We start from the raw sequence: 55594 nt of genomic DNA on the forward strand, positions 1-55594 counted from the left end.
GAAGCAGGCGAGCAGGAAGGCGATGCGGCGGCCGTCGCCGCCCCGCTGCACCACCTCCCGCGCCGTGTCCTGCACGAACTGCGGGAGCTTCGACGCGCCGTCGGAAGCGATGCGCAGCAGTTGGTCGCCGATCGCCGGGTTGCGGTAGCGGCTCAGCAGCAGGTCCTTGTACTGGCCGACCGACATGGAAGGCGGCGCGTCGAGCAGCGGCCCCGCGTCGCGCGACAGGAACTGCTCCAGGAGCGCGTCCACGTCCGGGTCCTGCATGGCGAGGTGGACGATGCGGTGGCCGAGGAGGATGCCCGGGAAGGACATCATGGAGTGGGACGCGTTGAGCATCCGGAGCTTGACCTGCTCGTAGGCGTCCACCGCATCGGTGAACTCGACCCCGACCTTCTCGAGCTCAGGCCGCCCGTCGCAGAACTTGTCCTCCACCACCCATTGGATGAAGTCCTCGGCGAAGATCGGCGACGCGTCGTCGAGGCCCGTCTCGGCGTTGAGCCGCTCCCGGTCGGCGGGGCCGACCGCGGGGGTGATGCGGTCCACCATGCAGGACGGGAAGGTGACCTCGGCCTCGATCCACGCGGCCAGCGCCGGGTCCTTGGCGCGGGCGTAGGACAGCAGCGCGTTCTTCACCACGCCGCCGTTGTGGCGGAGGTTGTCGCAGGACATCACCGTGAAGGGCTTCGTTCCGGCGTCGCGCCGCCGCCGCAGCGCTTCCGTCATCACGCCGAAGGAGGTGGCCGGCAGCCCGCCCGCGAGGTCCTTGGCGACCGCGGGGTCGTCGAGCTTGAAGGTCCCCGTCTCGTCGATGTTGTAGCCGCCCTCGGTCACCGTCAGGGTCACGATGCGGATGGCGGGGTCGGCGAGGCGCTTCAGCACGGCCTCGGGGTCGGCCGGCGCGTGGAGGTATTCGACGATGGCGCCGACGACGCTCACCTCCGGCGTGCCCTCGGGCGGATAGGCGACGAGGGAATACAGCCCCCCCTGCCCCTGCAGCGCCCGGGCCTTGGCGCGCTCGCCCTCGACGTCCATCAGGCCGATGCCGAGGATGCCCCAACCCTCGTGGCCGGGCAGGGCCAGGACCCTGTCGATGTAGACCGCCTGGTGGGCGCGGTGGAAGTTGCCGACGCTGAGGTGCGCGATGCCGGCCTTGACCTTGGAACGGTCGTAGGCGGGGCGCGCGACGGAGGCCGGCAGGGACGGCAGGGTGGCGGGATCGATCACGGGGGCCTCGTTCGGCGGGCGTCGGGGACGCGTCGCGACGGGCCTGGATGGTCCCTCCCCGCTCCCGCCGCTTCCCCGCGCGGGTTGGACCGGGAGAGTGCATCGGGGCCCGCCGGCGCGCAAGGGCGGGGCCCCGGGGCCCCGCCGATGGCATCGGCGGGCGCCGGCCGCCTTCAGCCCTCCAGGTCGTGCTCGATGTTGGCGAACTCCTGCGGCGCCGTCCTCTTCAGGTAGAGGAACCACGCGGCGCCGCCCAGCATGTAGGCCAGGAACAGGTAGGGCAGCAGGTTCATCGGGTAGTCCGGCACCGGATACAGGCTTCCCCAGATGACGAAGAGCATGAGGAGGATGCCCACCGCGCTCACGGCGACGTGCCGCGCCTTCAGCTCGCCGTGGCGCTTCAGGTCGAGCGGCGCCACGATGCACACCAGCAGGTAGACGACGAGAAAGCCGAAGGTCGCCACCGTGCCGGCGTCGCCGAAGGCGTCGATGGGGCTCAGCGGCAGCAGGGCGAGCGTGACGGCCAGGGTCGCCAGCACGCCCACCAGCACGGCGCGGTGCGGCGTCCGGTGTTCGGCGTGGACCGTGCCCACGCCCGAGCCGAAGAAGCGGAAGCGCCCCATGGAGAAGATGAGCCGCGAGCCCGCGTTGATCGAGGCCAGCGCGCAGGCGAAGCCGCTGATCATCGCGGCGGCATATACGACCGTGGCGGCCCAGGGCATGCCGGCGTGGGCCGTGATCTCGGCGAAGGGCGACGACGACTTCGCGATGATGTCGGAGTCGCCGTCGAGCGCCAGCACCATGAAGTAGCTCGCCGCGACAAAGAACAGCCCCACCAGCGCGGCGCTCAGCATCACGGCGCGCGGCACGTTGCGGCGCGGGTCCGCGGTTTCCTTGGCGAGGGTGGCCGAGCTTTCGAACCCCACGAAGCTGAACACCGCGAAGGTCAGCGCCGAGCTCACGCCGCCGAGGTTGACGGACGCGAGCGGCGGCGCGCCGGCGCCGCTCCCGTGCCGGACCGTCACGACGGCGACGATGAGCACGATGACGGCGATCGACAGCCCTTCGAGGTAGAGGCCGATCCGCGACGACAGCTTGATGTCACGGTAGGCCGAATAGCCCACGAGCGCCAGGAACAGGGGCGCCAGGATCCAGGCCGGCGGCGCCAGGGCGGCCAGGCCCAGCTGCGCCAGCACGCTGCCCAGGAAGATGCCCAGGCTGATCACCACCGCGACGGCGGTGAGCAGGTAGGCGGCGATCATCGACCAGCCCGCCATCACGCCCGCGAAGGGACCGAGGGTGCGGCCGATGTAGATGAAGAAGGAGCCCGACAGGGCGTGGCGCCGGGCCAGGACGTTGATGTTGGCGGCGACGAACAGCATCGCGATCGTCGCCACCAGGTAGGCGAGCCACGACTAGGCCCCGGCGAGCCCCGCCACCACCGTGATGTTGATGGCCGGCGTCAGGGTCGGGGCGATGTTGGCGATGGACTGGCTCAGGGTTTCGAGCGGCGTCAGCGTGCCGTGGCGCAGGCCCGCGCGGGCCTCGCCGGCGGGCGCGAAGGCGAGGGGTTCCGTGGTGGCGCTCATGGCGGGCTACTCCCTGGGGGCGAGGATCAGCTGCGGCAGCAGGCGGACGGGGCTTCGGCGCCGTGCAGGCGGCTCGCCGCGTTCACCTCCGGGGGGAGGTCGATCGCGGGGTTGGCGTCGAAGAAGCCGGAGGGCATCAGCTTGAAGCCGCATTCGATGCAGGGCTGCACGGGGAAGTCCTCCGGCCGCGGCAGGTGGTGCAAGCCAAAGACGTGCCAGAGCACGATGCGCTCGTCCGCGATGGACCGCCCCCGCGCCGCCATGTCGGGCAGGCCGCCCGCGCCCGTCGAGCGGTTCATGAACTCGCCGCCGGGGTAGCGCTCGTCGGGGTCGTGGGCCGTGACCCAGAGCTGGTTCTGCATGAAGGCGGCGCGGCGCCCCGAAGGCGAACCGGCCTTGACGAAGGGCACGATGGCGCTGGTCGGCATCAGCTTGTAGCCCACCGGCCGGCCGACCGCGTTGAGCACCCCGGGGTTGATCACGCGCCAATAGCGCTGGCGCGCGGGGTCGGCGCGCCGGCCCCCGTCGCGCTCGTTCAGGAGCGGCGTTTCGCGCACGAAGAAGGCGTTGCCGTGGGGGTTGGCGTCGTCGGGCTCCGCGGCGGTGTCGCATTCGACCACGGTGTTCGAGGGCCCGTCGAGCGCGGGCTCGAGCCGGGCCACGAAGGCGTGCTGGTGGATCTGCCCTTCCACGCCCGGCGCCACCTCGGCGCCGTATTTCGACGGGGCGCCGGGCCGGCAGCCGACCGTGTTGATGATGCCGGTGGCCTTCATCTCGAACTCGATCTCGCCGTCCTGGCGGAACATCCAGTAGGACGCGTATTCGTAGTTCCCGACCGTGCAGATGCAGGAGATGACGAGCCTCCGGCCCCGGCGGGTTTCGGCGCGCTCGGTGCGGAAATCCCAATGCTTCCAGAGCAGGCCGGCATCCTCCTCGTGGATGCAGATGGCCTTCTCGATCGTCATGACCTCGCCCAGCATCGTGCCGAGATGGACGTCGAGATAGGCGATGTGGCCGAGGCAGTCGCAGCCGAGCTTCAACGAATTGGCGAGCTTGCCGAGCCCGTATTCGCCGATGTCGAAGACGTTCTTGCGGTGATGGGCGTTGTTCGGCGACCCGTAGGGCACCACCATCTCGACCAGCGAGGCCCGGGCGAACAGGGGGCGCCCGTCGTAGCGGATGTCGTGCAGCGTGATGGCTTCCCGGGCGTTGAAGCCGATCGCCATCGACCACTTGTCCCAGGCGATGGAATGGCCGTCGAGCGTGAAGCTCGCCCCCTGGGGCTGGACCACGTCGAGCGGCTTCAGCGCCGGCCGGAACGCGTCCCGGAACTGGCGCTCGTAGTTGACCTCGCCCATCGGCACCGGCACGATCCCGTAGTCGTCCACCCGCAGCACCGTGCCGGCCTTGAGATCGACCACGGCGTTCAGCCCCTCGATGGGATGGGCGTAAAGGTTGTCGTTCTCCCGCGTCCGCAGCCAGCAGAACGTGTGGGCGACGTGGAGCCCGTCCTCGTCGGGCGGGCCGGCGCTCCCGGCCGACCAGGGGTCCACGCAGACGAGGCCCATGTCGGTGATGCCGCGCGCCGCGCAGGCCGCGACGAAGCGGGGATCGGCGCGCACGGCGGCCTCGATGGCGACGAACTGTTCGAGCTGGATCATCGGGCGGGCGCCCGCCACGAAGCGGCGGGACAGGATGCGGCCGTCGTCGAGCGACACCGCGACCTGCCACACGCCGTCCTCGGAATCGCGGAACAGGTTGGCCCGCGCCCCGCGCGGCGCATCACGGCTCTGCGGCTCGAGCAGCTCGATCGTTTCGAAGAGGACATCGGCGCCGAAGCCGTCGTCGCCCCGCACGACCGCCACGACCCGGCGGATCTCGGCGGCCGACAGGGGCGCGAACGGGGCCGGCGCGGCGGCTCCGCTGGCCGGGAAAGCCCCGGCCGACGGCGGCGGCCGATCGATGACGTGATCCATTCTGACCTCGCATTCGGCCGCCAGCGCGCGTCGCGCCGGAGCTGACGCGCGCCTGATCGCCGATCAGAGCCCGTTCAGGGCGCCGGTGCGGCCCTGTTCCGAAGGCTAGGCCGCGCGGCGCGGCCCGACTTGACAATTCGCACGCCCGAGCGGGACATGATCGGCGGTGAACAGGCGCCGATCCGAAGCAACGACGAAAGAACAGGCACGCGAGATGACGATCTGTGCAGATCGGTCCAGGATCAGTGCAGTCCTCGCCCCCGGATGTCCGGCCTTTCGTCATGCGTCGCGCGATCGCGGCCGAGCGGCGGGCGCCCGGCCACGGGCGGCGTCGACCGCCCCGCCATGACGGCCCCCGCGCCGCCCGGGCCGGACCCCACCGCGCCGCGGATCCGGGCCGCCGCGACCGCGGGCCTGTGCGCCGCGATGCGCCGGGCGGGGGCCGAGCCCGACGCCGTTCTGGGGCGCTTCCACCTGTCGGAAGGCGCGCTCGAGGAGCCCTCGTCCTGGCTCGACCTCGCGGATTATTGCGGGCTGCTCGACCAATCGGCGCGGCGCTGCGGCAACGCCGCCTTCGGGTGGGAGCTCGGGCTCGCCCAGGGGACGGGCATCCTGGGCGACATCGCCGAGGTGGTGGCGACCGCCCCCACCCTGGGGGCCGGCCTCGCCGCGGTGTCGCGGTGCTTCGGCGCCCTGCAGGAGCAGACCGCCGTGACGCTGGACCGGCGGGACGGGGACGCGGCGCTGTCCTACCAGGTCCGGGACGGCCGCATCGTGCATCGGCGGCAGGACGCCGAGCTGAGCCTGGGCGCCCTGATCGCGCTCCTCCGCGGCGTCCTGGGCGAGCGCTGGACCCCAGAGGAGATCCACGTCGAACATGCGACGCGCGACCTGCGCGGGCTGCCCGAAAGCCTGCGGGGGGCGCGCCTGTGCGTCGGCCGCCGCCGCAACGCCATCCTGATCCCCGGCCCGGCGCTGGACGCCCTCGTCCCCACGGCCGACCCGTGCCGCCACGGCGCCGTGGTCCGGCGGATCGAGCGGCGGCTCGCGGACCGCCGCGGGGAAGACTTCGTCGGCGCGGTGACGCAGCAGATCCGCGACGCCCTGGCGGACGGCAAGCCGGGCCTGGCCCCCGTCGCCCGCCGGCTCGGCCTGTCGGGCCCCGCCCTGTACCGCAGGCTGTCGGCCTGCGGGGTGGATTATTCGGACCTCCGGCGCGACCTCAGGCGCGAACTGGCGCTCGGCGCGCTGGCCGACCCGCAGCTGCCGCTGACCGAGGTGGCCCTCATGCTCGGCTATTCCGAGCTGAGCGCCTTCAGCCGCGCGTTCCGCGGCTGGAGCGGCCTGGCGCCGCTGGCCTACCGGCGGCGCCACCTCGCGTCCTGACCGCGGGCCGGCGGCTCGCCCCGCCGGCCCGGATCCGCTAAGCCGAGGCGCGACCGACGTCGAAGCCGGGCGTCGAAGCCGTCGCCGACCGGGAGCCCGCCCTGACCCCTGCCATCCGCCGCGACGCCGTCCCCGCCCTGCCGCTCCCCGACCCCGCGCTTCTGCGCGGGGCGGCCGAAGGCGAAGCGTCCCGGGCCCTGCACGACGCCCTGGCGGCGCGCGTGCCGGCGCTGCACCTCGTGGAGGCGCGCCAGCCCAAGGCGCCGCCGCCGCCGCCCGAACGGCTGCGCATCGCCGCCTGGAACCTCGAACGCTGCACCCGGGTCGAGGCCTCGGCGGCGCTGCTGCGGCGCGCCGGCGCGTCCGTGGCGCTGCTGAGCGAGATGGACCTCGGCATGGCGCGCTCGGGCAACCGGCACACGACGCGGGACCTCGCCGAAGCGCTCGGCGCCGGCCACGCCTTCGGGGTCGAGTTCGTCGAGCTCGGGATCGGCTTCGGGAACGAGCTCGCGCGCGTCGCCGGCGAGACCAATGCCGGCGCGCTGCACGGCAATGCCGTCGTGTCCGCCCTGCCGGTGCGCGACCCTTTCGTGGTCCCGCTCGACGCGGGCGGCGCGTGGTTCGGGCTCGACTGGCATCACCGGCGGCTCGGCGGCCGCGTGGCGGTGGGGGCGACGGTGGACTTGGCGCGCGGGCCCGTGCTGATGGTCAGCGTCCACCTCGAGAACAGGTCGACCCCGGCGGACCGCCGCGCCGCGATGGAGCGGCTGCTCGCCGTGCTGCCACCCGGCATGCCGGCCGCCGTGGCGGGCGACCTCAACACGGCCGGGATGCCGGACCCGTCGGCCGAGCCCGACCTCGGCTGGTTCGAGCGCCCGGACGCGCGCGAGCCGCTGTTCGGCGCCATGCGCGACGCGGGCTTCGACTGGCTGCGCCCCAACGCGCCGGAGCAGACGCGGCGCCACGTTCCCGACGGGCGACGCGCGCCCTGGGTGCAGCGCATCGACTGGTTCTTCACGCGCGGCCTCCACGCCTCCGAACCGCGCACCTGGGCGGCGGTGGACGGCGACGGCGCCCCGCTGTCCGACCACGAGCTGATCACGGTCGACGTCGCCTGAAACCGATGGTGCGGCCGGCGACGGCGTTCCGACAGGCTATCTCCGGCCGTCTTCGCGGTGCTTGGCGAACTCCGAGCGCGCGATGGCCCGCGCGTGGACCTCGTCGGGCCCGTCGGCGAGGCGTAGCGTCCGCATGTGGGCCCAGGCCGAGGCGAGGGGGAAGTCGCCGCACACGCCGGCCCCGCCATGCGCCTGCACGGCATCGTCGATGATCTTCAGCGCCATGGCGGGCGCCTGGACCTTGATCATGGCGATCTCGTCGCGCGCCGCCTTGTTGCCCTGCCGGTCCATCACGTCGGCGGCCTTCAGGCACAGGAGCCGCGACATCTCGATGTCGATGCGGGCACGCGCCACCCGCTCCTCCCACACCGACTGGTCGGCGACGCGCTTGCCGAAGGCCGTGCGCGACAGCAGCCGCTTCGCCATGGCGCCCAGCGCTTCCTCGGCGACGCCGATCGCCCGCATGCAGTGGTGGATGCGCCCCGGCCCGAGCCGACCCTGCGCGATCTCGAAGCCGCGCCCCTCCCCGAGCAGCATGGCGGAGCCCGGCACCCGCACGCCGTCGAGCGTCACCTCGGCGTGGCCGTGCGGCGCATGGTCGTAGCCGTAGACGTCGAGAAGCCTGTCGACCCTGAAGCCCGGCGACGCGGTGTCGACCAGGATCATGCTCTGCTGGCGGTGGCGCTCGGCGTCCGGATCCGTCTTCACCATGACGATGACGACCGCGCAGCGCGGGTCGCCGAGCCCGGACGACCACCATTTACGCCCGTCGATCACGTAGCCGTCGCCGTCGCGCCGCGCGGTGGCGCGGATGTTGGTGGCGTCCGAGGATGCGACGTCGGGCTCGGTCATCAGGAAGGCCGAGCGGATCTCGCCCCGCATGAGCGGCGCGAGCCAGCGCTCCTTCTGGTCCCGCGTGCCGTAGCGGAACAGCACCTCCATGTTGCCCGTGTCGGGCGCCGAACAGTTGAACACCTCGGAAGCCCAAGGGATGCGGCCCATCTCCTCGGCGCAGAGCGCGTATTCGAGGTTGGTGAGCGGCTCGCCCTCGAAGGCGAAGCCGTCGTCGGCCGGGTGGTGCGCCCCCGCGGGCGGCATGAACAGGTTCCACAGCCCCTGCCGGCGCGCCTTCTCCTTCAGCGCCTCGACGACGGGCAGGACCTTCCAACGCTCGCCGGCACGGGCCTGGGACTCGTATTCGGCCCGGCGCGGCCGTACCTCGGCTTCGATGAAATCGCGCACGCGGTCGCGGAACAGCGTTTGGCGCCCGCCCAATGAGAAGTCCAAGCCCACCTCCCCGCGTGTTCACGATTTTCAGGGAGACTAGGCCCGACCATACCGGATCGTCAAATGCCGGCCGGAGCCGGCACCCGTTGCCCGCGCCATGGGGGCGAGGGGACGGCGCGGCACCGCGCCATCCCCGTCCGGCCCCCGTCGAAGGGTGGCGCGGATCAATCCTGCGGCATGGTCTCGTTCAGCTTGTCGTAGCTCTTCACCACGACGTCGACGTTGCCCGGGTACTGCAGCTTGGGGACCGTCGGCAGCGCGGCGTTGAGCTGGTCCACGGTGTCCTTCTTGTCCTTCGCGGAAATCTGCTTGTCCGCCTCGACCTGGGCGATCTGCTTCTTGATGACCGCATCCGGGCCGATATACTGCTTGGTCTGCGGGTCGATGCCGGCCATCACGATGCCGATGTTGCTTTCGACGGCATCGTACTGCTTGTAGTCGGCGAACTTGTATTTCTGCGCCGTGGCGTCGAGCTTGGCGAGGGTGGCGGGGTCGGGCTGGTCGGTGCCGTCGGGCAGCTTGTCCAGGATGGCGTTCACCTCCTTGTTGGCGGCGACGAACTGGTCGACCAGCGCCGGCGTGAGCGCCATCTGCTGCACCCCGGCGGCGTCGGCCGCGGCGTCGGCGGCGGGGGTCTGCGGGGCCGCGGGGGAGCCCGGCGCGGCGGGGCTCGCGGCGGGCGCCGACTGGGCGGCGGCGAGGCCCGGCGCCGCGAGGGCCAGGCCGAGGCCCAGGAGAACGGGGGCGAGCAGGGCTGGCGAGAGGGTGGCGCGCATGGGACGTGTCCTTCCGGTTCGGGCGAGCCGGCGTCCCGCATCCGGCCGAACCGGACCGGCAAGCGTCGTCTCCCCGGCCCACAACGCGCTCGCCGCCCGGCGGGTCCTCGCGAGATGCGCGACGCCCGGCCCGCCCGGCGCCGGCGGCCGAAACAACGGCAATGGAACCGCGGGGCGCAGGCCGCTCCACGGCCCGCCAAGACTGAAGATCCGTCCCGCGTTTTCAGAACAACGCCGCCTTGACAGCGCCGCGAAAAAGGCTCCTGCTTGACGAGACCGGGTTTCACGGGCGTCGTCTTGAGTTCAAGCGCCCGAAAGTCCGGTCGGCGGCGGCCGAAAGTCCGGAAGGGCTCGCGGCCACGAGGACCGCGCCCCCGTCCCGTCGCGGCCGGGAGCACGGTCGGGCGGGATGACCTCCAGGGCCGGGCTCACATCCACCGTCCGACGACGGGCGCCGCGACCGGCGCGATGCTCGGCCAACCTGCTCGGCCGACGGGGCCGGCAACGAGGAAGACGCGCCATGAGTTTCAGCTCCAAGGCCCCCGCGGACGCCCGCGCCAAGGCGGAATCGAAGTTCCACCTGGCCGATCGCCGCAAGAGCGAGGCCGACCAGGCCGTGGGCGAGGCCCGCGCCGCCAAGAACGCCGAAGCCCAGAAGACCGCCCGCCTGAAGGCCCTGCGCCTCGCCAAGGAGGAGGCCGACCGCGCCGCCGCGGCCGCGGCCCCCCCGGCCGTCAAGGCCCCGGCCAAGCGCAAGGCCCGCGTCGCCGCCACCGCTTGACGGGTTCGCGGTCCGGTCGAACCGGGCGGGAAGCGCCGGGACGGGCGACGGAGCGGGAGCGCTTCCGGGAGCCGTCATGAGCCATGGGGCGACGGCTCCCTCGCGGCGCGACCCCGGAGTGGAGCCATCGTCGGCGGCTCACGGCGGCCTCTATGCCGCGGGGCGCTTCCCCAGGATCCAGCCTTCCCACCGGCGCAGGCCTTCGGCGAGCGGCGGCGCGGCGGCGCGCTCGCCCCGCGCCACCGCGAGCGCCGCCAGGAGCCCGACCACGGCGTCGAAGCCGTCGTCGTTCCCCGCCTCGGGCGGGAAGCCGGCGTCGAGCGCCGCCCGCAGGCCGGGGTCGAGGGCGACGCCCCGCTTCCCCGCCCAGGCGGCGAGGTGCGGCGCCAGGGCCGCCCGCAGCGCGCGGTCCCCCTTCCTGCGGATCGCGAAGCCGAGTTGCCCGTATCCGTCGCCCGGGTAGGACTCGGCCAGCACGAGCCCGCCCCGCCCCGCGAGCGCGGCGAGGTCGCCGTCGAAGGGCCACAGCCGGGCGCCCCGCCGCCGGGCCGGCGCGATCACCTCCCGCCAGCCGTGCAGCGCCGCCTTGCCGACCTGGCTGGCGCCCATGGTCCAGAACATGCAGCCCGCAGCCCCGCCCTCGGCCCCCCGGCGCTCGCAGGCGCGCACGAGGTCTCCGATCCCCGCGACCCCGTGCCCGTCGACGAGGTGGGCGAGGCGCGTGCCCCCGGGCCGCGCGGGATAGAAGGGCCGGCGCGGGCCGACCTCGCCGGGCGTCGCCGCGATGGCGAAGATGTCCGGCCAGTCGCCCCGGCCGATCGCGTCGATGGCGGCGGCGAAGCCGCCGTAGCCCGTGGCGGCCCCGAAGGCGGCGGGGAAGCCGATGGGGAAGTCGAAGGCGGCCAGGGTCGGGGCGTCTTCGGCCAGCGCGGCCAGGCGCGCGGCGAGCGCGGCGGGATCGGCGACGTTGGAGGGCCCCGACGCGCGCCAGCCCCCCTGCGCGTCCCGATGCGCCTCGGCCGACCAGCGCCCGGCCGCGCGGACGCTCCAATCGCAGTGGACGACGTGGCCGAACACGCCCGCGTCCGGCCCCCCCGCGTCAGGCCGCCGACTTGGCGGTGGCGGGGAACATGTGGCGCTTGGCGTCCTCGTCCATCTCGGCCTTGAAGCTGTGCCTTTCCTTGATGGCCTCGGCGCGGACCGCCGCCGGACGGGCGCTGACGGCGTCGAGCAGGCGCTTGACGTTGGGAAGCTTCTGCCAGGCCGCCTCGCCCATCACGAAGGGCAGGCGACCCGCCCAGCCCCACACCGCCATGTCGACGATGGAATAATCGGCGCCCAGCATGTAGGCGCGGTCGGCCAGCCGCGCGTCGACGATCGACCAATGGCGCTCCGCCTCGAAATCGTAGCGCTCGACCGCGTAGTCCTGCGACTTCGGGGCGAAGTGCCTGAAATGCACCGCCTGCCCCGAATACGGGCCGATGCCGGTGGCGACGAACATCAGCCAGGACAGCATCTCGCCCCGCGCCTTGTCGCCCGGCTTCGGCAGGAAGCGGCCCGTCTTCTCGGCGAGATAGAGCAGGATGGCGTTGGAATCGAACACGGTGGCGTCGCCGTCGACGATGACGGGCAGCTTGGCGTTGGGGTTCAACGCCTTGAAGGCCTCGGCGTGCTGCTCGCCCTTGCGCGAGTCGACCGGAACGGCCTCGTAGTCGAGACCCGCTTCCTCGAGGAACAGCGCCACCTTCATGGGGTTGGGGGCGAGGTTGTAGTAGAAGGTGATCATGGCGCTGAGGCTCCCGGGGCCGCCGACATCGTCGGCGGACGGGGCAGCCTTAGCGCGGCCGCGTGGCGATGCCGAGACGGGGGATGCGATTGTTCGACACGAAGCCGCGGGGCGTCCCCTTCGCGACGGGCGCCGACGTTCCCCTGACGCTCCGCGCCCAGGGCAGCTTCTTCATCGGCGGCCGCGACATCCGCTCGGACGCGCTGTCGGCGGTGCCGGCCTACGCGCCGTCCGGCACGGTGGTGGTCGATCAGGTCTACGTGCGCTTCGCGGTGCCGGCCGCGGTCGGCGGGCCGCCGCTGGTGCTGGTGCACGGCTGCTGCCTCAGCGGCCAGGCCTGGGAAACCACGCCGGACGGGCGACCGGGCTGGGACGAGATGTTTCTGCGCGCCGGCTTCCCCGTCTACGCGGTCGACCAGGCGTGGCGCGGGCGCTCGGGCGCGGGCATCGCGCCCGCCGCCAACGGCGACGGCCCCCTGCCGACCGTGTTCTCGGCCGGGCGCGAGGACGCCTGGACGGTGTTCCGCATCGGCCCCCGCTTCCCCGAACCCTATCCCGACACGCTGTTCCCCGTGGACGCCGTGGGGGAGCTGTGGAAATCCATGGTGCCGGATTTCTTCTACGCCCTGCCGACCCCCAACCCCACCGTCCCGGCGCTGTCCGCCCTGGCGCGGCGGCTCGGGGGCGCGGTCCTGGTGAGCCATTCGCAGGCGGGGCTGTATCCGTTCCAGGCCGCCGAAGCGGCGCGGGACGGCATCGCCGCCCTGGTGGCGCTGGAGCCCGCCGCCCTGCCCGACCCCGCGGGCGACCTGTCGGCCTTCCGGGACCTGCCGGTGCTGATCGTCTACGGCGACCACGTCGCGGCGTCGCCGCGCTGGGCGCCCCGGCTCGCCCTGGCGCGGGCCTTCGTGGCGGCGGCGAACGCGGCCGGCGGCCGGGCCGAACTGATGTCGCTGCCCGAACGCGGCATTCGCGGCAATTCCCACATGCTGATGCAGGACCGGAACAGCGACGTCGTGGCGGAGCTCGTGGCCGCATGGATCGGCCGGGAACGGCCGCACGGGGCCGGCGGCGCCGCGGGGCGGCCGATCGGGGGCGCCTGACCCGGGAGCGATGGGGCCCCCGCCCGCGCGGGTCCATCGCGGCAACCCGGATTGGCGCGGGGCGCTTTCCCCCTATATCGCCCGAAGTCTGACCGCGCGAGGATGCCGATGTTCGTCGAAGGTGGAGGCGGATGGAAACCCCCGCCCTGGCAGCCGCCGCCGCGGAAGCCCAAGATGACGCGCAAGCAGGAGCGGATCATCCTGTGGCTCGTCGGCGTCAACGTCCTGTTCCTGCTGATCGCGCCGATCGGCGGCGTCACCATCGTGCAGACCCTGGTGTCCCTGCTGGCGCACGGCTGAGGCGGCCCGCTCCGGGGAGCGGCGGGCGCCGGCCCGCCCCGGCGCCGGCACCCCCGGGATGCGATGCGCGGGTCGCCCAGGCCCGTCCCGCCCCCCGAAACGGGACCGCACACCCGTGAGGAAGGATCCGGGTGGCAGTATGCAATCATCGTCATCGCGATCGGGGGTTCTTCGTCCTTCATTAAGCAAATTAAGCTTTACTCATGTCAGGCCGGTCGATGCCGCTTCTGATGAGACCCCAGACCATGTTGTTCCGCCGCCCCCAGGCCACGTTCGGCATCTCGCATGATGCCCTGAAGGTCATGATCTGCAAGGTGCGGGCGATCGAGCGCGTGCAGGCCGTGATCGAATTCGATCCGGACGGGACCATCGTCACGGCCAACGACACCTTCCTGTCGGTCATGGGATACGGCCTCGACGAGATCGTCGGGCGCCATCACGGGATGTTCGTGGAGCCCGCCCTCCGCGACAATGCGGATTACCAGAACTTCTGGGCGCGGCTCCGCCGCAAGGAGTTCATCCAGGAAACGTTTCGGCGGATCGGGCGGGACGGCCGCGTCGTCTGGATCCAGGGCTCCTACAACCCGCTCATGGACGCGGACGACAAGGTTTACCGCATCGTCAAATTCGCCACCGACGTCACCTCCGCGGTCGCGGAGCGCACCGCGCACGACGCCCGATCGGCGGAAACCACCCGCGTCCAGATGCAGGTCGTCACCGGCCTGGCGGGCGGGCTGCAGCGCTTGGCGGCGGGCGACCTGCTGTGCCGGATCGACGACCGGTTCGACGCCGACTTCGAGAAGCTGCGGACGGACTTCAACGACACGGCGGAAACGCTGCAGCAGGCCCTGCTGAAGGTGTCGGAGAACGCGTCGGCGATGACCCGGGGCGCGGCCGAGATCGGGGCCGCGGCCGACGACCTGAGCCGCCGCACCGAGCAGCAGGCGGCTTCGCTGGAGGAAACCGCGGCGGCGCTCGACGAGATCACCGCCACGGTGCGGAAGTCCGCCGACGGCGCCACCCACGCCCACGAGGTGGTGGCGGCCGCCAAGGCCGGCGCCGAGCAGTCCGGGCGCGTGGTGCGCCAGGCCGTGGAAGCGATGGGCGGCATCGAGCGGTCGTCGCGCGAGATCAGCCAGATCATCGGCGTGATCGACGAGATCGCGTTCCAGACCAACCTGCTGGCGCTCAACGCGGGTGTGGAAGCGGCGCGGGCCGGCGACGCGGGGCGCGGCTTCGCGGTCGTGGCGTCCGAGGTTCGGGCGCTGGCGCAGCGCTCGGCGGAGGCCGCCAAGGAGATCAAGGGCCTGATCTCGACCTCGGGCGCCCAGGTCCAGCAGGGCGTCGCCTTCGTGGGCCAGACCGGCGAGGCGCTGTCCCGGCTGGGCGTGCAGGTGGCGGAGATCGACGGCATCGTGGGCGAGATCGCCGCTTCCGCCCGCGAACAGGCGGTGGGCCTCGACCAGGTCAACACGGCCGTGAACCAGATGGACCAGGTGACGCAGCAGAACGCCGCCATGGTGGAACAGTCCACCGCGGCGAGCCACGCGCTGGCGGGAGAAGCGGACGCCCTCAACCGGCTGATCAGCGGCTTCCAGGTCGGCCAGCCGACGCCGGCCGCCCGCGGCGTGGAGCGGAACCGCGACCACAGGCTCCCCCGGGCCACCCCCGTCGCGGCCCTGAAGACGGTCGGGCGCGGCGGGGCGGCCCGAAAGGCGCAGCCCGCGGCCGCCGAGGAAAGCTGGGAAGAGTTCTGACACCAGCGGTCAGGACTCTCGACCGCCGGCCAGCGCGAAGGCACGCGCCGCCGCTCCTGCGGCGCGGCGCGACGGGGATGCGTCGGCAGTCCCGTCGCCCGGCATCACACAAGCCGTGCGGGGCCGGCCTTGCGGAAGCGCGCCGGGACCGCGGCCGTCGACGGGTCCCCCGAAAACCGACATAATGGACGGGTGTTGATGGCGCGCCCGATGCAGGGCGCGCTGCCGGAGCCGCTATTCGATGCCGACCCTGACCCGCCGTTCGGCCCTGGCCCTGGGCTCCACGCTCGCGGGGGCGGCCCTCGCCCGGCCCTGGCCGGCGCTGGCGGCGGCCGAAATCCCCGCCGCCTGGCCCGACAGGCTGCCCGACGGCTGGACCGAAAGCCACGGCCTGTCGGCCTTCGGCGAGTTGAACCTGCCGGCCGGCTTCGAAGCCCTGCCCTACGTCGACCCCGCGGCGCCCAAGGGCGGCACGATCGTGCTGGAGCCCACGACCGCCGGGCTGAACCAGAACTTCACCACCTTCGACACGCTGAACATCTACATCCTGCGCGGCGACGGCGCCGCCGGCATGGGGTTGGTGTTCGACACGCTGATGACCGGCACGCTCGACGAGCCCGACGCGCTCTACGGCCTCGTGGCCCGGTCCGTCCGCGTGTCGCCCGACCGCCTCACCTACCGCTTCCTGCTGCGGCCCGAAGCGCGCTTCCACGACGGCTCGAAGCTCACCGCGGCCGACTGCGCCTTCAGCCTCGACCTGCTGAAGGCCAAGGGCCATCCCAACCTGCGCACCGGCCTGCGCCACCTCGCGTCCGCGACGGCGCTCGCCGACGACCTGCTCGAGGTGAAGCTCGACCCCGAGCGGACGCGCGAAACCCACCTCACGGTGGCGGGCCTGCCGATCTTCTCGAAGAGCTATTACACGGCCCATCCCTTCGACCAGACCACGTTGGACCCGCCCCTCGGCTCCTCGGCCTACCGGGTCGGCATCGTCGACCAGGGGCGCACCATCGCGTTCGACCGCGTGAAGGACTATTGGGCCAAGGACCTGCCCATCAACCGCGGCCAGGCGAACTTCGACACGATCCGCTACGAATATTACCGCGAACGGCAGGTCGGCTTCGAGGCGTTCAAATCGGGCGCGACCACGTTCCACGAGGATGCGACCTCGATCAACTGGGCCAAGGGCTACGATTTCCCGGCCGTCCAGGACGGCCGCGTCCAGCGCCGCACCGTGCCGACCGACGGGCCGGTCGGCATCCAGGGCTGGTGGCTGAACACCCGCCGCGACCAGTTCAGGGACCCGCGGGTGCGCCAAGCGCTCGGCTACGCCTTCGATTTCCAATGGGTCGACAAGAACATCATGTTCGGCCTCTACGAGCGCACGGTGTCGTATTTCCAGAACACCCCCATGGCGGCCGTCGGCCTGCCGCTGCCGGGCGAGATCGAGATCCTGGAGCCGTTCCGCGGCAGGGTCCCGGACAGCGTCTTCGGCCCCGCCGTCCTGCCGCCGGTCTCGGACGGGTCGGGCCAGGACCGCGGCCTGCTGGCCCAGGCGAACAAGCTGCTGCTGCAGGCCGGCTGCAAGCGCGACGGCAACGTTTTGAGGTTGCCGGGCGGGGAGCCCTTCCACATCGAGTTCCTGGACTTCGGCGGCTCGCTGGAGCGCCACACCCAGCCGCTGATCAAGAACCTGCAACTGCTCGGCATCGACGCCCGGTTTCGCGTGGTCGACGCCGCGCAATACCAGTCCCGCCTGAACGACTTCGACTTCGACGTCATCACGCTGAACCGGGGCGGCGACTCGACGCCCGGCGAGGGCCTGCGCATCTCCTACGGGTCGGAAGCGGCCAGGACGCCGGGATCGCAGAACTTCACCGGGACGGCGGACCCCGTGATCGACGCCCTGATCGAGATGGCGCTCCACGCCGGCACCCGCGCCGAGTTGACGACGATCTGCCGCGCGCTCGACCGGGTCCTGCGCGCGCAGTTCTATTGGATCCCCATGTGGAACAAGCCGGACCACTGGCTGGCCTACTGGGACGAGTTCGGCTGGCCCGCGAAGGCGCCGAAGCTCGACCCCGGCGTGCTTTCGACGTGGTGGTCCGACGACGCCAAGGCGAAGCAGCTCAAGGCGAAGGGCTGACATGCTCGGCTATATCGCGCGCCGCGTGCTGCTCATGGTGCCGACCGTGCTCGGCATCCTGTTCGTGTCCTTCGTGATCGTGCAGTTCGCGCCGGGCGGCCCGGTCGAGCGCGTCATCGCGCAGCTCCAGGGCACGGCGAGCGGCGGCGGCGGCCTCGGCGGCGGGGGGACCGACATCGGCGCGGCCGCGGGGGCGCAGGCCGGCATGGGCGGCGAAGGCGCGAAGTACCGCGGCGCCCAGGGCCTCGACCCGAAGTTCGTGGCCGAGCTCGAAAAGCAGTTCGGCTTCGACAAGCCCGCCTACGAGCGCTTCGGGCTGATGGTCAAGAACTACGCGACCTTCGACTTCGGCCAAAGCTACTACCGCGACACGCCGGTGCTGAAGCTCATCGGCGAGCGCCTGCCGGTGTCGATCTCGCTGGGCTTGTGGATGACGCTGCTCTCCTACGTCATCTCGATCCCGCTCGGCATCGCCAAGGCGGTGAGGGACGGCTCGCGCTTCGACGTCTGGACGTCGAGCGTGGTGACGATCGGCTACGCGGTGCCGTCCTTCCTGTTCGCCATCCTGCTCATCATCCTGTTCGCCGGCGGGTCCTTCTACCAGGTCTTCCCGCTGCGGGGCCTGGTCAGCGAGAACTGGGCGGAGCTGGGCTGGCCCCACAAGATCACCGACTACCTGTGGCACATCACCCTGCCGGTGGTGGCCATGTCGGTCGGCGCCTTCGCGACCTCGACCTTTCTGACCAAGAATTCCTTCCTCGACGAGATCAAGAAGCAATACGTGCAGACCGCCCGCATGAAGGGCCTGAGCGAGCGCCGCGTCCTCTACGGCCACGTGTTCCGCAACGCCATGATGATCGTGGTGGCGGGCTTCCCCGGCGCCTTCGTGTCCGCTTTCTTCACCGGCGCGATCCTCATCGAGGAGATCTTCAACCTGCCGGGCCTGGGGCTCCTGTCCTACGACAGCATCATGAACCGCGATTACCCGGTGGTCTTCGCCAACCTGTACATCTTCGCGCTGCTCGGCCTCGTGGTGAACCTGATCTCCGACCTCACCTACACCTGGATCGATCCGCGGATCGACTTCGAAACGCGAGGCGTGTGAGATGGACGCGCTCGTCGACCCGAAGCCCCCGTCCCCGGCGGCCGGCCGGCGCGGCTGGCTCGACCTCACGCCGATCAACCGGCGGCGGCTCGACGCCTTCAAGCGCAACCGGCGCGGCTACGGATCGTTCCTGGTCTTCGCCGCCCTGTTCCTGGTGACGCTCGGCGCCGAGTTCGTCGCCAACGAGCGGCCGCTCGTCGTCTCCTACAAGGGCGACATCCTGTTTCCCGTGTTCAACGACTATCCTGAGGAGCGCTTCGGCGGCTTCCTCGCGCATACCGACTACCGCAACCCCGAAACCGCGAAGGAGATCGACGACCACGGCTGGATGATCTGGGCGCCGATCCGCTATTCCAACTCCACCCGCAACCTGTCGCCCCCCACGACCCTGCCGTCCCCGCCCACCTGGCTGCTGTCGGACGCCCAATGCAGCCGCGCCATCCGGGACGGGGGCGGAACCCCGCCCGCGACGCGTCCCTGTTCGGCCCTCGAAACCAACTGGCTCGGCACGGACGACCACGGCCGCGACGTGCTCACGCGGCTGATCTACGGCTTCCGCCTGTCGATCGTCTTCGCGCTGCTGCTGGCCGGCATCTCGTCGGCGGTCGGCATCGCGGCCGGCGCCGTGCAGGGCTATTTCGGCGGCTGGACCGACCTCATCATGCAGCGCGTGATCGAGATCTGGTCGTCGCTGCCCCACCTCTACATCCTGATCATCGTGGCGGCGGTGATCACGCCCTCCTTCGGCGTCCTGCTCGGCATCCTGCTGCTGTTCTCCTGGGTGAACCTGGTCCACCTCGTGCGGGCGGAGTTCCTGCGCGCCCGCAACTTCGAATACGTCAATGCCGCCCGGGCGCTCGGCCTGTCGAACCTGCGCATCATGTGGAAGCACGTGCTGCCCAACGCCATGGTGGCGACCCTGACCTTCCTGCCCTTCATCCTGTCGGGCTCCATCACCACCCTCACCTCGCTCGACTTCCTCGGCCTCGGCCTGCCGCCGGGCTCGCCGTCGCTGGGGGAAATGCTGCTGCAGGGCACGTCGAACCTGCAGGCTCCGTGGCTGGGGCTGACGGCCTTCCTCACCATCGCGATCATGCTGTCGCTGCTGATCTTCATCGGCGAAGCCGTCCGCGACGCCTTCGACCCGCGCAAGACGTTCCGCTGACGCAAGGCGCGTCGACGGTCCGTAAAGGATCGGCCAGTTAACCTCGGCTCAGCTTCGGGGGCCGCGGGGGCCTCCCTCGTCGATCGAGACAGGACAGCCTCGGACCATGATCGGCCTCGGAAGAGTGTGGAAGGCCGTCACGGGCGGCAAGGGCGATGCGGCGCCGACGCCGCCGGCCTCGACCATCCCGCGCGACATCACGGCCCCCCGGACCGTCGTCAGCTTCGAGCCGGCCTCGAGCCTCGATGACGCCGAGCCCAGCGAGACGCGCTCGGCCGAGCGCTTCGTGCCCAACAAGACCGCGACGATGCTGACCACCGTGGGCGGCAAGCGCTTCGCCGCGCGCATCATCAACATCTCGCGGACGGGCGTGGCGGTGGAACCCGAGGCGGCCGGCTTCGGCTCGGAGGACATCGCCCTCGTGGGCACGCGGCCGGTCACGCCGGGCCGCCGCATCGCGCTCGGCATGGTGTTCCTGTTCAAGAAGCCGCTCGACCCCAAGCTCTGCGGGCCCGATCTCATCCTGTAGGGCTAAGCCGACAGGTCATCGAAGATCGCCAGAACGCTGCTCTCGCGTGGCCACAGACGGTCATGACAAAAATCCTGACAAGCCGTCATCTTCGATGACATTCCGCCCTATCGCGACATTTCCAATGACGAGACCCGAATGGCAGGCCTCGTCGCTCGTCTCCCTTTCACCCGTCCCGCGTCTGATCCGAGCGGGCCGTCGACCGCCTCACGACATCGCCTGAACCGCCTTCTTCTACTCCGCCGTCGCCACCGCACTCGCCGCCATGGCGGCTTCCACCGCCGCCAGCGCGGCCTGGGCCTGGGCGCCGTCCGGGCCGCCGCCCTGCGCCATGTCGGGCCGGCCGCCGCCGCCCGTGCCGCCGAGCACCGCGACGCCGGCGCGCACGAGGTCGACCGCGCTGAACCGCGCCGCCAGGTCCGGCGTCACCGCCACGACGAGCCCCGCCTTGCCGTCCTCGCCGACCCCCACCAGCGCCACCACGCCCGAGCCCAGCGCCGTCCTGGCGTCGGTGGCGAGGCTGCGGAGGTCGCGCATGTCGATGCCCGTGACGGAGCGCGCCATCAGGCTCACCCCCGCGACGCTGCGCGGCGCCTCGGCCTGGCCGCCCCCGCCGCCCATGGCGAGCTTCTTGCGCGCGTCGTTGAGCTCGCGCTCGAGCCGCCGCCGGTCGTCGACGAGGCCGGTCACGCGCTCGACCGCCAGGTCCGGGGAAGCCTTCAGCAGCTGGGCCACGCCGCGCAGCTTGGCGCTGTCGGCGTTGAGGCCCCGCCGCGCCGCGTGGCCCGTGCGCGCCTCGATGCGCCGCACGCCCGAGCCGACCGCGCTTTCCCCGAGGATCGACACCAGCCCGATGTCGCCGGTGCGCGCCGCATGGGTGCCGCCGCAAAGCTCGATCGAGTAGAGCGCGTCCGTCGCTCCCCTGCCCTCCTCCGGGCGGCCCATGCTGACGACGCGGACCTCGTCGCCGTATTTTTCGCCGAACAGCGCCCGCGCACCGCTCGCCCGCGCGTCGTCGATCGCCATGACGCGCGTCACCACCGGCTCGTTCTGCAGCACGACGCGGTTGGCCATCTCCTCGACCTCGGCGAGCTCCTCGGCGGTGATGGGCTTGGCGTGGGAGAAGTCGAAGCGCAGGCGGTCGCCGTCGACGAGCGATCCCTTCTGGGCGATGTGCGGTCCCAGGACCTGGCGCAGCGCTTCGTGCAGCAGGTGGGTCGCGGAATGGTTGGCCCGGATGGCGCGGCGGCGCGCGCCGTCGACCTCGGCCACCAGCCCCGTGCCGACCGCGATCCCGCCCTCGACGACCTCGACCTCGTGGACGAAGACGTCCCCGAGCTTCTTGCCGGTGTCCGTCACGCGCAAGCGCACGCCCGGCGCCGTCAAGGTGCCGGTGTCGCCGACCTGGCCGCCGGATTCGCCGTAGAACGGCGTCTGGTTCAGCAGAACCTGACCCTTCTCGCCGGCGTCCAGCCGCTCGACCTCCCGGCCGCCCGACAGGATGGCGGCGACCTGGCTTTCGGCCCGCTCGGCCGCGTAGCCGAGGAACTCGGTCGACCCCACGCGGTCGCGGATGCCGAACCACACGGCGTCCGTGGCGGCCTCGCCCGAACCCGCCCAGGCGCGGCGCGCTTCGGCCTTCTGATGCGCCATGGAGGCGGCGAAGCCCTCCTCGTCGACCGCGATGTCGCGTGCGCGGAGCGCTTCCTGCGTCAGGTCGAGGGGGAAGCCGTAGGTGTCGTAGAGCTTGAAGGCGACGTCGCCCTTCAGGCTGTCTCCCGCCCGGAGGTCGCGCGTCTCGTCCTCCAGGATGGACAGGCCGCGCGCCAGCGTGGTGCGGAAGCGCGTCTCCTCCGAGCGCAGCACGTCGGCGATGCGCGCCTGCGCTTCCACGAGCTCGGGATAGGCCTGGCCCATCAGCTGCACCAGCGTGGGCACGAGGCGCCACATCAGCGGCTCGGCGGCGCCGAGCAGCTGCGTGTGGCGCATGGCGCGGCGCATGATGCGGCGCAGCACGTAGCCGCGGCCCTCGTTCGACGGGTCGACGCCGTCGGCCACCAGGAAGGCGGCAGCGCGCAGGTGGTCGGCGACGATGCGGTGGCTCGCCGCCTGCGGCCCGTCCGGGTCGACGCCGGTGAGGTTGGCGACCGCCCCGATGATGGTGCGCATCAGGTCGACGTCGTAGTTCGACGTCACGCCCTGCAGGATGGCCGAGATGCGCTCGAGCCCCATGCCGGTGTCGATGGAGGGGCGCGGCAACGGCGCGCGGTTTCCCGGGCCGATCTGCTCGTATTGCATGAAGACGAGGTTCCAGAACTCCAGGAACCGGTCCCCGTCCTCGTCGGCGCTGCCGGGAGGCCCGCCCCACACGCGCTCGCCCTGGTCGTAGAAGATTTCCGAGCAGGGGCCGCAAGGGCCGGTGTCGCCGGCGGCCCAGAAGTTGTCCGAGGTCGCGATGCGGATGATGCGGCTTTCGGGGAGGCCGGCGATCTTGCGCCACAGGTCGAAAGCCTCGTCGTCGTCGTGGTAGACGGTGACGAGCAGGCGCTCCTTGTTGAGCTGGAACACCTTGGTGACGAGGTTCCACGCGTTCTCGATGGCGACCGGCTTGAAGTAATCGCCGAACGAGAAGTTGCCGAGCATCTCGAAGAAGGTGTGGTGGCGCGCCGTGTAGCCGACGTTGTCGAGGTCGTTGTGCTTGCCGCCGGCGCGCAGGCACTTCTGCGCCGTGGTGGCGCGCTGATAGGGGCGCTTCTCGACCCCGGTGAACAGGTTCTTGAACTGCACCATGCCGGCGCTGGTGAACATCAGCGTCGGGTCGTTGCGGGGGACGAGCGGGCCCGACGGCACGACTTCGTGGCCGGCCTGGCGGAAGAAGTCGAGGAAGGCCGAGCGGGTCTCGTTGACGCTGGTCATGGCACTGGGACTCGGGATCTGGAAGGCGCGGGCCCTCAGGACGCGAAAAAGGGCGCAGGCCCCCTTTAGCCGCGCCCCCCGAAGCTGTCGAGCGAAGGGGCCCACGCCCCTTCACTTTGCGTTAACCTGTCACCTCCGGGAAGCGAAGGCCGATCACGCTTCCGGCGGCGTGTCGTCGTCCTCGTCGCCCTCGGGCCCGCCCGTTTCCAGGATGCGCTCGGCGATGAGGCCGGAGTTCTCGCGGATGGCGGCCTCCACCTTGCGGGCGACGTCCGGGTTGGTCTTGAAGAAGGTCTTGGCGTTCTCGCGGCCCTGGCCCAGGCGCTGGCTGTCGTAGGAGAACCAGGCGCCGGACTTCTCGACGATGCCGGCCTTCACGCCGAGGTCGACGAGCTCGCCGACCTTGGAGATGCCTTCCCCGTACATGATGTCGAACTCGACCTGCTTGAACGGCGGGGCGACCTTGTTCTTCACCACCTTCACGCGCGTCGAGTTGCCCGTCACCTCGTCGCGGTCCTTGATCGAGCCGGTGCGGCGGATGTCGAGGCGGACGGAGGCGTAGAACTTCAGCGCGTTGCCGCCCGTGGTGGTTTCGGGCGAGCCGTACATCACGCCGATCTTCATGCGGATCTGGTTGATGAAGATCACCATGGTGTTCGACTTCGAGATCGAAGCCGTGAGCTTGCGCAGCGCTTGGCTCATCAGGCGGGCCTGGAGGCCGGGCTGCACGTCGCCCATCTCGCCCTCGATCTCGGCGCGGGGCGTCAGGGCCGCGACGGAATCCACCACCAGCACGTCGATGGCGCCCGAGCGCACCAGCGTGTCGGTGATCTCCAGCGCCTGCTCGCCCGTGTCGGGCTGGGAGATCAGCAGGTCGTCGAGCTGCACGCCGAGCTTGCGGGCGTAGACGGGGTCGAGCGCGTGCTCGGCGTCCACGAAGGCGCAGACGCCGCCGTTCTTCTGCGCTTCCGCGATGCAGTGCAGCGTCAGCGTGGTCTTGCCGGACGATTCCGGCCCATAGATCTCGATCACGCGGCCCCGCGGCAGGCCGCCGACGCCGAGCGCGATGTCGAGCCCCAGCGAGCCGGTGGAGATCGTCTCGATCTCGACGGCCTTCTGGTTCTTGCCGAGCCGCATGATCGAGCCCTTGCCGAAGGCCCGCTCGATCTGCGAGAGCGCTGCGTCGAGCGCCTTGGTCTTGTCCACGGACGATCCTTCAACGAGGCGGAGGTTGCTCTGAACCACGGCGTGACGTCCTTCTGACACGGGCGGAACCGCCCTGCAACTGAGGTGAATGTACTCTGTTTGTTCTCATCCGCAAGGGCAGGAACGGCCGCGTCGGAAAAGAATCCCGGCGGCGGGGACGGGCGCTCGGCGGCCCTTGATGCATCCACCCGTTGCGGCGGCGCACCCCATGAGGGGGCACGGGCAAGGGGTTCCCTCGACGTGCCAGTCCCGGCGATGCTGATCGTCGCGGCGCTCCGTGTTCGCCGGGAAGACACCAGGGTCCTGGTGTTGGCCCTGCGGGTGCGGCCCGACAGGCGGCCATACCGACGTCCGGCGGCGCGCCAGCCGGGCTTTGGCTGGCGAACTCAGACCGCCGCGATCTCCTCGACATGGACGAGCGTCACGGTGCGGTCGGCCTCGATGGTGAAGATCACGTAGAGGGGTGGCACGCCGCCCATCTGCGCCGTGCGGGCGTATCGGAAACTGAACAGGTCGCTTTCGAATTTGTCGAAACCGAATGGATTGCGGCGCAGTCCATCGATGACGGTGTCCAACGCCGCGTCGATGATGCGATAGCCGCCGAGGCGGCTCACGCAGATTTCGAAATCCGGGCTGTAAACGATCGTCCGATGCATTTCAAAGCGTCGTCCAGCCTTTCGCCGCCGCCATGGCCCCGAAGCGCAGACGCTCCTCGGCGGCCATCCTCACGTCGGACAGGAAGGCGGCCTCGTAGGGGATCGGGTCGAGGAACTTCCGGCTCCTCCAGGCCACCCCGTGGGACAGGTCGCTCGCCTGCGTGGCCGACATGGACCAGTAGAAGCGGATCGCCTCTTCGACATAGTCGATGTCGTCGGGGCTGAACGCCCTCAGGCTCGGCGCCGCCTTGGCGATGGGACGAAGCTCGATGTACCCGTCGGCCATCTCGCGGCGCGAGAAGGCGATCGAGCCTTCGGCCTCGAGTTCGGCCAGGACGAGGGGCATTTCGAGCGGCGCAGGACCGGCGGCGAGCTTCTGATAGGTCCGGCCCGTCACCGGCAGGCGGCGCTCGGCGAAGGCCTTGAAGTCCGCGCGCCAAAGGATTTTGTTGAGCTTGACCTTTCCAAACCTTTCGGCATCGCCGCAGCGTGTGCAGACGTGGAGGACCAGCTCCCGCAGCCGGGCTTGGCCGCCTGGAAGCTCGATGCGAAAGGACAGGGTTCCACGCTCGCTCATGGTTGGACCATAGCCCGGTCTTCGGGCGGCGCCAAACCCCGGACACGCCACGGCATCGGCCCATGAAAAAGGCCGCCCGGAGGCGGCCTTCCCTGCTGCACCGCCGGATCGGCGAGGATCAGCGCGAATAGAACTCGATGACGAGGTTCGGTTCCATCTGGACCGGATAGGGCACCTCGGTCAGGCCGGGCACGCGGGTCATCGTGGCGGACTTCTTGGCGGCGTCGTGCTCGAAATAGTCCGGCACGTCCCGCTCGCCGAGCTGGCCGGCCTCGATCACGAAGGCGAGCTCGCGCGAAGCCTCCTTGACCTCGATCTTGTCGCCGACCTTCACCAGGTAGGACGCGATGTTGACGCGCTTGCCGTTGATGCGGATGTGGCCGTGGTTGACGAACTGGCGGGCCGCGAAGATCGTCGCGACGAACTTGCAGCGATACACCACCATGTCGAGCCGGCGCTCGAGCAGGCCGACGAGGTTCTGCGAGGAGTCGCCCTTCAGGCGGATCGCCTCTGCGTAGTACTTGCGGAACTGCTTCTCGGAGATGTTGCCGTAATAGCCCTTGAGCTTCTGCTTCGCCTTGAGCTGCGTGCCGAAGTCGGTCGGCTTGCCCTTGCGGCGCTGGCCGTGCTGGCCGGGGCCGTATTCGCGGCGGTTCACCGGGCTCTTCGGGCGGCCCCAGATGTTCTGGCCGAGGCGGCGGTCGATCTTGTACTTGGATTGTAAGCGCTTGGTCATCGCGTCCTCTGTTCACAAGGTGAGGAACGCGCCCTCCTCCGCCGGACCGCGAGGTCCGGCCGACAGGCAGCTCACCGATGGAATGGGAACGGCCGCGGGTGCGTCGCCGGGACCCTTGCGGCCCCAGGCAGGATCACCCCGCGCGGCCGAAACGGCGCGGCGGAGGTGAAGGCGGCTGGTTACCGGGCGGGCCGCCCCCTGTCAACCGAGGCCCGCGCCGCCGCGGGCGAGGCGCCAAGCGACGGGGCGCCGTTTCCGACGCGCCCCCGCTCAGGCGGCCCCGACGCGCGCCGGCGCGTTTCGCGGGTGGGCGGGGCCGACCTCGAGGCCCAGGTAGGCGGGGTCGAGGTCGGCGGCGCGGCCCAGCACCGCCACGTCGGGGACGGTGAGGTGGGGGCCCTTCAGGGCGATGAGCTCGTCGCGGCGGAGCTGCTGGACCACGCGGTTCACATGGACGGTCGACAGGCCCATCAGGTCGCCGAGGTCCATCTGCGTCAGCGGCAGATCGCAGGACTGGCCGTCCACGAGGCCGACGGCGCGCAGGCGCAGGAACACTTCGCAGAACAGGTGCGCCATGCGCTCGTAGGCGCTGCGGCGCCCGAGGCTCACCACCCATTCGCGCAGGACGGCGTCGTCCGTCACGGTGCTGGCCCAGAGCGCGCGGGCGATGCGGGGGTGCCGTTCCATGGCGCCGTGCAGCGCCGCGGCCGGCACGGCCGCCACCACGGCGGGCGACAGGGTGCGCACGACGTGGTCCGACGGCGACAGGTGGCCGTAAAGGTGCCGGCACAGGTCGCCGGGCACGAAGAGCCCGTGGATCTGCCGCCGGCCGTCGGACAGGAGCTTGAACCGGTAGGCGAAGCCGGCGAGCAGGAGCGGCACCGTCCCGGCCTGGCCGCCCTGGCCGATCTCGTCGTCGGCCCGGTGATGGACGGCCCCCGCGCACAGCGCGTCCAGCGCGTCGCGCTCGTCGCGGTCGAGCGGGCCGAAACGCTCCAGCTTGCGCACGAAGGCGTTGGTCATCATCGCCCCCTGGTGTGTCGTCCGATCGGACCTTAGCGTCGACACGGCCGCGATGGCAAACCGGAGGCGGCCCCCGGAGCCCGTCCGGCCGTCGGCCGGCGCGAACGCGCGCCGCCGCTCGTGCGGCGCGACGGGGACGCGCCAGCATCTCCGTCGCCCGGTGTCAGGCGGTGCGGTCGAGGGTGATCTCCATGCGGCACCGGACGCCGTCCGGCCCGAAGCCGAAGTGGGTCCGGGCGCCGAGGTCGAACGGCAGGGCCCGTTCGATCAGCTCGCGCCCGTAACCCTGGCGCATCTCCGCGACGGGCGGCAGGGCGACCCCGGTCTCGATCCAGTCCAGGACGAGGCACCGGGCGTCGTCGGGCGCCGGCACCACGTGCCAGCGGATCGACAGGCGCCCCTCGGGCGCCGCCAGGGCCCCGTATTTGGCGGCGTTGGTGGTGAGTTCGTGCACGGCGAGCGCCAGGGTCTGCACCTGCTCGACGCGCAGGCCGACCGGGGGACCGGCGACCTCGACCCGCCCGCCGTCCAGGGCGCCGTCGAGGGCGCCTTGGGCGTCAAGCTCGAGCGCGACGAGGTCGCGGAGGTCGACGGTGTCGGTCGCTGCGCGGGACACGAGGTTCTGCACGCGCCCCAGCGCCGACAGCCGCTCCGAATAGCCCTCGATCGTGCCGCCGCGCCCGATCGTCTGCCGCGCGATGTTGCGCACCACGACGAGCAGGTTGCGGGTGCGGTGCAGCAGCTCGTCGATCAGCACCTGCTGGCGCTGCTCGGCGCGGATCAAGGTCGAGATGTCGACAAAGGTCACCACCACGCCTTCCACCCGCTCCATGGCGCTGCGGTAGGGGGCGAGGCGCACGAGGAGGTGCGGGCCGGGCAGCGACCGGTCGGGCGTGCGCTCGAGCGCGCGGCCCGTCGCGAAGACCGACGCGACGTCGTCCGACAGGTTCGGCACGCCGACCCGGCTCGCGAGATCGGTCAAGGGGCGGCCGCGGTCGCCCGGCAGGATGTTGAAGATCTCGGTCACGGCCGGCGTGAAGGAGCGGATCACGAGGTTGCGGTCGAGGAACACGGTCGCCAGGGGTGTGCTCTCGAACAGGTTGCGCAGGTCGCTGTTGGCGCGGTCGAGCGCTTCGACCTTCAGGTTCAGCTCGGCGTTGACGGTGTGGAGCTCCTCGTTGAGGGACTGCAGCTCCTCCTTCGAGGCTTCGAGCTCCTCGTTGGTGGATTGGAGCTCCTCGTTGACCGACACCAGCTCCTCGTTGGACGACTTCAACTCTTCCAGCGCGGTCTCGTATTCCTCGATGAGGGATTGCAGGCGCTCGCGCGTTTCGCGCAGTTCGGTTTCGAGGTGGGCCATGGCGCCGCCGTGCTGGAGCTGGGCCCGGGTCAGCGCCGTTTCGCGGCTGAGCACCGAACCCTCGTCGGCGAACAGCACCAGGAACAGCGGCTTGTCGTCCTGCGCCTCGGCCAGGGGCTCCACCGACAGGGTCACGAGCTGGATGCGCCCGTCCTCGAGTTCGACCGGAACGCTCTCGCGCGTGACGAGGTTCTGGCGCTCCAGCGCTTCGGAGAAGGCGGTGCGCAGGTCGAGCCGCAGCCCCTTGCGGGCCATGTTGACGAGCTGGCGCGTCGGCGCGCCCGCCGCCGGCTCCAGGTATTTGCCGGTGCGGGCGGAATAGTACACCACGTCGCCGTCGCGCGTCGCCACGACGTGGGCGGGGGCGAAGCGCTCCAGCACCTGCCGCTCCACGACCTGGCGCATCGTGGCGACGCCGCCGATCTGCTGGCGCGGCGGCAGCGCCGGCGAAGCCGGGAACACCCGCGCGGCGTGGCCCACCAGCGTCGGCAGCCGCAGGGAGCCCGCATGGTCGTCGCGGGCCTGGAAGATGCGCTGCTTCTTGTCGAGCGGCGTGAACAGGTCGGCGAACTGGCTCACGCTTTCCGACGTGCCGAGAAACAGGAAGCCGCCCGGCTTCAGCGCGTAATGGAATGTGGGGATCACCAGGTTCTGCACGTCGGTGCCGAAGTAGATCAGCAGGTTGCGGCAGGACACGAGGTCGATGCGGGAGAAGGGCGGGTCGCGGATGACGCTGTGGGGCGAGAAGATGCACAGGTCGCGCACGTCCTTCGAGAGCACGAAGCTGCTGCCGTCCTGGATGAAGTAGCGCCCCCGCCGTTCGGGCGTGAGGTTGTCGAGCAGCCCCTCCGGGTAGCGGCCGGCGCGGGCGATGGCGAGCGCGCGCTCGTCGATGTCGGTGGCGAAGATCTGCACGCGCGGGACGGCGCTCATGCGCTCCATGCGCTCGCGGATCAGGATCGCGACCGAATACACCTCCTCGCCGGTGGCGCAGCCCGGCACCCACACCCGCACGGTGTCGTCGGCGCCGCGGCCTTCCAGCAGGCGCGGCACGACGATCTCGGCCAGCTTGTCGAAGGCTTCCGTGTCGCGGAAGAAGTTGGTCACGTTGATCAGCAGGTCGCGGAACAGCGCGCCGGCTTCCCGGGGCTTGCGGCGCAGGAGCTCGACGTAGCCGTCCAGCGTGTCGAGCTGCGCCACCTGCATGCGCCGCCCGACGCGCCGGTCGAAGGTCCTGACCTTGTAGCCGGCGAAGTCGTGGCCGACCTGGTTGCGCAGGATGGCGTAGATCTCGTGGCGGGTCTGGTCCAGGCGGCCCGCCCCGTCGGAAGCGTCGGCCGACACCTCGGCCATGTCGGCGTCGGCGAGGCTGCGGGCGAAGACGGCGAGGTGCCTCCCCATCTCCTCGACCGGCACGGCGAGGTCGACGAGGCCGGTCGCGATGGCGCTGCGGGGCATGTCGGAATGGAACGCGCCCTGCCCGTCCGCCACCTGGGCCATGGTGAGGCCGCCGCGCTCCTTCACCGCCCGGGTGCCGAGCGTGCCGTCGCCGTCGCCGCCCGACAGGACGATCGACGCCGCGGAGTCGCCGCAGTCGCGGGCGAGCGAAGCCAGGAACACGTCGATCGGATGGTGCTCGTGCCGTCCCCTGTCGGTCGGCACGATGCGGAGCACCCCGTCGCCGATGGTGATGCTGGCGCTCGACGGCAGCACGTAGACGGTGTCGGGCGCCACCTCGACCCCGTCCTCGGCGAACATCACCGGCATGGAGGTGTAGCGCGCCACGACCTCGGCGAGCAGGCTGGCGTGGTCCGGTCCGATGTGGGTGACCACCACGAAGCCGATCCCGCTTTCCGCGGGCATGTGGCGGAACAGCCCTTCCAGCGCCTCGACCCCGCCGGCCGAAGCCCCGATGCCGACGATGGGGAAGCTGGAACGGGGCATGGGCGGCGGACTCGCTGGCCGACGCGCCCGGGCGAGGGCGTCGCTGGACGCCGGGTATAGCACGGCGGGGCCCGGGGGCCGCGACGAACCGTGGGGTGCCGCTTCCGCCGGAACGCGGGACGCGCTACGCCCCGGCGCAGACACCGGAGACCGCATGAGCCGAGACACCGAAGCCCGGGACGCCGACCGCCTCGACCGGCTGGAAATGCGCTTCGCCGAGCAGGAGCGCGTGATCGAGGACCTCGACGCCGCCGTGACGGCGCAGTGGACCGTCATCGAGGGCCTGCGACGCCACGTGGACCGCCTGCTCGACCGCCTCGCCGACGCGGAACGGCGCCTGCCGGCCGAGCCGGACGCGCCGCCGCCGCATTATTGAGGGCTCGCGTCCCGCGGCTCCTCCCGGCGGGTCCGCCGGCGGGCCGGCCCGCCCGATGCGGGCGGACACGGGCGGGGACAGCGGCGGCCGGGCACTCGAAAGCCGGTCACGGCATCGTGCCCGGGCGCGAACCGGGGCCGCCGCGCCGGACGCCGAGGCGCGCCAGGACCCGCTCCCGGCCGCGATGCCGCGGCAGCGCCATCACATGGTCGAGGGCGAGGTAGGCGGCGGACGCGTGGCGCATCGCGTAGCCGCGGTCGTCGCAGGCCTGAACGGCGCGCCATTCGTACATCAGCACCCGCAGGGCGAGGCGCGCCACCGCGAGGTCGAACAGGGCCTCGGCTTCGGCCTCGGCGAGCGGGGCCGCCCGCGCCCAGCCTTCGGCGAAATCGGCGACGGCTTCGGCGGGGTCGGCGTCGCCGAGCCCGTAGGTGCAGGCCACGGCGAGGTCGACGACCCGCGGGCCGTGGAGGAGGTCGCCGAAGTCGATCACGCCCGCGACCGCGTCGGCGCCGTCCCGCAGGAGCACGTTGCTGCCGTTGAGGTCGTTGTGGACCGCGGCGGCCGGCAGCGCCGCGGCGGCGGGGCGCAGTTCGGCGGCGAAGCGGGCGATGAAGTCCGCGAGCCAGTCGCCGCGGCGCCGGTCCGCCATCGCGTCCGCCACCGGGGCCATGCGGTCGAGGCGCATCAGGTCCCAGGGCAGGCTGCGGCGGGCCGCGGGGTGGTCGAAGCCGCGGAGCGCCGCGCCCAGGGCCGCCGCGGCCCCGCCGACGGCGCGGCGGAGGGCGGCCGAGGGCGGGCGGGCGTCCCACGGGCGCCCGGCCACGAAGGTGGTCAGCACGGCTTCGGCGTCCCCGACCGTGCAGGATTCGGCGCCGGCCCGGGTGGGGATCAGGCGCGGCACTGCGAAGGGCGGCCCCCGCCCGTCGAGGTGGAGCAGCACGGCGCGGCCGAGCGCGCGGGCTTCCGCCGTGTCGGCGGCGTTGGACAGCTTGAGGACGGCGTGACGCCCGTCGGCACACCGGACGAGGAGGTTGCGGTCGCGCTCCCCGGGCAGCGCGCTCACGCGCGCGGCGAGGCCGTAATGGACCTGCAGCGCGTCGACGACCTCGGCCTCGCCGGCCGCCGGCGGCGGGGTGGTGAGCAGGTCCATGCCGGTGGGGGACGGATGCATGGGCGGCGCCCTCGTGGAGGTGTCGGGCAGAAATCCCCGTCCGGCGCCCCGGGTCAAGGGCCGGGGCGGAGGCCGGGCGCGGCCCGGGGATCGCGCGCCTGCACGCCGTGCAGGTCTGGGCTGCGCCCCCGCCCGCCGTCCGGCCCCGCTTCCGCCCGGAACCCGGCCCAAGCAGGATCGCGTGGGTTCGCCCACGCGATCCTGCCGCCCTTCCCTATAGGGGAGAAGCGGACGTTCGTGGGCCAACCCACGGACGTCCGCTTGGGCGAGGGTCGTCCGACGTTCCAAGAGGCACCGAACCATGACGCGCTCCATCCTGCTCCCCGCCGCCCTGGCGGGGGCCGTCCTCGCCGCCGCGGCGCTCCCCGCCTTCGCGGTGTCGATCAAGCACACCAACCGCGCCGAGGGCGACCCGGACGCAGCCGCGGCGCCCCGCGCCGGCAGCCATGCCGCCCCGCCGGCGGACACGAGCGGGACGCGCTACTTCGACAAGATGCACCAGGACGGCGAGCGCGGCTGACCGGGGGCGCCACGCGCCCGACACGATCCCGCCCTATGCGATGAGCCGAATCGCGGCCCATGACGGGCCGCGACGCAGCGTGCTCCCGACGGAGCGGCGCCCAGGCGAGGCTGGAACCCATGGTGGAGTGGTCGCGGAGATCGGTCCTGGCGGGCCTCGCCGGCGCCGCGGGGCCCGCGCTGTGGGGCGGGGCCAGGGCGCAGGGCGCGCCGGAGCGCTTCTCCACCGACGACATCGTCGACAAGGGCCACCACTTCTTCGGCTCGGTGTCGCGCGGCATCGCGCTCACCGTGGAGGAAGCGGCGCGGCGCTTCGGCCAGCCCAACGGCTACGTGCTGGGCCAGGAAGCGGGCGGCGCCTTCATCGGCGGGCTGCGCTACGGCGAAGGCCTCATGTACACCCGCAACGCGGGGGACCAGAAGGTCTACTGGGAAGGGCCGTCCATCGGCTTCGACGCCGGCGCCAACGGGGACCGCACCATGATGCTGGTCTACGGCCTGCCCTCGACGCAGGCGATCTTCCAGCGCTTCGGCGGCCTCGACGGCTCGGCCTACGTCATCGGCGGCTTCGGCTTCACGGCGCTGACCAACGAGCGCGTGGTCGTGGTGCCGATCCGCTCGGGGGTGGGGGCGCGGCTCGGCGTCGCCCTGTCCTACCTCAAGTTCACGCCGCGCCCGACCTGGAACCCGTTCTGACCGTGGCGGCGTCACCGCAGGGGATGGACGGCGGCCCGTGATCCTCGACGTCCTGGTCTTCGCGCTCGGCTTCATGGTGGCCGGGCTGCTGGCGCTGGCGGCGCTTCCGGCGGTGTGGCGGCGCGCGCTGCGCTTGTCCGAGGAGCGGCTGAGCCGGCTCGTGCCGCTGTCGCCCGAGGAGATCGCGGCCGAGCGCGACCACCTGCGCGCCGCCCACGCGGTGGCGCTGCGGCGCGTCGAGCAGCGGCTCGACGGGTCGGAAGCCGAGCGGGCGGCGCTGCGGGTCGAGGCGGCGCGGCGCGAAGCCCGCATCGCGGCGCTCGACGAGGCCGTCATCAAGGCCCAGGTGCGGATCGCGGCGCGCGACGCCGAGGTGGCGACCCTGCGCGGCGAAGTCGCCTCCCTTTGGGCGGAGCACGGCGCCGAAGCGGTCGCCCTGGACGGGCTGGGGCGCCTGGCGGAGCGACGGATGGAGGAGATCGCGGCGCTGCAGGCCGAGCGGGACGGGCTCCGCCACGAGGTCGACAGCAGCCGCGGCAGCCTGGCCGGGCTCCAAACGCGGCTGATCGGCGCCGAAGCGCGCGGCAGCGACCTCGATCGCGAACTCGCCCAGGCGCGGCGGGACGCGGCGGCGGAGCGGGACACCCGGGCCGCCGAAGCGCCGGCGCCGGACGTCACCGCCGAGATCGAAGCGCTGAAGGCCGAACTCGCCTTCATGGCCGAGCAGGCACAGTCGGCGGAGCGGCGCGCGACCGCGAGCGCCATGGCCCACGAAGCCCTGAAATCCGCAGCCCTGAAATCCGAAGCCCTGAAACGCGACGCCGTGGGATCGGCGGCCGAGGGGCGCGCCGAGGCTGGGCCGCCGCCCGCCGCCCCTCGGGACGATGCGGCGCTCCGGGCCGCCGTCGCGGCGCTGGCCGACGAGGTGCTGCGCGCCGCGAAGTCCTGAGCAGACCGTCGTGAGTCGGCGCAGGCCTTTCTGCTCAGGGGCAGGTGGCGTAATGCTGCCGCAGCACGTCGTAGCCCATGATCTGCGGCTTGCCGGACGGCAGGCCGCCGTAGCGGCTCTTGAGCCACTGCTGGACGAAGGGCGGGTACACGTCCGTGATGGCGTCGCCGATATCGGTGATGGCCATCGTGCCGGTGAGCCCCTTCACGGGCTGGTGGAAGCCGAAGCGGGCCCCGGGCCCGACGCAGATCCTGTCCGGCGGCAGCGCCAGGATGAGGGCACAGGCCGAGATGCAGGTGCCCGTGACCCTGACGCGGGTCCCCGCCGCGTCGTAATCGATGACGCGCGACACGTGCGCCCGGATGTTGCCGCCGTTCTGCCCCGCGATCGTGACCACGGCGGCAGGCGGAGGCATGTCCATCTGGTTGTTGGCGCCCGGCACCGGCGACACGCCGGTGAGCGCCATCACGATCGCGAGTTTGTCCGCCATGCTCATGGAAGCGACGCTCCGCCCGGTCCCAGGTTCAACCGGGCGTCATCCTGGCCCCATCCGTCCCCTTTGGCCAGCGCCGGCGACCCTCATGGATGCCAGGGCGGGGCTTCGGCCGCGGCGGCCTCGCGGTTGTGCTGGTCGATCGTCTGCAGCAGGCCCCCCAGGGCTTCCGGAACGCCGATGCCCGCCACGGCGGACAGCTTCAGCGGCTGGCGCTTGGCGGCGCGTTTCAGCCGGGCCATCTGGGTCTTGAGGGTTTCGGGGTCGACGGCGTCGACCTTGCTCAGCGCCACGATCTCGGGCTTGTCGATCAGGCCCGCCCCGTAGGCTTCGAGTTCGTGGCGGATGGTCTTGTAGACCTCGCCGGCGTGGTCGCCGGTGGCGTCGACGAGGTGGAGCAGCACGTTGCAGCGCTCCAGGTGGCCGAGGAAGCGGTCGCCGAGGCCGAGCCCCTCGTGGGCGCCCTCGATCAGCCCGGGGATGTCGGCCAGCACGAACTCGCGGTCGCCGACGCGCACGACGCCGAGGCCCGGCTTCAGCGTGGTGAAGGGGTAGTCGGCGATCTTGGGCTTGGCGGCCGACACGGTGGCGAGGAAGGTGGACTTGCCGGCGTTGGGCAGGCCCACGAGCCCGGCTTCCGCGATGAGCTTGAGCCGCAGCCACACGGTGCGCTCGATGCCCTCCTGGCCGGGGTTGGCGCGGTAAGGGGCCCGGTTGGTCGAGGTGGTGAAATAGGTGTTGCCGAAGCCACCGTTGCCGCCCCGCGCCAGGGTGATCTTCTGCCCCTCCTCGGTGAGGTCGGCGAGCAGCGTTTCGCCGTCCTCCTCGAAGATCTGGGTCCCGGCCGGCACCTTGAGCACGGCGTCCGAGCCCTTGCCGCCGTGCCGGTTCTGGCCCATGCCGTGCATGCCGGTCTTGCCCTTGAAGTGCTGCTGGTAGCGGTAGTCGATGAGGGTGTTGAGGCCCCCCACGCATTCCACCACGACGTCGCCGCCCTTGCCGCCGTCGCCGCCGTCGGGGCCGCCGAATTCGATGAACTTTTCGCGGCGGAACGAGACGCAGCCCGCGCCTCCGTCGCCCGAGCGGATGTAGACCTTGGCTTCGTCGAGGAATTTCATGGGGTCGAGATAAGCGTTCGCGCGTCCGCGGTCGAGGCCGGATCGCGGATTCAACCCGTCTTGGCCTTGACGACCTCCACCGCATGCACGCCGGGCGCGTCCTTCAGGGTCTCGGCGCCGGCCGCGATGTCGCGCCGCGACACGCGCGTCAGCGCCACCGTCGTGCGTTCGAGGTCGTTCATCCCCGGCACCACGGTGACGCGCCTGATCTGCCCGCCCCGGACGCCGAGGATGCGCTTCAGCTCGTCGAGCGTCACGGCGTCGCGCTCGTGGTCGATCTCCAGCGTGCAGCTCTGCACCCGGGCGCGGTAGGCCTCCTCCAGCGGCTTCACCCCCACCAGGATCGCCAGGATGATGGCGGTCGACAGGCCGGCGGCGAAGAACAGCCCGCCCCCGGCCGCGAGGCCCACGGCCGCCACCGCCCAGATGCTCGCCGCCGTGGTGAGGCCCTTCACCACCTGCCCCCGCGCCATGATGGAGCCCGCGCCGAGGAAGCCGATGCCCGACACCACCTGCGCGGCGATGCGCGACGGGTCGAGCGCCACGTGCTCCATGAGGATCGCGTGCTGGAACCCGTAGGCCGACACGATCATCAGCAGGCACGCACCGACGCTGACCAGCATGTGGGTGCGGATGCCCGCCGCCCACATCAGCCGCTCGCGCTCGAAGCCGACGAGGCTGCCGAACAGCGCCGCCACGGCGAGGCGGATCGCGATGTCGAGGTCCGAGATCATGCGGTCAGGGTAGCGTCATCGCCGCCCCGCCGCCAGCAGCGCCCGGTGACGGCGGTTCGGTTTGGATAGTCGGTTTGGGAAAGTTCGGTTTGGATAGGGGGTCTTGGGATCTCAAACGAACCGTCGATGCAGTGCGTTGAGGGCATACCCAAAACGATCGAGCCCAGCAGTTCGATTGGACTAGCGTTTGCTTAAATCAAAAATAATTATGATCTGCGATAGATTATTTGCTACGTCTAGCATAGATATTTAAATTTTAATGCAAGGTGTAGCCGAAATCCCACGGCGTGTGTAATTATTCGTGTTAAATGGGAGAGAACATCGTGACGCAGAGAAGATGGAATAGACCATTTTTATCCTATATCTTGATAGCTATGTCTTGCCTTGTCATAGATTGTAATGGATCGAAGGCGAATGAAATTTGTGTGTCCCAAACTATCAATGCGTCCGAAGCGACAGCTATATCCGAAATCGTCAAATCTTGTGATAACGATAATCAAAATGATTTTCTGAGAAAACGTACAGTAGGTTTCGGAGATTATGTGTGCCTTAAAAGCTACCTACATCTTAATACAGCGAGAAAATATCTTAAAGTTGTTAAAAACGCCAAATACGTTTTCGTGCACAACAATGCGGGAGGAGTTTCCACCACAGGGGCAAAAATCGGCGATGACATATTCGACCACAAAAGAACGCTAATCATCTCCGGATACTGCGCGTCAGCTTGTGCTGATTACTTATTTCCTGCTGCTGAAAAGGTGATTTTTATCGGACCATTTTCCAAAGGATCCTTCCTTGCTTGGCACGGTAGCCCCGACTCTGATGGTCTGCGGGCCAACGTCACCCCAGAGAACCATAAGAAGGCTCTGGAAGCACATCATGACTTCCTACAACGGTTCACGCCCGCTCACCGCGAGCAGCTCTCTCGTTTGATGGATATTTCCAGAGACGGGTTGTCGATATCGGAGGAGAGAAAGCAAAAAAAGACATGGACATACACTGACGATGAGCTTTGCCATACGTTCGGCTTTGACAATTTATACAGACTTCTGACCAGATAAATTATGAACTAGGAGTGATGGAACTTCGAGGCGAGCTTCCAGCTCATAGGCCCGAAAAGGGCGAACTCCGTTGGTCTTTTTAAGGTAAACCCAAGACGAACCATGACAGGGCGCTCGTCCGCTTTCGCAGAGGTCCGGGATCCGGACTCTCCGGCGTGTCCCGCACGAGCCATCCTTTTCCGTCGAGGCGGACCCAACCGCGGGACGTTGGACCGCACGGTCGCGTGGAACAGGCGGCCCTGAGCCGTTGGGCGCTGTGACGCCGGACAGCATCGGCCAGGTCACGGCGGACCGGCTCCAAAGGCCGACATCGGCGCTCCAACCGCGTGACGGCGCGCTTGGTCCGCGCGACGCCACGCCCTATGCTTCGAGCGTGCATCAGGAGGACGGCATGACCGATGCGGCGACCCTCACCCTGACCCTCGACCCCGAGCTGCTCGAAAGCTTCGTCGCCGAGGCGGATGCCGCGATGCGGCCGGCCGACGACGTGCTGCGCGACCTCGTGCGGGACTTCGTCGATCGCCACCGCTCGGCCCGCGACGCCGAGATCGACGGAGCGTTGCGCGAGGCGGACAATCCAGAGGTGAAGCGCGTTTCTCACGACGAGGCCGTCGCCCGACTGAGGCAGCAACGCGCCGGGATGAACGATCGCGCGCGGCGCTCGGTCGGATGAGGATCGAATGGCTGCCGATCGCCATCGACAGTCTGCAGGATCAACTCGACTATATCGGGCATCGCAATGTCGACGCCGCTCTCTCCTACAGCCGGCGCGTCGAGGCGGCGGTCGGACGCCTCATGGCTCACCCTTTGCTCGGGCGCTCGGGGCATCGGCCAGGAACCCGCGAGCTCGTCGTCTCCGGCACGCCTTTTCTCGTCGTCTATCGTGTCCAGGACGATGTCATCACCGTCCTGCGCCTGTTCCACGGCGCCCAGGACCGGCCCAATTCGCCGTGATGTCCCCGTCGTGACCATCCTCGCCCTCGACCACGTCCAGCTCGCCATGCCGCCCGGGCGCGAAGCGGAAGCGCGCGCCTTCTACGCCGGGCTGCTCGACCTCGCCGAGCGGGAGAAACCCGAGCCGCTGCGCGCGCGGGGCGGCTGCTGGTTCGAGCGGGGCGCCGTCGCGGTCCACCTCGGCGTCGAGGACCCGTTCACCCCGGCCCGCAAGGCGCATCCGGCCTTCCGGGTCGACGATCTTTCCGCCCTCGCGGCACGGCTCGCCGCGGCAGGCCACCCGACGCGCGCCGACATCCCGCTCGACGGCTGCGACCGTGTCTTCGTCGACGATCCCTTCGGCAACCGGATCGAACTGGTGCAGGCGAGATCCTGAGCGGGGATCACGGCCCCGTCCGCACCCCGTCCCGCTTCGCTTCCGCCGTCAGCCGCGCGGCATCCTCGGGCAGCATCAGCCGCGCCGCCACGAGGTCGGCGCCGGCGCGCTCGACGGCGGCCGCATAGACGTCCGGCGTGGGATAGCGCTCGGCCAGCGAGGGGCGCGGGTCGCCGGCGGCGTCGCGCTCGGCCCTGGTGGCGGCGAAGGGCACGAACGAGCCCTGGAAGTTGCAGAAGCCGCCTTCGAACAGCTCCGGCCTGAACGCGTTCCAGCCCGTGTAGGTGCCGATGGGCACCCGCACGTAGACGTCGCGCACGCCGGCCACGTCGATGCCGTCGGCGTCCACCTGCGGCACCAGCACGCCGTAGCTCGCCATGCCGCGCCGCGGCGGCACGAGCGTCTCGACGCCCGAGGACTCGCCCGGCCGCCAGTCCGGGCCACGGTCGAGCACGTGCAGCGCGTCGAAGGCGGCGCTGTAGCGCAGCGGGGGCCGGTCCACCCCGCCGTAGCGCGTCGCCGGCACGGCGGGGAAGCGCAGCTCGTCGGGCGCCACCAGCGTGCCGTCCGCGATGCGGGGCACGGCGGAAGGCGGCGGGTCGCGGCCGTCGCGCACCCACTCGACGAGGTCCGTCAGCAGCGCCCGCATGGTCCAGGTATGAGGGTTGGGATTGGACTGCTGGGTGCAGAGCGAAGGAGCGGCGGGCAGCGGCAGGGGCGGCGGCGCGTGCTGGGTCGAGGCCATGATGAAGGTGCGCACCTCCGCAGGTTCGGGCGCGTCGGCCCGTCCGAGCGGATCCGTCACGCCCAGCGACTGGCGCCCTTCCCAGAACTCGAGCGCCGTCGCGGCGTGGACCAGCTTCGGGCAGGTGCCGTCCGCCGTGCAGCGGTCGAGGAGGCCCTGGCGGCGCCCCGTCAACGGGTCCGCCTCGGGCGCGTAGGTGAAGGGGAAGTCGTAGGCCGGGTAGTCGTGGTCGATCTGCTGGCCCCAGGCGCGGCCCGGCTGGGCGAAGCGCATGTTCAGCGGCATCAGCCCGCCGCCGATGTGGGGCAGCGCGCCGTCGAAGACGCGCGTCCCGTCCTCGCCGCGGTTGAAGCCGAGCGCGACGAGGCTGCGGATGAAGCGGCCGCTCTGCGACGTGCCCATGATGACCCGCTTCACGCCGGGCCCGTGCGCCACGGGGTTGGGCGCCCCGGCGTCGTCGCGCTCGGCCGTGCCGAGGAAGGTGCCGAGGTCGCGCGCCGCCGCGAAGCCCAGCCCCATGACCAGGGGGTCCTTCGCCCGGTAGGTCAGGTCGTAGAGGCGGCCCGGCTGGAAGCCCGCGGGATAACAGACCTGCCGGTCGTTCGGCGCCTGGCAGTCGCCGAAGCGCCATTCGGAGGCGGGGATCGGCACCGGCGCCGCGGTGGCAGAAGCCCGCACCGTGAGGGTGGGGCGGAAGCCGTCCGGGAAGGCCGCGGCATTGTCCGTCGAGGCCGCGGGGGCGCCGGCCGTGCTCATGCCGGTGAACCAGCCCGAGCCGAGGTTCTGCACGGTCGCGGGCTTCTGGAGCGCGAACTCGGCCCGCACCGTGCCGGTGATGGCGGAACCGTCGGGGGCCTGCGCCACCGGCGCGGAGAACGGCATGCGGCCGTCGCCCGGCAGCACGTCGGCCTGCCAGCCGAACCACACCAGCGTGTAGCCCTGGCGCTGCAGCCAGCCGTCGCCGGGATTCTCCAACCGGTTGGTGACGCCGTTGCCGGGCGGCACGTCGGCGTTGAACAGGTTCAGCGCGCCCTTGTTGCCGCGGTTCACCACGTTGAACAGCACGACGCGGTTGCCCTTGGCCGGATCGGCGGGGCGCAGGATCTCGACGTCGGTGTCGTATGCGACCAGGCCGCGGGCGTTTCGCGGCGCGAGCGCGATGTCCTGGATGGTCGCGTTCCCCGGCTCCTTCGGGTCCACCTCGCCGTGGGCGCGGCCGATCACCCGCTCGAAGGCCCCGGCGGCCCCGAAGGAGGCGCCGCCGAAGGCCGGCTCGACGCGCAACACGTCGATGCGGGTGATGCGGGCGGCGGCGGGGGTCGCCGCTACGGCGCCGGCGAAGAGCAAGGCCGCGCGGCGGCCTCGGATGCGGGGCATGGGCGTGTCCTCGTGGGGCACCGCTCTCGGGCGGCGTCGCTTCCGCTGATAGCGGCGGCGTTTCTCGGCGGCAAGGAGGGCCGCGGTCACCTGGACGCCGCCCTCCACCGCTGCCATCTTGCGATCGCACAGCCGAGACCGCGCCATGACGTCCCTAGACCCGCTCGCGGGCGACGCGCCGCCCGACGGCCGCGACCTCGTCCTCAACCGTTTCGTCAACGCGGCGCCGGCGGCGCTCTACCGCTGCTGGACGGAACCCGAGCTGCTCCGCCGCTGGTTCGCACCCGAGCCCTGGACCGTGCCGGTGGCGGAGCTCGACCTCCGCGTCGGCGGCGCGAGCCACATCGTGATGCGCGCGCCCGACGGCACCGACTATCCGAGCCGCGGCGTCTACCTGGAGCTCGTGCCTGGGGAACGCGTCGTCTTCACCGACGCCTTCGCCGACGCGTGGACGCCCGCCGCGAAGCCGTTCATGACGGTGGTGCTGAGCTTCGCCGCCCACGAGACGGGCTGGACGCATTACACGATCCGCGTCCGCCACTGGACCGTCGCCGACCGCGAGGCGCACGAGAACAGGGGCTTCCACCAGGGCTGGGGCCGCTGCGCCGACCAGCTGGCGCGGCTCGCCGAGAGCCTATGACCTCCGCGCCACCTCGGCGCCCGCGTCGGCCGGCAGCCGCAGCGCGTCGAGCGCCGCCGCGACCCCCGCGAGGCTGACCAGCGCGAAGGCGATGCGGAACTCCGCCGGCGTGGCGTGGAGCGCGCTGGCGGGGCGCCAAACCTCGGCCAGCCGCAGCGCCAGGGCGCCCAGGGCCACCCCGAACCCGAAGCCGAACTGCTGGAACATGTTGAACAGCGTGTTGGCGCCGCCCATCGCGTCGGGCGCGATCTCGGCGAAGGCCAGCGTGTTGATCGTGGTCAGCCCCATGGAGCGCGTCGCGCCCGCGACGGCGAGCAGCAGGAGCGTCACGGGCAGCGGCGTCGCGGGCGACAGCCCCGCCAGGGCCAGGATGGCCAGGGATGCCAGCAGGGCGTCGGCGACCAGCACGCGCTTGAAGCCGAAGCGCTGGAGCACCGCCGTGGTCAGCGGCTTCATGCCGAGGTTGCCGAGGAACAGCGCCAGCACCAGCAGGCCCGACCGGAAGGCGTCGAGTCCGAAGCCGACCTGGAACAGCAGCGGCAGCAGGAACGGCACCGCCCCCACCGCCACGCGGAACAGCGTGCCCCCGCGCATGCAGACGGAGAAGCTCCGCACCGCGAAGCCGTCGAGCTGCAGGATGGCGGCGGGGTGGCGCCGCAGGTGCCGCAGCGCCGGTCCGCCGAGTGCGACCGCTGCGGCCGCGCAGGCGCCGACCAGCCGCCAATCGACGGCCTCGCGTCCCATCAGCTCGACGGCGCCGAGCAGCGCCAGCACGGCCGAGCCCACGAGCGCGAAGCCGGGCGCGTCGAAGCGGCGGGGCGTGCCGGCACGCGCGGTCGGCACGACCCGCGCGGCGAGCCACAGGCCGAGGAGGCCGATCGGCAGGTTGATGAAGAAGATCCAGCGCCAGGACGCTGCCGTGACGATGAAGCCGCCGAGCGGCGGCGCGATCACCGGCGCCGTCAGGGCCGGCCAGGTCAGGATGGCCATGACCCGCATGAGGTCGGGCTTCGGCGTGGCGCGCAGCACCGCGAGCCTCCCCACCGGCACCATCAGCGCCCCGCCCGCGCCCTGGACGATGCGGGCCAGGGTGAAGGAGGCGAGGCCGGTCGACAGGCCGCAGGCCACGGAAGCCAGGGTGAAGACCCCGACGGCGGCGCAGAACACCCGCCGCGCCCCGAAGCGCTCCGCCGCCCAGCCGCTGGCCGGCAGCAGCAGCGCCAGGGTGAACAGGTAGGCCGACACGCCCACCGACAGATCGACGGGGCGCAGGCCGAAGTCGCGCGCCATGGCGGGCAGCGCGGTGGCGATCACCGTGCCGTCGAGGAATTCCATGAAGAAGGCCCCCGCGACGAGCAGCGGCAGCGTGCGGGGGTGGGCGAGAAGCGACATGAGGCAGGGGGGTCCGATCCGATCCCGCCCATCCCCGCCTGCGCGGGGACGAGCGGCATGCGGGGATCAGGCGGCGTGGCGCACCCCGCCCGCGTCGGCGTGGCCGACCTCCTCGGCGACGAGCTCGGCCGTGGCGGCCGACAGCGTCCAGCCGAGGTGGCCGTGGCCGGTGTTGTAGAACACGCCCGGCCGCTTGCCCCGGCCCACGCGCGGCAGCATGTCGGGCATCATCGGGCGGAGGCCCGCCCAGGGGATGACCTTGGAGGTGTCGACGGCGGGGAACAGCCCGCGCGTCCAATCGACCAGCGGCTTCACCCGGTCGGCGCGGATGTCGCGGTTCTCGCCGTTGAACTCGGCCGTGCCGGCGACGCGGAACCGGTCGGCGCCGAGGCGGCTCGACACGATCTTGGTTTCGTCGTCGAGCAGGCTCACCCAGGGCGCGGCGCGGCGGCTTTCCCCCTGCAGGTCGACGGTGATCGAGTAGCCCTTCACGGGATAGATGTTGACGCGATCGCCGAGCCCGTGGGCCAGCCCGCGGCTGGCGAGGCCGGCGCAGATCACCACGCCGTCGACCGCCACCGCTTCCGCGGCGCCCGGGACGGCCCCGTGCTGGTGCGCCGGGGACCAGCGCACCTCGTAGCCTCCCGCCGCGGGCTCGATCCCCGACACGTCGGCGTCGTAGACGAAGCGGGCGCCGCGCTTCAGGCAGGCCGCCGCCAGGCCGCGGGTGAAGCGGTGGATGTCGCCCGTGGAATCCGATTCCGTGAAGAAGCCGCCGTAATAGTCGCCGTGCAGCGCGGGCTCGATCGCCTTCATCTCGGACGGGGACACGCTGCGGCGGTCGAGCCCGCCCCGCCGAAGCAGCCCGTCGACGCGGGCGGCGTGGTCGTGGCCCCGCTTGGTGCGGTAGACGTGCAGGATGCCGCGCGTTTCGAGGTCGAAGTCGATGTTCTCGCGCCCGGCGATGTCGAACAGGCGCTGGCGCGCCGCGATGGCGAGCTTCGTGGTGGCGACCGTGTTGGCCTCGTATTTCGGGATGTTGGCCACGAACTCGGCCAGCCACGAATATTTGTGCCAGGACGGCCGCGGGTTCAGCAGCAGGGGCGCGTCGCTCTTGGCGAGCCATTTCAGGCCCTTGAGCACGGTGGGCCAGGAGTTCCACACTTCGGCGTTGCTGGCCGACAGCTGGCCGCCGTTGGCGAAGGAGGTTTCCATCGCGGCGTAGCGCTGCCGGTCGAAGACCGTGACGCTGAAGCCGCGGTCGAGCAGCGAATAGGCGGTGGTGATGCCGGTGATGCCGGCGCCGATGACGGCGATGTGATTCATGGAGATGCACCTCGGGACGGGATGGCGGTGCAGGATCCGGGCCGCTCGTCGCGGCCGTCCGGTCCTGACCCCTCTCTGTCACGGGTACCTGAGAGATTGCCCACCCGACTTGGCCGGACGGCTTCCCCTTCGGCGGGCACGATGGGGCGGAAACCCCGTGCCTCTCTCCAGAGTGCTCTCGCGCCGTGGTCCTTTTGCCTGAGAGTTTCCGGGGCGGTTGCTCCGTCGGCGCCCCGAATCCGTCACCGGTCCGAGGTCTCTCCCGCAGCGCTTGGCGAGCGACGGGATCATGACAGGTCGACGCAGGCGGCGCAACCCGCCGGTTCGCCGGCCGGTCGGCGTCGGTCAGGTCCGCGGCGCCACCTTCCGCAGCCACAGGCTCACCTCGGGGGCGCCCGGCGCCAGCGGCAGGGCTTCGACGACGCTCCCGCGGAGCAGCGCCGTGCGGGTCGCCACGTAGCGGCTGGCGAAGACGATCGCGTAGCCGCCCCCGCCGAGCAGCGCCCCCACGGCCGTCTGCTCGTTGTAGCGCCGGCCCGCCCAGGCGGCGGGGTAGCGGTCCGGCAGGAACACGTCGTGGAAATGCACCAGCGCGCCCGCCGGCAGGCGCGGCAACACGTCGAGCAGCAGCCGGTCGACCTCGCCGCCCTCGTCGGCCACGTGGCTGGAATCCACGAACACCACGTCGTTCGCGGCGAAGCCCACAGCCGCCGCGGCGTCCTCCGGCCCGAAGGGCCGCGCCGCGTGGCGCAGCGGCAGGCCGGCCAGCGGCGCCCGCGGGCGGGGGTCGACGCAGGCGAAGTCGGTGGCGAGCCCGCCGTCGGCGATGGCCTGGGCCATGAAGCGGGACGAATGCCCGCAGCCGACCTCCAGGATGCGCGCCGGCCGCGCGTCCCGCACGATCGTGTAGGCCGCGACGGCGTCGAGGCGCGGGAACCAGTCCTGCTCGAAGCGGGCCGGCCGCTCGCCGACGAGGCCGGGGCCGCCGCCGAGGATGCGGGCGAAGTCCGCCGCGTGGCGCCCGGCCGCCGCCAGCACGGCGCGGAACGAGGGCTCCGCCGCGGCGAAGAGCGGCGTCAGGGCCGGATAGGCGGGATGGGGGGCATCGGGCGGAAAGGGCACGGGGAAGCTCGGCGGTCGCGAGGGTTGGGAAGCGCCAGGGTTCCGCCCTGGACCGGCCGAAGGGCACGGCCCTTTCGCGAACCGGCCTTCATGCCTGGGTGATGAACTTCATCCGGTGCGCCTTGTGCAGGTCGATGATCGCCGCGGCGGTTTCCTCGATGGAGCGGCGCGTCACGTCGATCGTCGGCCAGCCGTGCTGGGCGAAGAGCCGCCGCGAACTCGCGATCTCCTCCGACACGGACATGCGGTCGACATAGGGCGTTTCCTTGTCGGCGGCGTTGAGCGACAGCAGCCGGTTCTGCCGGATCTGCACGATGCGCTCGGGCGAGGCGAGCAGCCCCACCACCAGCGGGTTCTTCAGCTTCTCCAGCCCCGGCGGCAGCGGCACGCCCGGCACCAGCGGGATGTTGGCGGTGCGGACGCCGCGGTTGGCGAGGTAGATGCTCGTCGGCGTCTTCGACGTGCGGCTCACCCCGAGCAGCAACACGTCGGCCTCCTCGTAGCCTTCCGCGGTCTGCCCGTCGTCGTGCATCATCGTGTAGTTCAGCGCGTCGATGCGCTTGAAGTAATCGGCGTTGAGCATGTGCTGGGCGCCGGGCCTCGGCGTCGAGGTCGCGCCGAGGTAGGAGCCGAACAGCGACAGGATCGGCTGCAGCACCGACAGGCAGGGCGAGCCGGACTCGCGGCAGGCCTCCTCCAGGCGGTGGCTCAGCTCCTGGTCGACCAGCGTGAACAGGACGATGCCGGGGGCGGCCTCGATCTCCGCGATGGCGCGGTCGAGCTGGGCCCGCGAGCGCACGAGCGGATACACGTGCTCGATCGACGACACGTCCTGGTACTGGGCCGCGACGGCGCGGCTGGCCGCGATCAGCGTTTCGCCCGTCGAATCCGAGATCAGGTGGAGGTGGAAGTAATGCCGTCCCATGCGGGCGTCCGATCGCTGCCGAGTTCCCGCCCGCTCTAGCACGGTTTCCGGGGGCCGAGGGCCTTTGGCCCGGCGTGGGGCGGAACCCCATGGATTTCCGGATCGTGATCCGGCGGGCACCGAAGTTTTCCCGGGGCAGGACTCCCCGCAAGCCATCGGAGAGTCACGCGGAATCCGCGTTCCACCCCGGTTTTCCCGCCCGCCCGCGGCCATCTGTGGACGGAATCCGCGAAAACCGCCCCCGCCCCTCACCCCTGTGGAGAAGCCCGGATTCCGCCCCCAGCCGTGGACCGGTGGACCATCCGGGACGCCCCGCCTGTCGACAGGGGGGATTGTGGGGACAAGTGCCGCGGCGTTCCGGCCCGGGCAGGGTCCAAGCCGCTGCGGGACCTGCGGAATCCGCATCCATCCCGGGGCCGTCCCGGGAGCGCTTGACTCGGCCGAGTCCGCAGGTCCCCGTTGGACATGTTGTGTCCACCCTTGGACCACGCTAATCCGGCCCCCCAGCAGACTCAGCAAATCCAAGATTCTAAAAAGGATTCTTTTTTGGAAGATCCGATCCGCCGCCCCGGCCCGGGCGAACCCTCGCTCTTCCTCCGCGTCCTCGACGGCGAGGTGGCGGCGAAGCCCCCGGTGTGGCTCATGCGGCAGGCCGGCCGCTACCTGCCGGAATATCGGGAGATCCGCGCCACGGCGCCGACCTTCCTCGACCTCTGCTACGACCCGAAGCGCGCCGCCGAGGTAACACTGCAGCCGATCCGCCGCTTCGGCTTCGACGCCGCGATCCTGTTCAGCGACATCCTCGTGGTGCCGGACGCGCTGGGCCTGCCCACCGCCTTCGAAAGCGGCCACGGCCCCAAGCTGAAGCCGGTCACGACCGCGGAAGGCTTCGCGGAGCTCCACGGCGAGGTCGACATGGGCCGGCTGTCGCCGGTGCTGGAAACGGTGGAGCGGGTGCGCGGCGCGCTGGGGCCCGAAACGGCGCTGATCGGCTTCTGCGGCGCGCCCTTCACGGTGGCGAGCTACATGGTGGCGGGCTCGGGCACGCCCGACCAGGGGCCGGCGCGCGACCTCGCCTACCGGAACCCGGAGCTGTTCGGCCGGATCATCGACCGGGTGACGGAAGCCTCGATCACCTACCTGTCGGCCCAGCTCGACGCCGGCGCCGATGCCGTGATGATCTTCGACAGCTGGGCCGGCGTGCTGCCGCGGCTCGAATACGAGCGCTGGTCGCAGGGGCCGATCGAGCGGATCGTCGCCGGCGTGCGGAAGCGCAGGCCGGGCGCGCGCATCGTCGGCTTCCCGCGCGTGTCGGGCGGGCAGCTGCTGCGCGCCGCCGAAAGCGGCGTGACGGCCCTGGGACTGGACATCTTCGTCGACCCGCACTGGGCCGATTCCGTGCTGCCGCGGGCGCTGCCGGTGCAGGGCAACCTCGACCCCAAGGCGCTGATCGCCGGAGGCCGGGCGCTGGACGAGGCGGTGGACGACATCCGCGGCGCGTTCGGCCGCCGCCCGCACGTGTTCAACCTCGGCCACGGCATCACGCCCGACACGCCCATCCCGCATGTTGAGCGGCTGGTGGCGCGGCTGCGGGCCTAAGCAGGATCGCTCGATCCCCGCCCGCGCGGGGACGAGCGGACCGAACAGGACAGGATCCCCGAATGGAAACCTATTACCTCTGGTTCAAGGCGCTGCACGTCGTCACGATCATCGCCTGGATGGTGGGGATGCTCTACCTGCCGCGCCTGATGGTGTACCACGCGGCCGTGGGCCCCAACACGCCGCAATCCGAAACCTTCAAGGTGATGGAGCGGCGCCTGTACCGCGGCATCCTCACCCCGGCCATGCTGGCCGCCTGGGCCACCGGGCTCTGGATCGCCTACCAGGGCGGCTGGTTCCACGCCCATTGGCTGCACGGCAAGATCCTGCTCGTGGTGCTGATGACGGGGGTGCACGGCATCCTGGGCGCCAACGTCCGCCGGTTCCGCAACGACGCCAACGCCAAGTCGGCGACCTACTTCCGCGTCGTCAACGAGATCCCCACCGTGCTGCTCATCGGCATCGTGATCCTGGTGATCGTGAAGCCCTTCTGAGGCTCGCGCCCGCTTCGCCCCGGCACTCCACCCTGGGGCGAGCCCCTCCGGCCCGCCGCTTCGCTTTGTCGTCGGTTTTCAGGTAGAAGGCGCCGACCGCCGGGACGAGCGGCCGGCCCCGGCCACAAGGGACAGTCTTGAAACGCTACCTGAACCTCCTGTGGCCGGTGATCGGGATCGGCGCCGTCGCCCTGTCGCTGTGGCTGCTGTTCCGGGAGCTGCGCGGGCTGTCGCTCGCCGAGGTCGGGAGCGCCTTCGAGGCCATCCCGGCCAGCCGCTGGGCCCTGGCGGTCCTGTCCACGCTGGTGGCCTACCTGGCGCTGGCCTGGTACGACCGGATCGCGCTGTTCCACCTGGGCTTCACGCTGTCGTGGCGCTTCATCTCGGCGGTGTCCTTCACCACCTACGCGCTCAGCCACAACATCGGCATGTCGATGTTCTCGGGCGCCATGGTGCGCTACCGGGCCTATTCGACGAAGGGCCTCACGGTCGGCGACGTCGGCGTGCTGGTCGCCTTCTGTTCCTTCACCTTCGCGCTCGGGACCATCCTGCTCGGCGGCGTCGTCCTGGTGTTCGAGCCCGACATCACGCAGCGGCTGTTCCAGGTCGAGCCGCTGGTCGCGCGGCTCGTGGGCTTCGCCATGCTGCTCTTCGTGGCGCTCTACGTGGCCGGCGCGGCGCTGCACCTGCGCCCGCTGGTCATCGGCGGCTTCAAGCTCGTCTACCCGCGCCTGGACGTCGCCCTGCGCCAGCTGCTGGCCGGGCCGCTGGAGCTGATGGGCGCCGCCGGCATCATCTGGTGCGCCCTGCCGGCCGACCACAACCCGGGCTTCTTCATCGTGCTCGGCGTGTTCCTGGCCTCCTTCTCGGCGGCGCTGCTCAGCCACGCGCCGGGCGGCATCGGCGTGCTGGAGCTCGTCTTCGTCAGCGCCCTGCCCGACACGCCCCGCGCCGACGTGGTGGCGGCGCTGCTGGTGTTCCGCCTGCTCTACCTCGTCATCCCGCTGCTGCTCGGCATCGTCTGCGTGGTGCTGTTCGAGCGCAGCCGCCTCGTGCGCCAGCCGGCGCTCGAGTGATCCAGAAGGCCCGTTCCATGACCGTCCCCGTCGCGCCGCCCGGCTCCGCCGACCTCGATTGGCAGCGCCGCCGGGCGCTCGCGGCGGAGCGCACCGCGCGCATCCTCGCCTGGGCCTTCGGCACCGTGGTCGCCGTGGGGGTGTGCTGGGCGCTGTCCGACATCGTGCTGGTGGTCTTCGCCGCGGCGCTGCTCGGCTGCCTGCTGCGCGGCGGCGCAGAAGCGCTCGCCCGCAGGGTCGGCGGCCCCGTGGGGCTGTGGCTCGCCCTCATCGTGCTGGCGCTCCTGGCCTTCCTGGGCTTCGAGATCTTCGTGCGCGGCCCCGTCATCGCGGGCCAGCTCACGGACATCTGGGGCCAGCTCCGCGGCCAAGCGAGCGAGCTTTGGCAGCGCTACGGCCAGGCCGAGTGGGTGAAGCCGGTGCTCGGCCGCGCCAAGGACTATTTCCAGGACGGCACCCACAACATCGCCGGCATGGCGGCCGGCTTCGGCACCTCGACGCTCGGCGGGCTCGGCACGCTGCTGGTGATGGTGGTGACCGCCATCTTCTTCGCCATCGACCCCGAGCTCTACGTGTCGGGCACGGCCAAGCTGATGCCCAAGGACTGGCGCGCCCACACGCGCGACACGATGGGCGCCATGGCGCATGTGCTGCGCTGGTGGTTCATCGGACAGTTCCTCGACATGGTGGCGGTCGGCGTGCTGACCGGCATCGGGCTCTTCTTCATCGGCGTGAAGCTCGCCTTCACGCTGGCGCTGATCGCCGCCCTGTTCAACTTCGTGCCCTACATCGGCGCGCTGGCGGGCGCCGTGCCGGCGGTGCTGATCGCGCTGGGCCAGGGGCCGCAGACCGCGATCTACACCGCGATCCTGTTCCTCGTCGTGCAGACGCTGGAGGGCAACCTCATCGCCCCGCTGATCCAGAAGCGCACCGTCGAACTCGCCCCCGTCCTCACCATCCTGTCGCAGACGGTGCTGGGCTCGCTGTTCGGCCCGCTCGGCCTGATCCTCGCCACGCCGGTGACGGCGGCCGGCGTAGAGCTGGTCAAGAAGGTTTGGGTCGAAGAGGTGCTCGACGACGAGGCCTGACCCCGCGAGCCCCGGCTTGCGGGGCACGGCGCGCGGAGATATCCAACGCGGAATATTCGCATATCCGTCGGAGGATATCCCGTGCCGCTCTACATCCGCGACGACGAGGTGGGGCGTCTCGCCCGCGACGTCCAGGCCGCGTCCGGCGCCCGCACCGTGACGGACGCGGTGCGGCTCGCACTGGAGCGCGAACGGGACCGGCTGAAGGCCAGCCTGCCACCCAGCGCCCGGCTCGGCAAGGCCTTGGCGCTCGCCGACGCGATCGGGCCCGCCGCCCCGTGATGCTCGACGCTTCGGCCATCGTGGCGATCCTGGCACGGCAGCCGGGCGCCGGCGCGCTTCTGGCGCGGCTCGACGCGCAGGGCGGACCCTTCCTGGCCACGCCCGTGGGGCTGCTCGACGCCGTGGCGGGCCTCGCCGGCGCCAAGGCGGCCGGCCTGCCCCTCACCCCCGCCCTGCTGGCGGCGGCGCGGGACGCCGTGTCGGAGTTCGCCGCGGCCCTGTCGCTGCGGGAGGTGCCGGTGTCGGCCGACCTCGGTCGCCGCGCCGCCGACCTCCTCGCCGCCGAGGGCGGCGCGCCGGGCCGGGCGCTGAGCGCCGCGGCCGCCCACGCCTACCGGGTGCCGCTGCTGGCCGCGGACTGATGCGGGCGAGACCGGCCCGCGCTATGTCGGCCGGCGCCGGAGAACCGCCACGAGGCGATGGCCGCCATCGAGCGGGGCGAAATCGAGATGAGATCGAGATCGTCGACGATACGGACGCCTTTGTCGACGCCGTCGTCCGATGACCGAGGGCCGATGACCGAGGGCCGATGACGAGGGTCGCGGTGCGGCCGGAGGCGACCGATGCGAGACCCGGCCGGACAGGCGAGGGCCGTATCGCGACCCCGCGCGGCGAGGCGATCTCGCGGACGCCGGATGACGACCTCGCCGACATCGATCGCCATCTCCGGCGCGGTGGCGGCCTGATCGTCGCGGATGGTCACCGCCTCGCGTTCAGGGCGGCGTTCCGGCGTTTCGCGGCCCACCCCCAGACTGGCTTTCCGCGGCCGACCTCGGGCCGCGATCTCCGCCTCTTCGTCCTCCGCGCGTTCCACGGCCGGCGCCGTCTCGCGCTCGACGCGTCCCGACCCATGCGCGCATGCGGGTTGCCCCGCGTCCCCCCGCCGCATAGAAGGGCCGCAACCGACAACAGCGGACAGGGAAAGCACGTCACCATGCGCGTCTATTACGATCGGGATGCCGATCTGAACCTCATCAAGGGCAAGAAGGTCGCGGTGGTGGGCTACGGCTCCCAAGGTCACGCGCATGTGCTCAACATGCGCGATTCCGGCGTGAAGGACGTCGTGGTGGCGCTGCGCGAGGGTTCGCCTTCCGCCAAGAAGGCCGAAGGCGAGGGCCTGAAGGTCATGACCCCGGCCGAGGCCGCCAAGTGGGCCGACGTCGTCATGATGCTGACGCCGGACGAGCTCCAGGCCGACATCTACGCCGCCGACCTCGCCCCCAACATGAAGCAGGGCGCGGCGCTGCTGTTCGCCCACGGCTTGAACGTCCACTTCAACCTCATCGCGCCGCGCGCCGACCTCGACGTGCTGATGGTGGCGCCGAAGGGCCCCGGCCACACGGTGCGCTCCGAGTACCAGAAGGGCGGCGGCGTGCCCTGCCTCATCGCCATCGCGCAGGACGCGTCCGGCAACGCCCACGACCTCGGCCTGTCCTACGCGTCCGCCATCGGCGGCGGCCGCGCCGGCATCATCGAGACCACCTTCAAGGAAGAATGCGAGACCGACCTGTTCGGCGAGCAGGCGGTGCTCTGCGGCGGCCTGGTCGAGCTGATCCGCGCCGGCTTCGAAACGCTGGTCGAGGGCGGCTACGCCCCCGAGATGGCCTATTTCGAGTGCCTGCACGAGGTGAAGCTGATCGTCGACCTCATCTACGAGGGCGGCATCGCCAACATGAACTACTCGATCTCCAACACCGCCGAATACGGCGAATACGTCACCGGCCCGCGCATCATCACGCCGGAAACCAAGGCCGAGATGAAGCGCGTGCTGCACGACATCCAGTCGGGCAAGTTCACCCGCGACTGGATGCTCGAGAACAAGGTCGCCCAGACCTCGTTCAAGGCCACCCGCGCCAAGGCGGCCAGCCACCAGATCGAGGAGGTCGGCGAGAAGCTGCGCGCCATGATGCCCTGGATCACCAAGAACAAGATGGTCGACAAGGCCCGGAACTGACCGTTCCGAAGCCGGTGGCGGTCCAAGTGGCGCCGTGACATCCATTCGACGGATGAGCTTTGCTCGTCCGTCGATCTCAAACGACGCGTCCGACGTCGGTCTGGCCGAAGTCCCGCCCGACGAAGAGCAGAGGGCAACCGCGCTCCTTCGCGAGGTCGTAGGCGAAACAGTCGCCGAAATTCAGCGCCGCCGCATGCTGTCCCTTGCCCCACGTCGCGTATGCCGAGGCGCTGCGGCGCGCCGCAGCGGCCGTCAAGGGCACGATCTCGAAGCCCAACTCGTCGATCAGACGCGCCATCTCCGCGCCGACGTTGCGGCGTTCCGCGACGATCAGGGCCTCGGCCATCGTCCCCGCCGACAGCAGCAGATCCCCGCCCTGCGCCAAAGCCGCGATGCAATCGTCCGCCTCGGGCTCGCCCAGTAGGATCGCCATCAGGGCCGACGTGTCCACCGCCATCATCCCGGCAGCCCCTCCCGATCGTAGAGGAGGTCCTGGCTGCGCGCCGCAGGAGGGCCGGCGGTCGCCTTCGCGGCGGCAGAGCTTCGCACCGCTTCGAGGAGCGCGCGGCGGGAGCGATGGTCCGGCGTGGCTGCGACCGGGACGAGGCGCACGGCCGCATGGCCGTGGCGGGTCAGGATGACCTCGTCGCCCGCCTCCGCGCGGCGGACGAGGTCCGTCAGTTGGCCCTTGGCTTCGCTCACCGAGACCCGCATGGTCGCTCCCGTCGATCGAATGGCCGAAATCTGGATTAGGCAATGGTCCAGATCAACGCGAACCTGATCGGCTTGCGATGCGGACGGCCCTCTTCCCATGAACATCCTGTCCATCCAATCCCACGTCGCCTACGGCCATGTCGGCAACGCCGCCGCGGTCTTCCCCGTCCAGCGCATGGGCCACGACGTGTGGCCCATCCACACCGTGCAGTTCTCGAACCACACCGGCTACGGCGCCTGGCGCGGACAGGTGTTCGATGCGGGGCTCATCGGCGACTGCGTGGCCGGCATCGCCGAGCGCGGCGTGCTCGGCGCCTGCGACGGCGTGCTGTCGGGCTACATGGGCTCGGCCGACACGGGTGTCGCCGTCCTCGACGCGGTGACGCGCGTGCGCGCCGCCAACCCCGCCGCCCTCTACTGCTGCGACCCCGTGATCGGCGACGTCGGCCGCGGGGTCTTCGTGCGCCCCGGCATCGCCGAGTTCCTGCGCGACCGCGCCCTGCCGGCCGCCGACGTCCTCACCCCCAACCAGTTCGAGCTCGACCTGCTCTGCGGCGCCCCGACCGACACCGCCGACGGGCTGCGCGCCGGCCTGGCCAGCCTGCACGCGCGGGGGCCCCGCGCCGTCCTGGTGACGTCCTATGTGGGCGAAGACACGCCCGCCGACGCGGTCGACCTCGTGGCCTCGGGGGACGGCGGCGCGTGGCGGGTCCGCACGCCGAAGCTCGCGCTGTCGGTCAACGGCGCCGGCGACGCGGTCGCGGCGCTGTTCTTCGTGACCTTTCTGGCGGAAGGCTCGGTGCCGGGCGCGCTCGGCCACGCCGCTTCGGCGATCTTCGGGCTGCTGAAGGCCACGTTGGAGGCGGGCACGCGCGAGCTGGCGCTGGTGGCCGCGCAGGAGGAGTTCGTGCGGCCGTCCCGCGTCTTCGCGCCCGAGGCCGTCTGATCGGCGCTCTTTCTGCCGCATTGCGGGAACACCTGACCGCCGCGGCGATTATGAGGGAGCATTTTCGAAACGTCCGAGGAGACCCTCCATGGCCACCCAGGTGCCCGATACCGACCCTGCGTCCCTCAACACGCCGAACGACCTCGGCGACAACGGCCGCCAGGCCGTCGCCGACGCGGTCAACAAGCTCGTGGCCGACGCTTTCGTGCTCTACACGAAGACCAAGAACTTCCATTGGCACATGTCGGGTCCGCATTTCCGCGACTATCACCGCCTGCTCGACGACCACGGCGACGCGATCTTCGCCACGACCGACCCGCTGGCCGAGCGCGTGCGCAAGCTCGGCAAGAAGACGATCCACTCCATGAGCGAGATGATCAAGATCTCGCATCTGCAAGAGAACGACGCCGCCTTCGTGTCTCCGCTCGACATGCTCAAGGAGCTGATGAGCGACAACAAGAAGATGGCCGCCGCCATGCGCGAAGCCCACGACGTCTGCGACGAGGCGGACGACGTTGCGACCGCGAGCCTGCTCGAGGAATACATCGACGCCACCGAGCTGCGCACCTGGTTCCTGTTCGAGACGATCCAGGGCGCCGATCAGTCCGGCCACTGACCGGACATCGCGCATCGAAACTGGCGCAGGTGATGGAAGGCGGCCCCCGGGCCGCCTTTTTCGCGTGCCGCCCGGCCCGTGCTAAGGGTGCCGCATGCGCCGCCGCTTCCACACCCTCGACGTCTTCACCGACACGCCGCTCCACGGCAACCCGCTCGCCGTGGTCCATGACGCGGACGGGCTCGACGCCCACCGCATGCAGGCCGTGGCGCGCGAATTCAACCTGTCCGAAACCGTGTTCGTGCTGGAGCCGCGCGACCCCGTGAATTCGGCGCGCATCCGCATCTTCACCCCGGATCGCGAGCTGCCCTTCGCGGGCCACCCCACGGTCGGCGCCGCGGTGCTGCTGGCCGAGCTGCGGGGGCCCGAGATCGTGGCGCGGCAGGACCTCGGCATCGT

The 55594-nt window shown here is 71.2% G+C and carries 56 protein-coding genes and 2 riboswitches (2 of these 58 cut by a window edge); of the genes, 29 read left to right on the plus strand and 27 right to left on the minus strand.

Annotated elements, in window-relative coordinates:
- The 4 genes from D3273_RS02625 to D3273_RS02635 form a co-directional block, all read right to left on the minus strand.
- Window positions 1-1227: the 5' portion of a mannitol dehydrogenase family protein gene (locus tag D3273_RS02625; RefSeq protein ID WP_129223228.1), read on the minus strand. It extends 255 nt beyond the left edge of the window; only the first 1227 of its 1482 coding nucleotides appear in the window; it begins with the start codon at window positions 1225-1227; its stop codon lies beyond the left edge, outside the window.
- 173 nt (window positions 1228-1400) lie between these two features.
- Window positions 1401-2627 (minus strand): APC family permease, encoded by a 1227-nt coding sequence (locus tag D3273_RS02630; RefSeq protein WP_281011187.1) that lies wholly within the window; start codon window positions 2625-2627, stop codon window positions 1401-1403.
- 15 nt (window positions 2628-2642) lie between these two features.
- On the minus strand, window positions 2643-2816 hold the full coding sequence (locus D3273_RS28070; RefSeq protein WP_165359351.1) for a hypothetical protein: 174 nt from the start codon (window positions 2814-2816) through the stop codon (window positions 2643-2645).
- 26 nt (window positions 2817-2842) lie between these two features.
- The gene (locus tag D3273_RS02635) at window positions 2843-4792 is read right to left on the minus strand and encodes a primary-amine oxidase (protein ID WP_129223232.1); all 1950 of its coding nucleotides are present in this window, start codon (window positions 4790-4792) and stop codon (window positions 2843-2845) included.
- Between the two features lie 345 nt (window positions 4793-5137).
- On the opposite strand from D3273_RS02635, the gene D3273_RS02640 reads away from it, so the two are divergent.
- Together D3273_RS02640 and D3273_RS02645 are read left to right on the plus strand one after the other, a co-directional pair.
- On the plus strand, window positions 5138-6178 hold the full coding sequence (locus D3273_RS02640; RefSeq protein WP_165359352.1) for an AraC family transcriptional regulator: 1041 nt from the start codon (window positions 5138-5140) through the stop codon (window positions 6176-6178).
- 221 nt (window positions 6179-6399) lie between these two features.
- Window positions 6400-7296 (plus strand): endonuclease/exonuclease/phosphatase family protein, encoded by an 897-nt coding sequence (locus tag D3273_RS02645; RefSeq protein WP_129223236.1) that lies wholly within the window; start codon window positions 6400-6402, stop codon window positions 7294-7296.
- Between the two features lie 36 nt (window positions 7297-7332).
- Here D3273_RS02645 and D3273_RS02650 read toward each other — a convergent pair whose 3' ends face one another.
- Window positions 7333-8583 (minus strand): acyl-CoA dehydrogenase family protein, encoded by a 1251-nt coding sequence (locus D3273_RS02650; protein ID WP_129223238.1) that lies wholly within the window; start codon window positions 8581-8583, stop codon window positions 7333-7335.
- 164 nt (window positions 8584-8747) lie between these two features.
- On the minus strand, window positions 8748-9359 hold the full coding sequence (locus D3273_RS02655; protein WP_129223240.1) for a hypothetical protein: 612 nt from the start codon (window positions 9357-9359) through the stop codon (window positions 8748-8750).
- Between the two features lie 520 nt (window positions 9360-9879).
- Here D3273_RS02655 and D3273_RS02660 point away from each other — a divergent pair.
- Window positions 9880-10140: a hypothetical protein gene (locus tag D3273_RS02660; protein WP_207210648.1), complete on the plus strand. Its 261-nt coding sequence runs from the start codon at window positions 9880-9882 to the stop codon at window positions 10138-10140.
- 150 nt (window positions 10141-10290) lie between these two features.
- On the opposite strand, the gene D3273_RS02665 is transcribed toward D3273_RS02660, so the two are convergent.
- Window positions 10291-11217, minus strand: coding sequence for a DUF429 domain-containing protein (locus tag D3273_RS02665; RefSeq protein WP_129223242.1), 927 nt, complete (start codon window positions 11215-11217; stop codon window positions 10291-10293).
- 22 nt (window positions 11218-11239) lie between these two features.
- On the minus strand, window positions 11240-11926 hold the full coding sequence (locus tag D3273_RS02670) for a glutathione S-transferase family protein (protein WP_129223244.1): 687 nt from the start codon (window positions 11924-11926) through the stop codon (window positions 11240-11242).
- Between the two features lie 83 nt (window positions 11927-12009).
- On the opposite strand from D3273_RS02670, the gene D3273_RS02675 reads away from it, so the two are divergent.
- The 7 genes from D3273_RS02675 (at window position 12010) to D3273_RS02705 (ending at window position 20031) form a co-directional block, all read left to right on the plus strand.
- On the plus strand, window positions 12010-13029 hold the full coding sequence (locus D3273_RS02675) for an alpha/beta hydrolase family protein (RefSeq protein ID WP_129223246.1): 1020 nt from the start codon (window positions 12010-12012) through the stop codon (window positions 13027-13029).
- A gap of 174 nt (window positions 13030-13203) precedes the next feature.
- On the plus strand, window positions 13204-13329 hold the full coding sequence (locus tag D3273_RS29570; protein WP_281011170.1) for a hypothetical protein: 126 nt from the start codon (window positions 13204-13206) through the stop codon (window positions 13327-13329).
- A gap of 230 nt (window positions 13330-13559) precedes the next feature.
- Window positions 13560-15086: a methyl-accepting chemotaxis protein gene (locus D3273_RS02685; RefSeq protein ID WP_165359353.1), complete on the plus strand. Its 1527-nt coding sequence runs from the start codon at window positions 13560-13562 to the stop codon at window positions 15084-15086.
- 241 nt (window positions 15087-15327) lie between these two features.
- Window positions 15328-17232 carry an extracellular solute-binding protein gene (locus tag D3273_RS02690; RefSeq protein ID WP_129223252.1) on the plus strand — a complete coding sequence of 635 codons (1905 nt, stop codon included), beginning with the start codon at window positions 15328-15330 and terminating at the stop codon, window positions 17230-17232.
- A 1-nt stretch (window position 17233) separates the two neighbouring features.
- Window positions 17234-18337 (plus strand): microcin C ABC transporter permease YejB, encoded by a 1104-nt coding sequence (locus D3273_RS02695; RefSeq protein ID WP_129223254.1) that lies wholly within the window; start codon window positions 17234-17236, stop codon window positions 18335-18337.
- A gap of 1 nt (window position 18338) precedes the next feature.
- Window positions 18339-19502, plus strand: a complete 1164-nt coding sequence (locus tag D3273_RS02700) for an ABC transporter permease (protein ID WP_129223256.1) — start codon at window positions 18339-18341, stop codon at window positions 19500-19502.
- A 106-nt stretch (window positions 19503-19608) separates the two neighbouring features.
- On the plus strand, window positions 19609-20031 hold the full coding sequence (locus D3273_RS02705) for a hypothetical protein (protein ID WP_129223258.1): 423 nt from the start codon (window positions 19609-19611) through the stop codon (window positions 20029-20031).
- A gap of 234 nt (window positions 20032-20265) precedes the next feature.
- On the opposite strand, the gene alaS is transcribed toward D3273_RS02705, so the two are convergent.
- From alaS to D3273_RS02740, 7 genes are all read right to left on the minus strand, one after another.
- The gene (gene alaS, locus D3273_RS02710; protein WP_129223260.1) at window positions 20266-22947 is read right to left on the minus strand and encodes an alanine--tRNA ligase; all 2682 of its coding nucleotides are present in this window, start codon (window positions 22945-22947) and stop codon (window positions 20266-20268) included.
- Between the two features lie 153 nt (window positions 22948-23100).
- On the minus strand, window positions 23101-24192 hold the full coding sequence (gene recA / locus D3273_RS02715; RefSeq protein WP_129223262.1) for a recombinase RecA: 1092 nt from the start codon (window positions 24190-24192) through the stop codon (window positions 23101-23103).
- Window positions 24193-24539: 347 nt separating this feature from the next.
- Complete coding sequence (locus D3273_RS02720; protein ID WP_129223264.1) at window positions 24540-24767, minus strand: hypothetical protein; 228 nt, start codon at window positions 24765-24767, stop codon at window positions 24540-24542.
- 43 nt (window positions 24768-24810) lie between these two features.
- Window positions 24811-25386: a Panacea domain-containing protein gene (locus tag D3273_RS02725; RefSeq protein ID WP_129223266.1), complete on the minus strand. Its 576-nt coding sequence runs from the start codon at window positions 25384-25386 to the stop codon at window positions 24811-24813.
- A 118-nt stretch (window positions 25387-25504) separates the two neighbouring features.
- Window positions 25505-26122, minus strand: a complete 618-nt coding sequence (gene rpsD / locus D3273_RS02730) for a 30S ribosomal protein S4 (protein WP_129223268.1) — start codon at window positions 26120-26122, stop codon at window positions 25505-25507.
- A 270-nt stretch (window positions 26123-26392) separates the two neighbouring features.
- Complete coding sequence (locus D3273_RS02735; RefSeq protein ID WP_165359354.1) at window positions 26393-27145, minus strand: Crp/Fnr family transcriptional regulator; 753 nt, start codon at window positions 27143-27145, stop codon at window positions 26393-26395.
- Window positions 27146-27308: 163 nt separating this feature from the next.
- Window positions 27309-30449, minus strand: coding sequence for a CheR family methyltransferase (locus D3273_RS02740; protein WP_129223272.1), 3141 nt, complete (start codon window positions 30447-30449; stop codon window positions 27309-27311).
- 154 nt (window positions 30450-30603) lie between these two features.
- Here D3273_RS02740 and D3273_RS02745 point away from each other — a divergent pair, with 154 nt between their 5' ends.
- Window positions 30604-30825 (plus strand): SlyX family protein, encoded by a 222-nt coding sequence (locus D3273_RS02745; protein WP_129223274.1) that lies wholly within the window; start codon window positions 30604-30606, stop codon window positions 30823-30825.
- A gap of 106 nt (window positions 30826-30931) precedes the next feature.
- Here the strand turns inward: D3273_RS02745 and D3273_RS02750 are convergent, their stop codons facing one another.
- The gene (locus D3273_RS02750; protein WP_165359355.1) at window positions 30932-31999 is read right to left on the minus strand and encodes a phosphotransferase; all 1068 of its coding nucleotides are present in this window, start codon (window positions 31997-31999) and stop codon (window positions 30932-30934) included.
- A 301-nt stretch (window positions 32000-32300) separates the two neighbouring features.
- Between D3273_RS02750 and D3273_RS02755 the strand changes: the two genes are divergently transcribed.
- The 3 genes from D3273_RS02755 to D3273_RS02765 all read left to right on the plus strand — a co-directional run bounded on the left by D3273_RS02755 (window position 32301) and on the right by D3273_RS02765 (window position 34163).
- The gene (locus D3273_RS02755) at window positions 32301-32519 is read left to right on the plus strand and encodes a hypothetical protein (RefSeq protein ID WP_129223278.1); all 219 of its coding nucleotides are present in this window, start codon (window positions 32301-32303) and stop codon (window positions 32517-32519) included.
- Window positions 32520-32638: 119 nt separating this feature from the next.
- Window positions 32639-33214, plus strand: a complete 576-nt coding sequence (locus D3273_RS02760; RefSeq protein WP_129223280.1) for a DUF1134 domain-containing protein — start codon at window positions 32639-32641, stop codon at window positions 33212-33214.
- A gap of 37 nt (window positions 33215-33251) precedes the next feature.
- Window positions 33252-34163, plus strand: coding sequence for a coiled-coil domain-containing protein (locus tag D3273_RS02765; protein WP_129223282.1), 912 nt, complete (start codon window positions 33252-33254; stop codon window positions 34161-34163).
- A gap of 34 nt (window positions 34164-34197) precedes the next feature.
- Here D3273_RS02765 and D3273_RS02770 read toward each other — a convergent pair whose 3' ends face one another.
- From D3273_RS02770 to D3273_RS02780, 3 genes are all read right to left on the minus strand, one after another.
- Window positions 34198-34659 (minus strand): hypothetical protein, encoded by a 462-nt coding sequence (locus D3273_RS02770; protein WP_129223284.1) that lies wholly within the window; start codon window positions 34657-34659, stop codon window positions 34198-34200.
- A gap of 83 nt (window positions 34660-34742) precedes the next feature.
- On the minus strand, window positions 34743-35774 hold the full coding sequence (gene obgE / locus D3273_RS02775; RefSeq protein WP_129223286.1) for a GTPase ObgE: 1032 nt from the start codon (window positions 35772-35774) through the stop codon (window positions 34743-34745).
- A gap of 50 nt (window positions 35775-35824) precedes the next feature.
- Window positions 35825-36508 (minus strand): MgtC/SapB family protein, encoded by a 684-nt coding sequence (locus tag D3273_RS02780; RefSeq protein WP_129223288.1) that lies wholly within the window; start codon window positions 36506-36508, stop codon window positions 35825-35827.
- Window positions 36509-36933: 425 nt separating this feature from the next.
- On the opposite strand from D3273_RS02780, the gene D3273_RS02785 reads away from it, so the two are divergent.
- The 4 genes from D3273_RS02785 (at window position 36934) to D3273_RS02800 (ending at window position 38899) form a co-directional block, all read left to right on the plus strand.
- Entirely contained in the window at window positions 36934-37569 is a 636-nt protein-coding gene (locus D3273_RS02785; RefSeq protein WP_129223289.1) for a hypothetical protein, read from the plus strand.
- Window positions 37570-37960: 391 nt separating this feature from the next.
- Entirely contained in the window at window positions 37961-38242 is a 282-nt protein-coding gene (locus tag D3273_RS02790) for an antitoxin of toxin-antitoxin stability system (protein ID WP_129223291.1), read from the plus strand.
- The gene (locus D3273_RS02795; protein WP_129223293.1) at window positions 38239-38523 is read left to right on the plus strand and encodes a type II toxin-antitoxin system RelE/ParE family toxin; all 285 of its coding nucleotides are present in this window, start codon (window positions 38239-38241) and stop codon (window positions 38521-38523) included. Before D3273_RS02790 ends, D3273_RS02795 begins: the two co-directional genes overlap by 4 nt.
- Before the next feature lie 10 nt (window positions 38524-38533).
- Window positions 38534-38899, plus strand: coding sequence for a VOC family protein (locus D3273_RS02800; protein WP_129223295.1), 366 nt, complete (start codon window positions 38534-38536; stop codon window positions 38897-38899).
- A gap of 7 nt (window positions 38900-38906) precedes the next feature.
- Here D3273_RS02800 and D3273_RS02805 read toward each other — a convergent pair whose 3' ends face one another.
- Window positions 38907-41021 carry an alpha/beta hydrolase domain-containing protein gene (locus D3273_RS02805; protein WP_129223297.1) on the minus strand — a complete coding sequence of 705 codons (2115 nt, stop codon included), beginning with the start codon at window positions 41019-41021 and terminating at the stop codon, window positions 38907-38909.
- A gap of 145 nt (window positions 41022-41166) precedes the next feature.
- On the opposite strand from D3273_RS02805, the gene D3273_RS02810 reads away from it, so the two are divergent.
- Window positions 41167-41661: an SRPBCC family protein gene (locus D3273_RS02810; protein WP_129223299.1), complete on the plus strand. Its 495-nt coding sequence runs from the start codon at window positions 41167-41169 to the stop codon at window positions 41659-41661.
- On the opposite strand, the gene D3273_RS02815 is transcribed toward D3273_RS02810, so the two are convergent.
- From D3273_RS02815 to D3273_RS02830, 4 genes are all read right to left on the minus strand, one after another.
- Window positions 41656-43053, minus strand: coding sequence for an MFS transporter (locus D3273_RS02815; RefSeq protein ID WP_129223301.1), 1398 nt, complete (start codon window positions 43051-43053; stop codon window positions 41656-41658). The genes D3273_RS02810 and D3273_RS02815 overlap by 6 nt on opposite strands.
- 66 nt (window positions 43054-43119) lie before the next feature.
- Complete coding sequence (locus D3273_RS02820) at window positions 43120-44379, minus strand: D-amino acid dehydrogenase (RefSeq protein ID WP_129223303.1); 1260 nt, start codon at window positions 44377-44379, stop codon at window positions 43120-43122.
- 71 nt (window positions 44380-44450) lie between these two features.
- Window positions 44451-44554, minus strand: a riboswitch (glycine riboswitch).
- A gap of 1 nt (window position 44555) precedes the next feature.
- Window positions 44556-44654: riboswitch (glycine riboswitch) on the minus strand.
- A gap of 70 nt (window positions 44655-44724) precedes the next feature.
- A complete protein-coding gene (locus D3273_RS02825) occupies window positions 44725-45501 on the minus strand; it encodes a class I SAM-dependent methyltransferase (RefSeq protein ID WP_129223305.1) in 777 nt (258 codons plus the stop codon).
- Window positions 45502-45589: 88 nt separating this feature from the next.
- Window positions 45590-46426 carry a pyruvate, water dikinase regulatory protein gene (locus D3273_RS02830; protein WP_129223307.1) on the minus strand — a complete coding sequence of 279 codons (837 nt, stop codon included), beginning with the start codon at window positions 46424-46426 and terminating at the stop codon, window positions 45590-45592.
- 546 nt (window positions 46427-46972) lie between these two features.
- On the opposite strand from D3273_RS02830, the gene hemE reads away from it, so the two are divergent.
- The 6 genes from hemE (at window position 46973) to D3273_RS02860 (ending at window position 51327) form a co-directional block, all read left to right on the plus strand.
- On the plus strand, window positions 46973-48025 hold the full coding sequence (gene hemE, locus D3273_RS02835; RefSeq protein WP_245500952.1) for a uroporphyrinogen decarboxylase: 1053 nt from the start codon (window positions 46973-46975) through the stop codon (window positions 48023-48025).
- 62 nt (window positions 48026-48087) lie between these two features.
- On the plus strand, window positions 48088-48519 hold the full coding sequence (gene hemJ / locus D3273_RS02840; RefSeq protein ID WP_129223311.1) for a protoporphyrinogen oxidase HemJ: 432 nt from the start codon (window positions 48088-48090) through the stop codon (window positions 48517-48519).
- A 137-nt stretch (window positions 48520-48656) separates the two neighbouring features.
- The gene (locus D3273_RS02845) at window positions 48657-49595 is read left to right on the plus strand and encodes a lysylphosphatidylglycerol synthase transmembrane domain-containing protein (protein WP_129223313.1); all 939 of its coding nucleotides are present in this window, start codon (window positions 48657-48659) and stop codon (window positions 49593-49595) included.
- A 17-nt stretch (window positions 49596-49612) separates the two neighbouring features.
- Window positions 49613-50683: an AI-2E family transporter gene (locus D3273_RS02850; RefSeq protein ID WP_129223315.1), complete on the plus strand. Its 1071-nt coding sequence runs from the start codon at window positions 49613-49615 to the stop codon at window positions 50681-50683.
- An 81-nt stretch (window positions 50684-50764) separates the two neighbouring features.
- Entirely contained in the window at window positions 50765-50965 is a 201-nt protein-coding gene (locus tag D3273_RS02855) for a type II toxin-antitoxin system VapB family antitoxin (RefSeq protein ID WP_129223317.1), read from the plus strand.
- Window positions 50965-51327: a type II toxin-antitoxin system VapC family toxin gene (locus D3273_RS02860; RefSeq protein ID WP_129223319.1), complete on the plus strand. Its 363-nt coding sequence runs from the start codon at window positions 50965-50967 to the stop codon at window positions 51325-51327. Before D3273_RS02855 ends, D3273_RS02860 begins: the two co-directional genes overlap by 1 nt.
- Here the strand turns inward: D3273_RS02860 and D3273_RS02865 are convergent.
- Window positions 51297-51779 carry a hypothetical protein gene (locus D3273_RS02865; protein ID WP_129223321.1) on the minus strand — a complete coding sequence of 161 codons (483 nt, stop codon included), beginning with the start codon at window positions 51777-51779 and terminating at the stop codon, window positions 51297-51299. The two genes, D3273_RS02860 and D3273_RS02865, sit on opposite strands and share 31 nt — an antisense overlap.
- A 120-nt stretch (window positions 51780-51899) precedes the next feature.
- Between D3273_RS02865 and ilvC the strand changes: the two genes are divergently transcribed.
- Window positions 51900-52919, plus strand: coding sequence for a ketol-acid reductoisomerase (gene ilvC / locus D3273_RS02870; protein WP_129223323.1), 1020 nt, complete (start codon window positions 51900-51902; stop codon window positions 52917-52919).
- Between the two features lie 76 nt (window positions 52920-52995).
- Here ilvC and D3273_RS02875 read toward each other — a convergent pair whose 3' ends face one another.
- Entirely contained in the window at window positions 52996-53379 is a 384-nt protein-coding gene (locus tag D3273_RS02875) for a type II toxin-antitoxin system VapC family toxin (RefSeq protein WP_129223325.1), read from the minus strand.
- Window positions 53376-53633, minus strand: coding sequence for a type II toxin-antitoxin system Phd/YefM family antitoxin (locus D3273_RS02880; protein ID WP_129223327.1), 258 nt, complete (start codon window positions 53631-53633; stop codon window positions 53376-53378). The genes D3273_RS02875 and D3273_RS02880 overlap by 4 nt, the downstream gene beginning before the upstream one ends.
- A 97-nt stretch (window positions 53634-53730) precedes the next feature.
- Between D3273_RS02880 and pdxY the strand changes: the two genes are divergently transcribed.
- From pdxY to D3273_RS02895, 3 genes are all read left to right on the plus strand, one after another.
- The gene (gene pdxY, locus D3273_RS02885) at window positions 53731-54579 is read left to right on the plus strand and encodes a pyridoxal kinase PdxY (protein WP_129223329.1); all 849 of its coding nucleotides are present in this window, start codon (window positions 53731-53733) and stop codon (window positions 54577-54579) included.
- Between the two features lie 88 nt (window positions 54580-54667).
- Window positions 54668-55195, plus strand: a complete 528-nt coding sequence (locus tag D3273_RS02890; protein WP_129223331.1) for a Dps family protein — start codon at window positions 54668-54670, stop codon at window positions 55193-55195.
- A 94-nt stretch (window positions 55196-55289) separates the two neighbouring features.
- Window positions 55290-55594 carry the start of a PhzF family phenazine biosynthesis protein gene (locus D3273_RS02895; RefSeq protein ID WP_129223333.1) on the plus strand. It continues 574 nt past the right edge of the window, so only the first 305 of its 879 coding nucleotides appear in the window; the start codon lies at window positions 55290-55292; the stop codon falls past the right edge of the window.

The sequence above is a fragment of the Lichenibacterium minor genome, assembly GCF_004137685.1.
Lineage (GTDB): Bacteria > Pseudomonadota > Alphaproteobacteria > Rhizobiales > Beijerinckiaceae > Lichenihabitans > Lichenihabitans minor.

Bases quoted from the DNA above. Each gene is read 5' to 3' on its own strand.
- D3273_RS28070 (WP_165359351.1), bottom strand. From the start codon at position 2,816: ATGAGCGCCACCACGGAACCCCTCGCCTTCGCGCCCGCCGGCGAGGCC.
- D3273_RS02635 (WP_129223232.1), bottom strand. From the start codon at position 4,792: ATGGATCACGTCATCGATCGGCCGCCGCCGTCGGCCGGGGCTTTCCCG.
- D3273_RS02640 (WP_165359352.1), top strand. From the start codon at position 5,138: ATGACGGCCCCCGCGCCGCCCGGGCCGGACCCCACCGCGCCGCGGATC.
- D3273_RS02655 (WP_129223240.1), bottom strand. From the start codon at position 9,359: ATGCGCGCCACCCTCTCGCCAGCCCTGCTCGCCCCCGTTCTCCTGGGC.
- D3273_RS02660 (WP_207210648.1), top strand. From the start codon at position 9,880: ATGAGTTTCAGCTCCAAGGCCCCCGCGGACGCCCGCGCCAAGGCGGAA.
- D3273_RS02670 (WP_129223244.1), bottom strand. From the start codon at position 11,926: ATGATCACCTTCTACTACAACCTCGCCCCCAACCCCATGAAGGTGGCG.
- D3273_RS02675 (WP_129223246.1), top strand. From the start codon at position 12,010: ATGCGATTGTTCGACACGAAGCCGCGGGGCGTCCCCTTCGCGACGGGC.
- D3273_RS29570 (WP_281011170.1), top strand. From the start codon at position 13,204: ATGACGCGCAAGCAGGAGCGGATCATCCTGTGGCTCGTCGGCGTCAAC.
- D3273_RS02685 (WP_165359353.1), top strand. From the start codon at position 13,560: ATGAGACCCCAGACCATGTTGTTCCGCCGCCCCCAGGCCACGTTCGGC.
- D3273_RS02690 (WP_129223252.1), top strand. From the start codon at position 15,328: ATGCCGACCCTGACCCGCCGTTCGGCCCTGGCCCTGGGCTCCACGCTC.
- D3273_RS02695 (WP_129223254.1), top strand. From the start codon at position 17,234: ATGCTCGGCTATATCGCGCGCCGCGTGCTGCTCATGGTGCCGACCGTG.
- D3273_RS02700 (WP_129223256.1), top strand. From the start codon at position 18,339: ATGGACGCGCTCGTCGACCCGAAGCCCCCGTCCCCGGCGGCCGGCCGG.
- D3273_RS02705 (WP_129223258.1), top strand. From the start codon at position 19,609: ATGATCGGCCTCGGAAGAGTGTGGAAGGCCGTCACGGGCGGCAAGGGC.
- alaS (WP_129223260.1), bottom strand. From the start codon at position 22,947: ATGACCAGCGTCAACGAGACCCGCTCGGCCTTCCTCGACTTCTTCCGC.
- D3273_RS02725 (WP_129223266.1), bottom strand. From the start codon at position 25,386: ATGAGCGAGCGTGGAACCCTGTCCTTTCGCATCGAGCTTCCAGGCGGC.
- rpsD (WP_129223268.1), bottom strand. From the start codon at position 26,122: ATGACCAAGCGCTTACAATCCAAGTACAAGATCGACCGCCGCCTCGGC.
- D3273_RS02735 (WP_165359354.1), bottom strand. From the start codon at position 27,145: ATGACCAACGCCTTCGTGCGCAAGCTGGAGCGTTTCGGCCCGCTCGAC.
- D3273_RS02740 (WP_129223272.1), bottom strand. From the start codon at position 30,449: ATGCCCCGTTCCAGCTTCCCCATCGTCGGCATCGGGGCTTCGGCCGGC.
- D3273_RS02745 (WP_129223274.1), top strand. From the start codon at position 30,604: ATGAGCCGAGACACCGAAGCCCGGGACGCCGACCGCCTCGACCGGCTG.
- D3273_RS02750 (WP_165359355.1), bottom strand. From the start codon at position 31,999: ATGCATCCGTCCCCCACCGGCATGGACCTGCTCACCACCCCGCCGCCG.
- D3273_RS02755 (WP_129223278.1), top strand. From the start codon at position 32,301: ATGACGCGCTCCATCCTGCTCCCCGCCGCCCTGGCGGGGGCCGTCCTC.
- D3273_RS02760 (WP_129223280.1), top strand. From the start codon at position 32,639: ATGGTGGAGTGGTCGCGGAGATCGGTCCTGGCGGGCCTCGCCGGCGCC.
- D3273_RS02770 (WP_129223284.1), bottom strand. From the start codon at position 34,659: ATGAGCATGGCGGACAAACTCGCGATCGTGATGGCGCTCACCGGCGTG.
- obgE (WP_129223286.1), bottom strand. From the start codon at position 35,774: ATGAAATTCCTCGACGAAGCCAAGGTCTACATCCGCTCGGGCGACGGA.
- D3273_RS02780 (WP_129223288.1), bottom strand. From the start codon at position 36,508: ATGATCTCGGACCTCGACATCGCGATCCGCCTCGCCGTGGCGGCGCTG.
- D3273_RS02790 (WP_129223291.1), top strand. From the start codon at position 37,961: ATGACCGATGCGGCGACCCTCACCCTGACCCTCGACCCCGAGCTGCTC.
- D3273_RS02795 (WP_129223293.1), top strand. From the start codon at position 38,239: ATGAGGATCGAATGGCTGCCGATCGCCATCGACAGTCTGCAGGATCAA.
- D3273_RS02805 (WP_129223297.1), bottom strand. From the start codon at position 41,021: ATGCCCCGCATCCGAGGCCGCCGCGCGGCCTTGCTCTTCGCCGGCGCC.
- D3273_RS02810 (WP_129223299.1), top strand. From the start codon at position 41,167: ATGACGTCCCTAGACCCGCTCGCGGGCGACGCGCCGCCCGACGGCCGC.
- D3273_RS02815 (WP_129223301.1), bottom strand. From the start codon at position 43,053: ATGTCGCTTCTCGCCCACCCCCGCACGCTGCCGCTGCTCGTCGCGGGG.
- D3273_RS02820 (WP_129223303.1), bottom strand. From the start codon at position 44,379: ATGAATCACATCGCCGTCATCGGCGCCGGCATCACCGGCATCACCACC.
- D3273_RS02830 (WP_129223307.1), bottom strand. From the start codon at position 46,426: ATGGGACGGCATTACTTCCACCTCCACCTGATCTCGGATTCGACGGGC.
- hemJ (WP_129223311.1), top strand. From the start codon at position 48,088: ATGGAAACCTATTACCTCTGGTTCAAGGCGCTGCACGTCGTCACGATC.
- D3273_RS02850 (WP_129223315.1), top strand. From the start codon at position 49,613: ATGACCGTCCCCGTCGCGCCGCCCGGCTCCGCCGACCTCGATTGGCAG.
- D3273_RS02860 (WP_129223319.1), top strand. From the start codon at position 50,965: ATGCTCGACGCTTCGGCCATCGTGGCGATCCTGGCACGGCAGCCGGGC.
- ilvC (WP_129223323.1), top strand. From the start codon at position 51,900: ATGCGCGTCTATTACGATCGGGATGCCGATCTGAACCTCATCAAGGGC.
- D3273_RS02875 (WP_129223325.1), bottom strand. From the start codon at position 53,379: ATGATGGCGGTGGACACGTCGGCCCTGATGGCGATCCTACTGGGCGAG.
- D3273_RS02880 (WP_129223327.1), bottom strand. From the start codon at position 53,633: ATGCGGGTCTCGGTGAGCGAAGCCAAGGGCCAACTGACGGACCTCGTC.
- pdxY (WP_129223329.1), top strand. From the start codon at position 53,731: ATGAACATCCTGTCCATCCAATCCCACGTCGCCTACGGCCATGTCGGC.
- D3273_RS02890 (WP_129223331.1), top strand. From the start codon at position 54,668: ATGGCCACCCAGGTGCCCGATACCGACCCTGCGTCCCTCAACACGCCG.